The 57,671-nt window shown below is 47.8% G+C and carries 48 protein-coding genes, 1 tRNA gene and 2 pseudogenes (1 of these 51 running past the window's edge); 46 read left to right on the forward strand and 5 right to left on the reverse strand.

Annotated elements, in window-relative coordinates:
- On the reverse strand, positions 1-1,286 hold a 1,286-nt coding region (locus ABGT54_RS07035; RefSeq protein ID WP_346663447.1), incomplete at its 3' end, for an NFACT family protein.
- A gap of 137 nt (positions 1,287-1,423) precedes the next feature.
- Here ABGT54_RS07035 and ABGT54_RS07040 point away from each other — a divergent pair.
- From ABGT54_RS07040 to ABGT54_RS07090, 11 genes and pseudogenes are all read left to right on the forward strand, one after another.
- Positions 1,424-2,306 (forward strand): annotated as a pseudogene (locus ABGT54_RS07040) (YicC/YloC family endoribonuclease).
- Between the two features lie 17 nt (positions 2,307-2,323).
- Positions 2,324-2,959, forward strand: a complete 636-nt coding sequence (gene gmk, locus ABGT54_RS07045) for a guanylate kinase (RefSeq protein ID WP_346663448.1) — start codon at positions 2,324-2,326, stop codon at positions 2,957-2,959.
- A 3-nt stretch (positions 2,960-2,962) separates the two neighbouring features.
- Complete coding sequence (gene rpoZ, locus ABGT54_RS07050; RefSeq protein ID WP_346663449.1) at positions 2,963-3,208, forward strand: DNA-directed RNA polymerase subunit omega; 246 nt, start codon at positions 2,963-2,965, stop codon at positions 3,206-3,208.
- A gap of 83 nt (positions 3,209-3,291) precedes the next feature.
- Positions 3,292-4,617, forward strand: a complete 1,326-nt coding sequence (gene rimO, locus ABGT54_RS07055) for a 30S ribosomal protein S12 methylthiotransferase RimO (RefSeq protein ID WP_346663450.1) — start codon at positions 3,292-3,294, stop codon at positions 4,615-4,617.
- Complete coding sequence (gene pgsA, locus ABGT54_RS07060; protein ID WP_346663451.1) at positions 4,614-5,156, forward strand: CDP-diacylglycerol--glycerol-3-phosphate 3-phosphatidyltransferase; 543 nt, start codon at positions 4,614-4,616, stop codon at positions 5,154-5,156. The genes rimO and pgsA overlap by 4 nt, the downstream gene beginning before the upstream one ends.
- A gap of 1 nt (position 5,157) precedes the next feature.
- Positions 5,158-6,390 (forward strand): annotated as a pseudogene (locus tag ABGT54_RS07065) (competence/damage-inducible protein A); the annotation flags it as partial.
- A gap of 183 nt (positions 6,391-6,573) precedes the next feature.
- Entirely contained in the window at positions 6,574-7,425 is an 852-nt protein-coding gene (locus ABGT54_RS07070) for a DUF4163 domain-containing protein (RefSeq protein ID WP_346663953.1), read from the forward strand.
- A 123-nt stretch (positions 7,426-7,548) separates the two neighbouring features.
- Positions 7,549-8,241: a hypothetical protein gene (locus tag ABGT54_RS07075; protein ID WP_070089312.1), complete on the forward strand. Its 693-nt coding sequence runs from the start codon at positions 7,549-7,551 to the stop codon at positions 8,239-8,241.
- A gap of 83 nt (positions 8,242-8,324) precedes the next feature.
- On the forward strand, positions 8,325-9,335 hold the full coding sequence (locus tag ABGT54_RS07080) for a GGGtGRT protein (protein WP_070089311.1): 1,011 nt from the start codon (positions 8,325-8,327) through the stop codon (positions 9,333-9,335).
- Between the two features lie 762 nt (positions 9,336-10,097).
- Positions 10,098-11,081, forward strand: a complete 984-nt coding sequence (locus tag ABGT54_RS07085; RefSeq protein ID WP_346663954.1) for a molybdopterin-binding protein — start codon at positions 10,098-10,100, stop codon at positions 11,079-11,081.
- Positions 11,082-11,112: 31 nt separating this feature from the next.
- Positions 11,113-11,820, forward strand: a complete 708-nt coding sequence (locus ABGT54_RS07090; protein ID WP_346663452.1) for an ATP-binding cassette domain-containing protein — start codon at positions 11,113-11,115, stop codon at positions 11,818-11,820.
- An 83-nt stretch (positions 11,821-11,903) separates the two neighbouring features.
- Here the strand turns inward: ABGT54_RS07090 and ABGT54_RS07095 are convergent, their stop codons facing one another.
- On the reverse strand, positions 11,904-16,190 hold the full coding sequence (locus ABGT54_RS07095; RefSeq protein ID WP_346663453.1) for an acyl-CoA dehydratase activase-related protein: 4,287 nt from the start codon (positions 16,188-16,190) through the stop codon (positions 11,904-11,906).
- A 229-nt stretch (positions 16,191-16,419) separates the two neighbouring features.
- Between ABGT54_RS07095 and ABGT54_RS07100 the strand changes: the two genes are divergently transcribed.
- The 4 genes from ABGT54_RS07100 to ABGT54_RS07115 all read left to right on the forward strand — a co-directional run bounded on the left by ABGT54_RS07100 (position 16,420) and on the right by ABGT54_RS07115 (position 20,865).
- Entirely contained in the window at positions 16,420-17,277 is an 858-nt protein-coding gene (locus ABGT54_RS07100; RefSeq protein ID WP_346663454.1) for a hypothetical protein, read from the forward strand.
- Positions 17,278-17,295: 18 nt separating this feature from the next.
- Positions 17,296-18,729: a pyruvate kinase gene (gene pyk, locus ABGT54_RS07105; RefSeq protein ID WP_346663455.1), complete on the forward strand. Its 1,434-nt coding sequence runs from the start codon at positions 17,296-17,298 to the stop codon at positions 18,727-18,729.
- A gap of 136 nt (positions 18,730-18,865) precedes the next feature.
- The gene (locus ABGT54_RS07110; protein ID WP_346663456.1) at positions 18,866-19,582 is read left to right on the forward strand and encodes a helix-turn-helix domain-containing protein; all 717 of its coding nucleotides are present in this window, start codon (positions 18,866-18,868) and stop codon (positions 19,580-19,582) included.
- Complete coding sequence (locus tag ABGT54_RS07115) at positions 19,579-20,865, forward strand: diaminopimelate decarboxylase (protein WP_346663457.1); 1,287 nt, start codon at positions 19,579-19,581, stop codon at positions 20,863-20,865. The genes ABGT54_RS07110 and ABGT54_RS07115 overlap by 4 nt, the downstream gene beginning before the upstream one ends.
- A 50-nt stretch (positions 20,866-20,915) precedes the next feature.
- Here the strand turns inward: ABGT54_RS07115 and ABGT54_RS07120 are convergent.
- Positions 20,916-20,998 (reverse strand) — tRNA-Leu (locus tag ABGT54_RS07120).
- 133 nt (positions 20,999-21,131) lie between these two features.
- On the opposite strand from ABGT54_RS07120, the gene ABGT54_RS07125 reads away from it, so the two are divergent.
- The 8 genes from ABGT54_RS07125 (at position 21,132) to ABGT54_RS07160 (ending at position 30,029) form a co-directional block, all read left to right on the forward strand.
- Positions 21,132-22,811, forward strand: coding sequence for a formate--tetrahydrofolate ligase (locus ABGT54_RS07125; protein WP_346663458.1), 1,680 nt, complete (start codon positions 21,132-21,134; stop codon positions 22,809-22,811).
- 49 nt (positions 22,812-22,860) lie between these two features.
- On the forward strand, positions 22,861-23,487 hold the full coding sequence (locus tag ABGT54_RS07130; protein WP_346663459.1) for a cyclodeaminase/cyclohydrolase family protein: 627 nt from the start codon (positions 22,861-22,863) through the stop codon (positions 23,485-23,487).
- A gap of 17 nt (positions 23,488-23,504) precedes the next feature.
- Positions 23,505-24,362 carry a tetrahydrofolate dehydrogenase/cyclohydrolase catalytic domain-containing protein gene (locus tag ABGT54_RS07135; RefSeq protein WP_346663460.1) on the forward strand — a complete coding sequence of 286 codons (858 nt, stop codon included), beginning with the start codon at positions 23,505-23,507 and terminating at the stop codon, positions 24,360-24,362.
- Between the two features lie 12 nt (positions 24,363-24,374).
- The gene (locus ABGT54_RS07140; RefSeq protein WP_346663461.1) at positions 24,375-24,992 is read left to right on the forward strand and encodes a formate/nitrite transporter family protein; all 618 of its coding nucleotides are present in this window, start codon (positions 24,375-24,377) and stop codon (positions 24,990-24,992) included.
- A gap of 106 nt (positions 24,993-25,098) precedes the next feature.
- Positions 25,099-27,714: a DNA polymerase I gene (polA, locus tag ABGT54_RS07145; protein WP_346663462.1), complete on the forward strand. Its 2,616-nt coding sequence runs from the start codon at positions 25,099-25,101 to the stop codon at positions 27,712-27,714.
- A 14-nt stretch (positions 27,715-27,728) separates the two neighbouring features.
- A complete protein-coding gene (gene coaE / locus ABGT54_RS07150; RefSeq protein WP_346663463.1) occupies positions 27,729-28,319 on the forward strand; it encodes a dephospho-CoA kinase in 591 nt (196 codons plus the stop codon).
- A 26-nt stretch (positions 28,320-28,345) separates the two neighbouring features.
- Positions 28,346-29,143 carry an MBL fold metallo-hydrolase gene (locus ABGT54_RS07155; RefSeq protein ID WP_346663955.1) on the forward strand — a complete coding sequence of 266 codons (798 nt, stop codon included), beginning with the start codon at positions 28,346-28,348 and terminating at the stop codon, positions 29,141-29,143.
- Positions 29,144-29,171: 28 nt separating this feature from the next.
- Positions 29,172-30,029, forward strand: a complete 858-nt coding sequence (locus ABGT54_RS07160; RefSeq protein WP_346663464.1) for a DegV family protein — start codon at positions 29,172-29,174, stop codon at positions 30,027-30,029.
- A gap of 28 nt (positions 30,030-30,057) precedes the next feature.
- On the opposite strand, the gene ABGT54_RS07165 is transcribed toward ABGT54_RS07160, so the two are convergent.
- Positions 30,058-31,341 carry a nucleotidyltransferase gene (locus tag ABGT54_RS07165; RefSeq protein ID WP_346663465.1) on the reverse strand — a complete coding sequence of 428 codons (1,284 nt, stop codon included), beginning with the start codon at positions 31,339-31,341 and terminating at the stop codon, positions 30,058-30,060.
- 115 nt (positions 31,342-31,456) lie between these two features.
- Here ABGT54_RS07165 and mgtE point away from each other — a divergent pair, with 115 nt between their 5' ends.
- From mgtE to ABGT54_RS07240, 15 genes are all read left to right on the forward strand, one after another.
- Positions 31,457-32,806 (forward strand): magnesium transporter, encoded by a 1,350-nt coding sequence (gene mgtE, locus ABGT54_RS07170; RefSeq protein WP_346663956.1) that lies wholly within the window; start codon positions 31,457-31,459, stop codon positions 32,804-32,806.
- Positions 32,807-32,924: 118 nt separating this feature from the next.
- Entirely contained in the window at positions 32,925-33,926 is a 1,002-nt protein-coding gene (pta, locus tag ABGT54_RS07175; protein ID WP_346663466.1) for a phosphate acetyltransferase, read from the forward strand.
- A 22-nt stretch (positions 33,927-33,948) separates the two neighbouring features.
- Positions 33,949-35,139 (forward strand): acetate kinase, encoded by a 1,191-nt coding sequence (locus tag ABGT54_RS07180; RefSeq protein WP_204908909.1) that lies wholly within the window; start codon positions 33,949-33,951, stop codon positions 35,137-35,139.
- A 121-nt stretch (positions 35,140-35,260) separates the two neighbouring features.
- On the forward strand, positions 35,261-35,788 hold the full coding sequence (locus tag ABGT54_RS07185) for a DUF177 domain-containing protein (protein ID WP_204908910.1): 528 nt from the start codon (positions 35,261-35,263) through the stop codon (positions 35,786-35,788).
- Between the two features lie 3 nt (positions 35,789-35,791).
- Positions 35,792-35,971: a 50S ribosomal protein L32 gene (rpmF, locus tag ABGT54_RS07190; protein WP_204908911.1), complete on the forward strand. Its 180-nt coding sequence runs from the start codon at positions 35,792-35,794 to the stop codon at positions 35,969-35,971.
- A 97-nt stretch (positions 35,972-36,068) separates the two neighbouring features.
- Positions 36,069-37,553, forward strand: a complete 1,485-nt coding sequence (locus ABGT54_RS07195) for an L-fucose/L-arabinose isomerase family protein (protein WP_346663467.1) — start codon at positions 36,069-36,071, stop codon at positions 37,551-37,553.
- A 130-nt stretch (positions 37,554-37,683) separates the two neighbouring features.
- Complete coding sequence (plsX, locus tag ABGT54_RS07200; RefSeq protein ID WP_346663468.1) at positions 37,684-38,706, forward strand: phosphate acyltransferase PlsX; 1,023 nt, start codon at positions 37,684-37,686, stop codon at positions 38,704-38,706.
- Between the two features lie 36 nt (positions 38,707-38,742).
- On the forward strand, positions 38,743-38,976 hold the full coding sequence (gene acpP / locus ABGT54_RS07205) for an acyl carrier protein (protein ID WP_346663469.1): 234 nt from the start codon (positions 38,743-38,745) through the stop codon (positions 38,974-38,976).
- A 56-nt stretch (positions 38,977-39,032) separates the two neighbouring features.
- A complete protein-coding gene (rnc, locus tag ABGT54_RS07210) occupies positions 39,033-39,728 on the forward strand; it encodes a ribonuclease III (RefSeq protein WP_346663470.1) in 696 nt (231 codons plus the stop codon).
- Between the two features lie 7 nt (positions 39,729-39,735).
- Complete coding sequence (gene smc / locus ABGT54_RS07215) at positions 39,736-43,296, forward strand: chromosome segregation protein SMC (protein WP_346663471.1); 3,561 nt, start codon at positions 39,736-39,738, stop codon at positions 43,294-43,296.
- Positions 43,297-43,307: 11 nt separating this feature from the next.
- Entirely contained in the window at positions 43,308-44,240 is a 933-nt protein-coding gene (gene ftsY, locus ABGT54_RS07220; RefSeq protein WP_346663472.1) for a signal recognition particle-docking protein FtsY, read from the forward strand.
- Positions 44,241-44,271: 31 nt separating this feature from the next.
- A complete protein-coding gene (gene ilvA / locus ABGT54_RS07225) occupies positions 44,272-45,486 on the forward strand; it encodes a threonine ammonia-lyase (protein WP_346663473.1) in 1,215 nt (404 codons plus the stop codon).
- Positions 45,487-45,622: 136 nt separating this feature from the next.
- Entirely contained in the window at positions 45,623-47,023 is a 1,401-nt protein-coding gene (locus ABGT54_RS07230; RefSeq protein WP_346663474.1) for a 2-isopropylmalate synthase, read from the forward strand.
- Positions 47,024-47,030: 7 nt separating this feature from the next.
- Positions 47,031-47,684, forward strand: coding sequence for a GntR family transcriptional regulator (locus ABGT54_RS07235; RefSeq protein ID WP_346663957.1), 654 nt, complete (start codon positions 47,031-47,033; stop codon positions 47,682-47,684).
- A 5-nt stretch (positions 47,685-47,689) separates the two neighbouring features.
- Complete coding sequence (locus ABGT54_RS07240; RefSeq protein ID WP_346663475.1) at positions 47,690-48,886, forward strand: NADP-dependent isocitrate dehydrogenase; 1,197 nt, start codon at positions 47,690-47,692, stop codon at positions 48,884-48,886.
- A gap of 17 nt (positions 48,887-48,903) precedes the next feature.
- Here ABGT54_RS07240 and ABGT54_RS07245 read toward each other — a convergent pair whose 3' ends face one another.
- The gene (locus ABGT54_RS07245) at positions 48,904-50,823 is read right to left on the reverse strand and encodes an ABC-F family ATP-binding cassette domain-containing protein (RefSeq protein WP_346663476.1); all 1,920 of its coding nucleotides are present in this window, start codon (positions 50,821-50,823) and stop codon (positions 48,904-48,906) included.
- 129 nt (positions 50,824-50,952) lie between these two features.
- On the opposite strand from ABGT54_RS07245, the gene ABGT54_RS07250 reads away from it, so the two are divergent.
- From ABGT54_RS07250 to ABGT54_RS07285, 8 genes are all read left to right on the forward strand, one after another.
- A complete protein-coding gene (locus ABGT54_RS07250) occupies positions 50,953-51,594 on the forward strand; it encodes a redox-sensing transcriptional repressor Rex (RefSeq protein ID WP_346663477.1) in 642 nt (213 codons plus the stop codon).
- Between the two features lie 177 nt (positions 51,595-51,771).
- Positions 51,772-53,292, forward strand: a complete 1,521-nt coding sequence (locus ABGT54_RS07255; RefSeq protein ID WP_346663478.1) for an NAD(P)H-hydrate dehydratase — start codon at positions 51,772-51,774, stop codon at positions 53,290-53,292.
- Positions 53,289-54,452, forward strand: a complete 1,164-nt coding sequence (gene alr, locus ABGT54_RS07260) for an alanine racemase (protein ID WP_346663479.1) — start codon at positions 53,289-53,291, stop codon at positions 54,450-54,452. The genes ABGT54_RS07255 and alr overlap by 4 nt, the downstream gene beginning before the upstream one ends.
- A gap of 92 nt (positions 54,453-54,544) precedes the next feature.
- The gene (locus ABGT54_RS07265; protein ID WP_346663480.1) at positions 54,545-54,892 is read left to right on the forward strand and encodes a type II toxin-antitoxin system PemK/MazF family toxin; all 348 of its coding nucleotides are present in this window, start codon (positions 54,545-54,547) and stop codon (positions 54,890-54,892) included.
- A 30-nt stretch (positions 54,893-54,922) separates the two neighbouring features.
- Positions 54,923-55,720, forward strand: a complete 798-nt coding sequence (locus ABGT54_RS07270) for a hemolysin family protein (RefSeq protein WP_346663481.1) — start codon at positions 54,923-54,925, stop codon at positions 55,718-55,720.
- 51 nt (positions 55,721-55,771) lie between these two features.
- Positions 55,772-56,503, forward strand: a complete 732-nt coding sequence (locus ABGT54_RS07275; RefSeq protein WP_346663482.1) for a YebC/PmpR family DNA-binding transcriptional regulator — start codon at positions 55,772-55,774, stop codon at positions 56,501-56,503.
- Between the two features lie 6 nt (positions 56,504-56,509).
- A complete protein-coding gene (locus ABGT54_RS07280; protein ID WP_346663483.1) occupies positions 56,510-56,968 on the forward strand; it encodes a hypothetical protein in 459 nt (152 codons plus the stop codon).
- Positions 56,969-57,002: 34 nt separating this feature from the next.
- A protein-coding gene (locus ABGT54_RS07285; protein WP_346663484.1) for an O-acetylhomoserine aminocarboxypropyltransferase/cysteine synthase family protein crosses the window boundary here: on the forward strand, positions 57,003-57,671 show its 5' portion. 612 nt of this gene lie beyond the right edge of the window; the window shows 669 of its 1,281 coding nt (coding positions 1-669); the start codon lies at positions 57,003-57,005; its stop codon lies beyond the right edge, outside the window.

Raw genomic sequence — 57,671 nt, forward strand, 5'->3', positions numbered from 1 at the left:
ACACTAGATCGCGTGTTAATAGAAAGAGCGCTTTCCACAGATTCCAGATAGCGGATCTCGTCGCCGGTTTCCCGGATCCATTCGCTCAATGCTTCAAAGGTTCGCTTTTGTTTGTTATACCGGGCAAAATATTTCTGTGCATTTTCCTGAGGTGTTTTGAGAGGATCCAGAGGGATCGTGATCTCTTTTCCTGTATAATAATTTTCACAGGTCAGTTCTCTGGAGCCTGAGGGGAGCTGATAGCCGTAGGCCTGGATCAGCTCGCCATATACCCGGTAACGCTCCCGGTCTTCTGTGTCTTTTAATTGTCTTGCCTGAAGATCGTATTTCTTCCGGTTCCGCTCCAGCGCTGTCTGGACAATGTGGCGCAGATCGGCTCCTTTCTGCCGGATCCGGATCAGAGCGCTCCGGGTCGCATAGTAGACGGACAGGGTTTCCGAGATCGAATCGAACCTTCTGGCGGACAGATTCTGATAATGAGAGATGGAAAGGGCTGAGAATTCTTTTGGCGTATTTCCCTCATAATAGATCACGGGGTTAAAGCGCGAGTTTCTGACATCCTCCAGGTAATACCGGAACTGCCGGTAAAGATGCGTCATGGCGTCTTTGGAAAGCTCTCTGGGGCAGATCCTTGGGTCAAGACCGGACAGATACAGGATTTCCTCGGCGATCACCGGACTGATGCCGGTAAAGCTGGTGTAGACGGCTTTTCCGAGGGGCATCGGTTTTTCGGCCAATACGTCGGAAAACGTTTCTTCCGTGACAGTCAGAGGATCTTTTTTGTGCATGGTATCCGGGATAAACCAGGTACGTCCAGGAAGAACTTCGCGCACAGAACTCATGCCTGCAGGCACATGTTTAATGCTGTCAATGATCCGGAACTTGTCATCGCAAAAGATAATATTGCTGTGTTTTCCCATGATCTCAACGATCAGATATTTTGTGCACAGATCACCCAGTTCATTGCGGTGCTCAATCTCAAACTGCAGGATTCTTTCGAGTCCTGGCTGCAATACGTCGATGATCCGTCCGTTCCCGATGTGTTTTCGCAGCAGCATACAGAAATTTGGCGCTGTCATGGGAGAGGGCTTGTTGACATCCGTCAGATAGATCAGAGGGAGAGAAGCGCTGGCTGAGATACTAAGTCTTCTGGATCCTTCCCTGGTTTTCAGCGTCAGAAGGAGCTCGTCGTCCTCAGGCTGAGAGATCCTGGCAATCCTGCTGTCAGACAGGGTGTTTTTTAGTTCCGCGGCAAGCGCCGCAACGGTAATTCCATCAAATGCCATAGCTGATATTCCTTCCTTGTAAAACTCATCTTTTCCCAGTATATCATAGTTGACGGGATATTCCAAATGCCTTATAATTAACGATGGCATAAATTGCAAGTTGCATGATTTTAAAGTATAAAGAAGAGGAATCCATTATGATCAAAAGTATGACCGGATTCGGCCGGTGTGAGTTACAGGAAGGACAGCGCAAATTTGTAGTGGAAATGAAAGGCGTGAATCACCGTTATCTGGACGTCAATATCCGGATGCCCAAAAAGCTGAATTTCTTTGAGACAACAATCCGCAGCTTTTTGAAAACAGAGGATCCAGAGAGGAAAAGTAGATATTTTTATTTCCTATGAGGATCTGTCAGAAAGTCAGGTGTCTTTGAAGTATAATGAGACCCTTGCAAAAGAGTATCTGGAGTCTTTCCGCAAAATGGAAGAAAGCTTTAGCCTGGAAAACGATATTCGAGTGTCCACGCTGTCCCGCTGCCCGGAAGTCCTGACCATGGAAGAACAGGCAGTGGATGAAGAGAAACTCTGGAATGAGCTGAAAAAAGCCCTGGAAGGGGCTGTCTGCCAGTTTGTGGAGACCAGAAGCCAGGAAGGGGAAAATCTGAAAAAAGACCTGCTGGAAAAACTGGATGGCATGAAAACACTGGCGGATCGGATCGAGGAAAGAGAACCGCAGATCCTCAGCGAATACCGGCAGAAGCTGGAAACCAAGGTAAAAGAACTTCTGGAAGACAGTCAGATTGAAGAGGGAAGGATTGCGGCTGAGGTCGTGATGTTTGCTGATAAAATCTGTACCGATGAAGAAGTGGTACGGCTTAGAAGTCATATTCAGCATATGAAAGAAGTCCTCCAGTCTGAGGAGAACGGCATCGGAAGAAAACTGGACTTCATCGCCCAGGAGATGAACCGGGAAGCGAATACCATCCTTTCCAAGGCCAATGACCTGGAGACGTCAAATACAGGTATTGATCTGAAAACCGAAATCGAAAAAGTCAGAGAACAGATTCAGAACATCGAGTAATAAAGGGGGAAAAGCAGGTGGATACCAGGGGGATTCTGATCGTTGTGTCCGGGTTTTCCGGAGCCGGAAAGGGAACGATCATGAAGGAATTGCTGAAAAGATATGAAGAAAAGTATGCGCTGTCTGTATCGGCGACAACCAGAGGTCCAAGACCCGGAGAAGTGGACGGGCAGGCGTATTTCTTTCGCACAGTCGATGAATTTGAAAAAATGATTGCGAAAGAAGAACTGATAGAGTATGCTAAATATGTGGATAATTACTACGGAACTCCCCGTGCTTATGTAGAAGAGCAGCTGGAAAAAGGAAAAGATGTGATCCTGGAGATTGAGATCCAGGGCGCTCTGAAAGTAAAGGAGAAGTATCCGGACACCCTTCTTTTATTTGTAACCCCTCCATCGGCGCAGGAGCTGAAAAAGCGCCTCGTAGGACGGGGGACAGAGACCATGGAAGTGATTGAAAGCCGGATGCGAAGAGCCAGGGAAGAATCTGAGTATATGGATCAGTATGAATATCTGATCGTAAACGATGATCTGGACGCATGTGTGGAAGAAATGCATCAGATTATCCAGGGAGAGCATGAAAGAGCATTCCGCAACCAACATTTTATCAATCATATGAAAGAAGAATTGCAACAAGAACTGAAAGGAGAATAAAAAATGCTGCATCCATCTTATACCGATTTGATGAAAGTCGTAAATAAAGACGTGGAAGAGGGTGAGACCAAAGTAGTCAACAGCCGGTATTCCATTGTCATGGCAACCGCAAAACGGGCACGCCAGATCATTGACGGAGCAATGCCTCTGGTTCCTGTAAAAGACGGAGAAAAACCGTTGTCTATTGCGATCGATGAGCTGAACCAGTCCAGGATCACCATCATCGGAGAAGAAGAGGAAGAAGAATAAATACACGGCCGTAAGAACGTGGATTCAGGGCAGATGCCGGATGGTGTCTGCCCTTATTACAAACCGGCCGTAAGGAGGAATACATGAATCTATTATTTATCTCGCTTGGCTGTGACAAGAACCTGGTGGATTCTGAGGTAATGCTCGGTCTTCTGGCAAAAGCGGGCTACCAGATGGTGGATCTGGAGGAAGAGGCAGATGTGATCGTGATCAATACCTGCTGTTTTATCCATGATGCCAAAGAAGAAAGCATCCAGACCATCCTGGATATGGCGCGTTACAAAGAAGAAGGAAGGCTGAAAGCACTGATCGTAACCGGTTGTCTGGCGCAGCGCTACCAACAGGAAATCTTAGAGGAGATCCCGGAGGTAGACGCAGTTCTGGGAACGACCGCCTATGCAGAAATTGTAACCGCCATTTCCGAGGCGCTGGAAGGAAGGGGCGCGGTGACCACCAAAGACCTGAACGCCCTGCCAGAGACAGATCCGCACAGACCGGTCACTACAGGCGGTCATTACGCTTATCTGAAGATAGCCGAAGGCTGCGACAAACACTGTACTTATTGTATTATTCCCAAACTTCGCGGCAATTTCCGAAGTGTTCCTTTAGAACAGCTTCTTGCCCAGGCAGAAGATCTGGCGCGCCAGGGGGTCAGAGAGCTGATCCTGGTGGCACAGGAGACGACGCTGTACGGGAAGGATCTGTACGGAGAAAAATCTCTGCATCTTCTTCTGAAGAAGTTATGTGGGATCGACGGGATTCGCTGGATCCGTGTGCTCTACTGTTATCCGGAAGAAATCGACGACCCGTTGATCCAGGTGATGAAAGAAGAAAAGAAGATCTGCCATTATCTGGATCTGCCGGTGCAGCATGCCAGTGACGAAATCCTGCGAAGAATGGGCAGAAGGACTTCCAAACAACAGTTGAAGGAGATCATCGGAAAATTAAGGAGTCAGATTCCGGACATTTGCCTTAGAACCACTTTGATCACAGGATTTCCGGGAGAGACGCAGGAACAGCATGAAGAACTTCTGGAATTCGTCGACGAGATGGAGTTCGACCGTCTGGGAGTATTCACCTATTCTCCGGAAGAGGATACGCCTGCCGCAGAAATGCCGGACCAGATCCCGGAGGAAATTAAAGAAGAACGGCAGGCAGAACTGATGGAGCTGCAGCAGGATATTGCCTTTGACGCAGCCGAAAATATGCTGGGAAAAGAAGTCCTGGTTATGATCGAAGGGAAGGTGGCGGATGAAAATGCCTATGTGGGCAGGACCTATAAAGACGCCCCGGGTGTGGACGGCCTGATCTTTATTAATACAGAAGAAGAACTGATGTCCGGTGATTTCGCAAAGGTAAGAGTAACCGGCGCATTAGAATATGACCTGATAGGAGAGTTGATATCATGAATTTACCAAATAAGCTGACGGTGCTTCGAATGATTATGGTTCCGTTTTTTGTATTTTTTATGTTGACTGATGTGGGAGGAACTGCCAATAAATGGATCGCTCTCATCCTGTTCTGTGTAGCAAGCCTTACAGATATGCTGGACGGGAAGATTGCAAGAGCCAGAAATCTTGTAACAAATTTCGGAAAATTTATGGATCCGCTAGCGGATAAGCTGCTGGTATGTTCCGCCATGATCTGCATGATCCCGTCCGGAAAGCTGGCTGCCTGGTTTGTGATCGTGATCATTGCCAGAGAATTTATCATCAGTGGATTCCGGCTGGTGGCCTCAGATAATGGCATCGTGATCGCGGCAAGTTACTGGGGAAAATTCAAAACCGTTTCCCAGATGGTTATGATCATCGTACTGATCATGGATCTGGGAGGCGCCTTTGACATTGTAGGGACGATCCTGATCTGGGTATCCCTGATCCTGACGGTAGTATCTCTGATCGATTATATTGCAAAAAATGTACAGGTACTGACAAAGGGAGGCATGTAAAATGACCGTAGAACTGGTCTGTGTAGGCACAGAGCTTCTGCTTGGAAATATTGTAAACACCAATGCGGCTTATCTGGCAGAGCAGTGCGCTATGTTGGGATTATCCTGCTACCATCAAAGCGTAGTGGGCGACAATGAGGAGCGGATGGAAGTATCGATCCGCCAGGCGGTATCAAGATCGGATATTGTGATCCTCTGCGGCGGACTGGGACCTACAAAGGATGATCTGACAAAAGAAGTGGCTGCAAAAGTATTTGGGATGCCGCTCAAAGAAGATCCTCATACACGGGAGCGGATAGCCGAATATTTCCGGGTCAGCGGTCGTGCGGTTACGGATAATAACTGGAAACAGGCTCTGGTACCGGAAGGGGCCTGTGTAATAGACAATGACAATGGAACGGCTCCGGGCCTGATCCTGGAAAAGGACGGGAAACGGGCCATTCTGCTCCCCGGACCGCCGGGTGAACTCGTTCCTATGTTCGAGAAAGAGATCCGCCCTTATCTGAATCGTCTGGTGCCGGAAGGGATTTATTCCCGGATGGTCAAGATCTGCGGGCTTGGGGAGAGTAAAGTAGAATCCATGATCACAGATCTTCTGGACGCTCAGACAAATCCGACGATCGCCCCCTATGCAAAGACTGGAGAAGTGCATCTTCGTGTGACGGCTAAAGCAAGCGGGGAAGACGAAGCACAGAAGCTGATGCAGCCGGTGCTGGATGAGCTTGCCCGCCGGTTTGGAGACCGGATCTTTACGACCCGGGAAGAGGTGACGCTGGAAGAGACCGTGGTAGATCTTATCAAAGAGCTGGGGCTTACAGTTACAACGGCAGAGTCCTGTACAGCCGGCCTGCTTGCCGGCAGGATCATGAACGTTCCCGGCGCATCGGCAGTTTACCGGGAAGGTTATATCACCTATGCCAATGAGGCCAAAGAAAAACTGCTGGGAGTTCAGGCAAAGACCCTGGAGCAGTACGGGGCAGTCAGTAAAGAAACGGCCTGTGAGATGGCCGCCGGCGCCGCCCGCGCTGCAGGCGCTGATGTGGCGGTATCTGTAACAGGGATTGCAGGCCCGGACGGAGGAAGCGCGGAAAAGCCGGTAGGCCTTGTCTATATCGGATGCTTTGCAAAAGGGTCTGTGAGGGCCTGGGAGTGCCGATTTACTGGAAACCGGGCAAAAAACCGGGAACTTTCTGTGGCAAGAGGGCTGACAATCTTAAGGGAGGTTCTGCTTGATATAAAAGCCGGGAAAAACGATGCAGTCGTTGTTCCTGCAAATTTATCTGAAGAAGAGGAAGAAAAACCAAAAAGATCCAGAAGTAAGGCAATCCTTATTGCTGTTGTGGCAGGTCTTTTCCTGCTGGCCGCTGTCTTTGCGGCAGGTGCTTTTCTGGTCCGCCAGATCATCGATAATGTAGAGGTGTCGATAGAAGAGATCGAAGGAGACGACAGTGCAGGCGCGCCTTCAGATGGCGGTGACTCTTTCTTTGAAGACGGCCGGGAGGACGATCAGAACGAAGAAGAAACAACCGGGACAGACGGGATCCGGGCATTTGTTGACGAAGGAATCACTTATGAGATTGATGAAGATCAGTATGTATTTACCGGTGACGAAAGTTCTTCGGTCTATCTTGATTTTTATGTGAAGTATCCGGTAATCACAGGGCTCAGTGATCCGGAGACGGAGAAAAATGTAAATGCGGCTATTCAAAGTTGTGCAAAGGCAACGGTTACGGAAATCTACGAAGAACCTTCGGTGGAGATCCGGGAAAGGGTTCTGGGCGCCAGAGTGCCGGCGCTTGTCAGTTATGTAGAATACAAGGTCTGCTATGCGAACGAAGATTTTCTTAGTATTGTCTTCGATGATAACAGCTATAAGGGAAGCGAAGAGTATCTGGATATGAGTCTTCGGACGCTCAATATCAGCCTGAAGGATGCAACCGTTTATCAGGTAAAGGATATCGTGGAGCTGAACGATGAATTTATGGATGACTGGCTTTCCGGTATGAGAGAAGAAGCAGAGAATGATGCATTTCTTTCGGAACTGGATGAGGAAGAGCTTCGGAACGCGCTTGCAGGCGAGGATGAAAGCGGTGTTTATGTGCCCAATTTCTTTGTAAGCGCTGACGGCATGGAAATAGGATTTGATCTGAACTATCCTGCCGATGATTCCCATGACCTTGGATATATCTGGGTGACGGCTCCTCTTTCGCAGGAGCAGCTGGAAGCATATCAGACAGACAGCAGTTTTTGGAAGCTGATTGAAAAATAATCGCAAAACCTGAAAGTGATAATTGACGAAAGAAATAGAATATGAGAAAATAAATTAAGTATGGTGTTAAAGATATAACAAGCCCTACGAGAGAAAAATGTGCAAGTTGAAAGGAGTTTTAAAATGATTTATTCACATGAAGTAGAAATGATGTGTCCGGTAGCGCAGGGTGCAAATCACGGGCCGGCTCCGATCCCGGAAGAAGCAAAATGGGTACAGGCAAAAGAGATCAAGGATATTTCCGGATTTACACACGGTGTAGGCTGGTGCGCTCCGCAGCAGGGAGCATGTAAGCTGACACTGAACGTAAAAGACGGCATCATCCAGGAAGCGCTGGTTGAGACACTTGGATGTTCAGGAATGACACATTCCGCAGCTATGGCATCTGAGATCCTCCCGGGAAAAACCATTCTGGAGGCGCTCAATACAGACCTTGTCTGTGACGCGATTAATACTGCTATGAGAGAACTCTTCCTTCAGATCGTATACGGAAGAACACAGAGCGCATTTTCAGAGAACGGTCTTGCAGTAGGAGCAGGGCTTGAGGATCTGGGAAAAGGACTCCGTTCCCAGGTCGGCACAATGTACGGTACATTAGCCAAAGGTCCTCGTTATCTTGAGATGGCAGAAGGTTATGTAACAGGTATCGCTCTGGACGATCACGATGAGATCATCGGATATCAGTTCGTAAACCTTGGAAAATTCACAGACTTTATCAAAGCGGGCGATACACCGAACGACGCATGGGAAAAGGCAAAAGGACAGTACGGCCGTGTAGACGATGCTGTGAAGATTATTGATCCGCGTAAAGAGTAGTCTGGACAGGCGGATCAGCCCGGATGACAGCATCTGTGCGTATCCGCGATAAAAAGAGTGTTAGAATTCAGGAGGATACATAAATGGCTTTATTTGAATCATATGAAAGAAGAATTGATAAAATCAATGAAGTATTAAACAGCTACGGCATCGCTTCTCTGGAAGAGGCAGAGAAGATCACAAAGGACGCCGGACTGGACGTATACAACCAGATCAAAGGCATTCAGCCGATCTGTTTTGAAAATGCATGCTGGGCATATATCACCGGAGCGGCCATCGCTATCAAGAAAGGATGCGAGACCGCTGCAGACGCAGCCGCTGCCATCGGCGAAGGACTGCAGGCTTTCTGTATCCCGGGATCTGTTGCTGATCAGCGTAAGGTAGGTCTGGGACACGGCAATCTTGGAAAGATGCTTCTGGAAGAGACCACAGACTGCTTCTGCTTCCTGGCAGGACATGAGTCCTTTGCAGCTGCAGAAGGCGCTATCGGTATCGCAGAAAAGGCAAACAAAGTAAGAAAGAAACCTCTGCGTGTTATTCTGAACGGACTGGGAAAAGACGCTGCCAAGATCATTTCCAGAATTAACGGATTCACTTATGTCCAGACAGAGTACGACTATTTTACAGGAGAACTCAAAGAAGTACAGAGAATCTCTTATTCTGACGGACTCCGCTCCAAAGTAAACTGCTACGGAGCCAATGATGTACGCGAAGGCGTTGCCATCATGTGGAAAGAGGGCGTTGACGTTTCCATCACCGGAAACTCCACCAACCCGACCCGTTTCCAGCATCCGGTTGCAGGAACCTATAAGAAAGAATGCGTAGAAGCAGGAAAGAAATACTTCTCCGTAGCTTCCGGCGGCGGTACCGGACGTACCCTTCACCCGGATAACATGGCTGCAGGACCGGCTTCCTACGGTATGACTGACACCATGGGACGTATGCATTCTGACGCACAGTTTGCAGGTTCTTCTTCTGTACCGGCTCACGTAGAGATGATGGGCCTGATCGGCGCTGGAAACAACCCGATGGTTGGTATGACGGTAGCTGTTGCGGTAAGCATCGAGGAAGCAAAGAAAGCAGGAAAGTTCTAAGAAACGGCGGTTTTTAGACATTTTTAGAGGTGTGTAGAAGTTGATAATGTTGGTAAAATGTGGTCTATTCCTATATTATTCCTACAACGCAATTCCTACATTAAATGGAGTGGCTAGGGAAAGATTTTTAAAATCTTCCCAGCCACTCTAAATTTTTTATGGTATGTATCTGGGATTATTTTCTATAAAAGCAGGAGAATTTGTAAACAATATCCAGGGCGGTAAAAAAAGCTTGTTTGTGCGATTTGTTTAGTTTCTGTAAATTATTTTGAAGAGAGGCTATGAGAAAATCATCTTCATGCTTCTACAAGTTGTAATGGATATAATAACATGATAGAATGACCACAGGGGCAACCGTGTTGCAGGGTGGCAGACCTCTATTCTACATAGAATGGGGGGGGGTGCTGATGGACAAGAAACATTTTGATTTTAAAGATCTGATAGCTTTCGGAATGTTCATCTTAGCATTGCTGGCATTCGTGTTTACGTTCTGTCGATAATGCTTTAGAGCATAGAAAACCACCCCGGTAACTTTGGCGAGTTGGGGTGGTAATTCTAAATTATTAATCCAATGAGGTCAACCCCTTGTGGGCGGTTGCTCTTATTTCATTTATAATATAACACGAATATTCAGCAGGTTCAATAGAAACTGATAAATTAAGTTATCATGTTGTGCCTATAGACTCAGGAGGATGCAAAGTGGAAAGTATATTAAGATTGATTCAGACAGAAGAGGCGGTCGGGCATGTGCTCTGCCATGATATGACACAGATCATTCCCGGGGTGATGAAGGATGCCAGATTCCGGAAAGGACATGTGGTGACAGAAGCAGATATTCCGGTGCTGCTTTCCATGGGAAAAGAGCATCTGTATGTCTGGGAGAAACCAGAAGGCATGCTGCACGAAGACGAGGCGGCAAAGAGCCTTCTTTCTCTTTGCATAAATGAAGGAATGCATGCTACCGATACGAAGGAAGGGAAGATCGAACTGATTGCGGACCGGGACGGTCTTTTTCAGGTGGACACAGAGCGGCTGTATGCAGTCAATAATATCGAAGAGCTGATGATTGCGGTCAGGCATACGAACACTGCAGTAAAAGCCGGAGATAAGCTGGCAGGGATGCGGGTGATCCCCCTGGTGATCGATGAACAGAAATTAGAGCAGGCCAGGGAAGCGTCTCTTGTGGATAGTGAAGGACCGATCCTAAGCCTTCTGCCCTGGAAGATCCGCACCGCAGGGATCATCACTACAGGCAGCGAGGTGGAAAAAGGACGGGTGGAAGACCAGTTTACGCCGGTAGTGGAAAAGAAACTGGCGGATTTCCAGATCGAGGTAAAGGAAAAACGGCTGACTGGTGATGATATGGAGCGTACCAAAGACGCGATCCTTCAGATGAAGGAAGCCGGGCTGGATCTTATCATCTGTACCGGGGGCATGAGCGTGGACCCGGACGACCGGACGCCGGGTGCGATCAAGGCTTCCGGCGCAGACATCGTTACCTATGGCGCTCCGGTACTGCCGGGAGCCATGCTGTGCCTGGGGTATTTTGCAGACGGCACAGCGGTTATCGGTCTCCCGGGATGCGTGATGTATGCGAAGGCAACCATCTTTGACCTGCTGCTTCCAAGAATCGCAGCAGGAGTAAAGATCAGAAGAAGCGATATCATAAGACTGGGACACGGAGGACTGTGCCTGGGATGTGAGGAATGTCAGTATCCGGTCTGTCCGTTCGGGAAACAGGAGTAACAGGTAGATTGACAGCAAAAAAAGAAGAGAAATGCATGAAGAAAAGAGTGTTGTCCGTATTTCTGGCGGGAATCCTGCCCATTCTTCTGGCGGGCAGCAGCAGCGGGTGGCGCTGGCCCGGATCATGGCCTGCCAGCCGGAGATGATCCTGCTGGACGAGCCTTTTTCTGCGCTGGATGTGTATTTAAGGGATCGGCTGCAGCAGGAGATGGAGGAGATGCTTGCGGATTATCCGGGAACCGTGATCTTGGTGTCTCACAGCCGGGATGAGATCTATCGGTTCAGTGAGGAACTGCTGGTGATGGACCAGGGAGAGATCATCCGGAGCGGAGGCGTCCGGGAAATCTTTGACGATCCCATCCGTGTGGAGGCAGCCCGGATCAGCGGGTGCAAAAATATCGTGAAAATCAAGCGGCGGGACGCGCATATGCTGGAAATCCCGGAATGGGGGACGGTGCTGACACTGGAGCGCGAGGTGCCGGAAGATATGACGCACATCGGCTTTCGCGCCCATGATTTTCTCCCTGTCTGGGGAGAGCGGAAAGCAAACTGCATCGCAGCCCGGGTAGGAAGCATTGCAGAACTTCCCTTTGAGCGGAAATACTTTATCAAAGGCGCTGCGGACGGGGCAGAAGAGATCTGCTGGTTCGTGCAAAGAGAATTGCTCCAGGTACTGGAAAAACGTGGAATGCCAGATTATCTGCACATGCCGGAGAATAAAATCTTATTATTGAAATAATGAGTAGTGGCAGATTTCTAATAAAAATTGCCGGACAGTGAAATGATAATCATCTCATTGTCCGGCAGTTTTTTGTTGGATTTCTAAGAAGCAATTTCGTTGTCTTCTTTGGATTCTCTTTCCAGTTCCTTTGCCAGATTTTTGTTTGCTGTGGACAGCATCAGTTTGATACGGTTCAACTGGTTTACTTCGCTGGCGCCCGGGTCAAAATCGATAGCGACGATGTTGGACTCGGGATAGAGCCTGCGCAGTTCTTTGATCACGCCTTTTCCTACAACGTGGTTGGGAAGACAGGCAAAGGGCTGGGTACATACGATGTTCGGCGCACCGTTATGGATCAGCTCCAGCATTTCTCCGGTCAGGAACCAGCCTTCTCCGGTCTGGTTTCCAAGAGAAACAATGTCGGAAGCCATTTTTGCCAGGTTGGCGATGTCTGCCGGGGGATCAAAGTGTTTGCTTTCCCGGAAGGCATCGGATGCCGGTTTGCGGAACCATTCCAGGGCTTTGATCCCAAGGTTGCCCATGGTCGCCTTGGATTTTTTCATGCCAAGATGCGATACCTTGAAGTTCTGGTTGTAGAAACAGTACAGCAGGAAATCCAGAAGATCCGGAACCACTGCCTCTGCGCCTTCGCTTTCCAGAAGTTCCACCAGGTAGTTGTTGGCTGCGGGCAGGAATTTTACAAGGATCTCGCCGACTACGCCTACTCTTGGTTTCTTAATATCCAGAAGTTCGATGTTGTTGTCAAAGTCAGCGATGATCTCCCGGCACAGCTGTTTGAACCGCCGTCTGGAGGGGTAGCCCTGGGAGAGGAAGTCTGCGCAGACTTTTTTCCACTTTGTATGCATGGCGTCAGTGGAGCCAGGGACCGCCTCATAAGGACGGATCCGGTATACGCATTTCATGAAAATGTCTCCAAATACCGCGGCGTAGATACCCCGGAGAGCCAGCATTGGTGTGATCTTAAATCCCGGATTGTCTTCCAGTCCGCTTAAGTTGATGGAAATAACCGGAATGTGTGCATATCCTGCTTTTTTCAAAGCGCGGCGGATAAATCCGATATAGTTTGAAGCACGGCAGCCGCCGCCGGTCTGGCTGATGATGACAGCGATCCGGTCTGTATCGTATTTGCCGGACAGAATAGCCTCCATAATCTGCCCCACCACCATCAGGGACGGGTAGCAGGCATCGTTATTTACATATTTCAGTCCCACATCTACCGCCTGCTTGTTGTCGTTAGGAAGTACCTGGATGTTGTAGCCGGAGGCTTTGAACGCAGGCTCCAGAAGCTCAAAGTGGATGGGAGACATCTGCGGGCAGAGAATGGTGTAATTCTTACGCATCTCTTTGGTGAAGGTAACCTTCTTTATAGCGGCGGAGTGGAGCTCCCGTTTTTCGCCCCGCTGTTCTCTGACGCGGATGGCAGCCAGAAGAGAGCGGATCCGGATCCTTGCAGCGCCCAGGTTGTTGACCTCATCAATCTTCAGTGAGGTATAGATCTTATCGGAACCGTTCAGGATATCCGCCACCTGATCTGTGGTAACCGCATCCAGACCGCAGCCAAAGGAATTCAGCTGGATCAGATCCAGATTTTCGGTGGTCTTTACATAGTTTGCGGCTGCGTACAGGCGGGAGTGATACATCCACTGGTCCATGACATTCAAAGGCCGCTCCACCGGATTCAGGTGGGAGATAGAGTCCTCTGTAAGAACCGCGATATTGTAGGAATTGATCAGTTCCGGTATGCCATGGTTTACTTCCGGGTCAATATGGTAGGGGCGTCCGGCCAGGACGATGCCCCGGTTGCCGGTTTCCTTTAAGAACTGAATGGTTTCCTCGCCCTTTTTGCGCATATCCTGCCTGCAGGAAGCAAGTTCCTCCCATGCGGCGTGCACAGCGCTGCGGATCTCGTCGCCCGGGATCTGGAATTTCTCAGAAAGTTCGTCCACCAGACGGTAGGAAATGGTTTCCTCACTCTGGAAAGAGAGGAAGGGGTGGATGAAGTCCACGTCGCCATTTACGATGGCATCAATGTTATTTTTGATGTTTTCCGGATAAGAGGTGACGATCGGGCAGTTATAGTGGTTGTTTGCGTCGGCAAATTCATTCCGTTCATAAGGAATGCTGGGATAGAAAATGTGTTTCACGCCCTGGTTGATCAGCCACTGTACATGTCCGTGAGCCAGCTTGGCCGGGTAGCATTCCGATTCACTGGGGATGGACTCAATGCCCAGCTCATACACCTTTCTGGTGGAAGCAGGAGAGAGGACCACACGGAATTTCAGCGTATGGAAAAAGGTGAACCAGAACGGATAGTTCTCGTACATATTCAGGACTCTCGGGATACCGATGACACCGCGGACAGCCTCTTCTTCGGAAAGCGGTTCGTAATCAAAGTAACGCTTTAATTTATATTCAAAAAGATTGGGCAGATGATTTTTGGATTTCTCTTTTCCCAGTCCGCGCTCGCACCGGTTTCCGGTGATGAATTTCCTTCCCCCGCTGAAATGGTTGATGGTCAGACGGCAGTTGTTGGTACATCCCCGGCATTTGGTCATGGTGGTGGAATATTCCAGAGACTCAATTTCGTCAATGGGCAGCATAGTTGTGCCCTCGCAGTCTACATACCGTTCTCTTGCAATCAGAGCGGCTCCAAAAGCTCCCATGATGCCGGCGATATCCGGACGGACGACCTGGCAGTTTGCAATCTTTTCCAGGCTTCGCAGGACGGCGTTATTATAAAAGGTTCCGCCCTGGACTACGATATGCTTTCCAAGCTCAGAAGCATCGGAAACCTTGATCACCTTAAAGAGAGCATTTTTAATGACAGAATATGCAAGACCTGCGGAAATGTCTGCAACAGAAGCGCCTTCCTTCTGCGCCTGCTTGACCTTGGAATTCATAAATACCGTACACCGGGTTCCCAGGTCGATCGGATGAGTGGCAAAGAGCGCCTCATGTGCAAAGTCTTCTACCGTATAATTCAGAGACTTGGCGAAGGTTTCGATAAAAGATCCGCAGCCCGAGGAGCAGGCTTCATTCAGCTGCACACTGTCTACGGTCTGGTTTTTGATCTTGATACATTTCATATCCTGACCGCCAATGTCCAGGATACAGTCCACATCCGGCTCGAAGAAAGAAGCGGCGTAGTAGTGGGCTACGGTTTCGACCTCCCCTTCGTCCAGGAGAAGAGCGGCTTTAATCAGCGCCTCCCCGTATCCGGTGGAGCAGGAGTGGACAATCTCTACGCCTTCCGGAAGCTTGCTGTAAATATCTTTGATCGCACGGATGGTGGTTCCCAGAGGGTCGCCTTCATTGTTGTTATAAAAAGAATAGAGAAGCGTTCCGTCTTCTCCTACCAGTGCTGCTTTGGTGGTAGTAGATCCGGCGTCAATGCCAAGAAACGCCTTTCCGCGGTAGGAAGCAAGATCCTTCATGGGAACCTGATGCTTTGCATGCCGGTTTTTAAATTCCTGATATTCTGTCTCGGATGAGAACAGAGGCTCCATGCGGTCGACTTCAAACTCCATCTTGATCTTTCCTTCCAGTCTGGTCTGCAGTTCCTGCAGAGAAACATTCAGATCCTTTCTGGAATTCATGGCAGAACCAATGGCCGCAAACAGATGAGAATGATTGGGGGCAATGGTGTGCTCGTCATCGAGGTTTAAGGTACGGATAAAAGCTGCCCGAAGTTCGGACAGAAAGTGAAGCGGACCGCCCAGGAAGGCAACATGTCCGCGGATTGGTTTGCCGCAGGCAAGACCGCTGATCGTCTGATTGACAACAGCCTGGAAGATAGAAGCAGCCAGGTCTTCTTTTGAAGCCCCTTCGTTGATCAGAGGCTGGATGTCAGATTTCGCAAACACTCCACAGCGGGCTGCGATGGAGTAGAGCGCTTTGTAATTTTTGGCATACTCGTTCAGTCCGGAAGCATCTGTCTGAAGGAGAGAAGCCATCTGATCAATAAAAGAACCAGTACCGCCGGCGCAGACACCGTTCATACGCTGTTCTACATTTCCGCCTTCAAAATAAATGATCTTGGCGTCTTCCCCCCCAAGTTCAATGGCTACGTCTGTCTGCGGGGCGTAATCCTGAAGTGCCGTGGATACGGCAATCACTTCCTGGACAAAGGGAATGCCCAGATGCTTGGCAAGGGTAAGGCCGCCGGATCCAGTGATCACAGGAGAAGCATAGATGGCTCCCAGTTTATAAACCGCCCGTCCCAGAAGATCTGAAAGGGTCTCCTGGATATTTGCAAAATGTCGTTCATAATCTGAAAACAAGACCTCTCTGTCTTCAGACAAAATGGCAATTTTTACCGTGGTTGAGCCAATATCAATGCCTAAAGTATATGATGTTTTCTGATTCATACTATGTAACTCCTCATATGATAGTTTATGTATCTCTTCTTATTAAAATGTATTTGTCTTTCAACAACATTTAACATTATACGACAATTCAAAATTATTGACAATTCTAAAATGTAATATAAATATAAAAATGCTGTTAAACTTTCTTGGCAGAATTGACAAACGAGTGCTAAAAAGGTAGAATGACTACAAATGTGGTCATTGGAAAAATAAGGAGTTTTGTACAGAAATGAATCAATTATTGAATAAACTCGAGCGGAAACTTGGAAAATACTCCATCCATAATCTGATGAATTATCTGATCGGACTTTATGTGATCGGCTTTGTGATTTACACCGTAAATCCGCTTTTTTATATGCAATATTTAAGTCTGGATCCGGCGGCGATCCTCCGTGGACAGATCTGGAGGATCATTACGTTTGTGGCGCTTCCCCCTTCCGGCAGTGTATTGATGTGCGCGATCCTTCTGTATGTTTATTACATGCTGGGAAAACAACTGGAAGCGGCGCTTGGGACATTCCGCTTTAATCTGTTTATTTTTCAGGGGATCTTTCTTCATGTGATCGCAAGCCTTCTGCTGTATATTGTTACAGGCGGAACCTGGAGGATCGGCATGGATACGCAATATCTGATCCTGTCTATGTTTTTCCTTTTTGCATTTATGTTTCAGGACGCACAATTTCTTTTGTATTTTGCGATCCCCATTAAAGGGAAATGGATGGCCTGGATCGACGCGGCATATTTTGCCTATGCAATCGTCCAGTTTTTCCTGCCCGGCCAGGGATCCGCAAGTATGGCTCTTGCCGCTGCAGTTTCACTTCTGAATGTATGGCTGTTTTTCCTGTGGACCAGAAATGGCAGCCCGTATACCTATAAAGAGAGAAAACGAAAAAAAGAGTATCAGCAGAAGGTGCACAGAAGTTCCAGACCGCTGAATTATTATGAAAACGGAGCCAGACATAAGTGCGCGGTCTGTGGCAGAACAGAGCTGGATAATCCGAATCTGGAATTCCGCTACTGTTCGAAGTGCAACGGCAATTATGAATACTGTCAGGATCATCTGTTTACACATACACATGTAAAATAAGGAGGAGACGAGGAGAGCATGAAAAAAACAAAGATTATCTGTACCATGGGACCGGGAGTAAAAGATGAAGAAATGCTGCGTGAACTGATCCGGAGCGGCATGGATGTGGCAAGATACAATTTTTCACATGGCACCCATGAAGAACATAAAGCCCGGATGGACCTGTTAAAGAAGGTTCGTACAGAGGAGAAAAAGCCGGTTGCGATCCTTCTGGACACCAAGGGACCGGAGATCCGTACCGGTGTGCTGAAGGGTGGCGAAAAGATTACTTTGCAGGCCGGACAGACGTTCGTCCTGACTCCGGAAGAGATAGAAGGAGACGAGACGAAAGTGTCCATCAGTTACGAAGGTCTCGCAGACGATGTGCAGGTGGGAAGCCGGATCCTGGTCGATGACGGACTCATTGAACTTGCGGTCAGACACAAACAGGGTGCAGAGATCGTATGTACCGTGATAAATGGCGGGGAACTGGGCGAACGGAAAGGCGTCAATGTTCCCAACGTACCGGTCCGCCTTCCTGCGATCACTGAAAAAGATAAAGAGGACATCAAATTTGGCGTAGAGCAGAAGATCGACTTTATCGCGGCTTCCTTTGTACGCAATGCGGAATGTATCCTGGAGATCCGCGCATATCTGAAGGAACTGAAAGCTCCGTATATCCCGATCATTGCCAAGATTGAAAACGCGGAAGGTATAAAGAATATTGACGAGATCATCCGCTGCGCTGACGGGATAATGGTGGCAAGAGGAGATCTGGGCGTGGAGATCCCGGCAGAAAATGTTCCCTATCTGCAGAAAATGATCATCCAGAAATGTAATGATAATTACCGTCCTGTGATCACTGCAACACAAATGCTGGATTCTATGATCCGCAATCCAAGACCGACCAGAGCCGAAGTGACGGATGTTGCCACTGCAGTCTACGATGGAACAGACGCAGTGATGCTGTCCGGCGAGACTGCTTCCGGGAAATATCCGGTGGAGGCTTTGCAGATGATGGTACATATTGTGGAGAATACGGAAGAACATCTGGATTATGACCTGATCTTAAGAAAAGCAGAGGAACAGCGGATGAAGAGCACTTCCAGCGCTCTGTGCCATGCTACGGTAACAACTGCCCACAACCTGGGCGCAAAGTGCATCATCGCGCCTTCGGTTTCAGGCGCGACTGCCAGAGTCGTATCAAAGTTTAAGCCAAAGACAGAGATTATCGGTGTAACGCCCAATGAAGAGGTGATGCGTAGAATGCAGATCTACTGGGGGGTACGTCCGCTGAAATCCCTGGAATTTACAACAACAGAGGATGTGTGCAACGGAGCCATTGACCTGGCGCTTGCCAAACAGATCGTGGAGCCCGGCGATATCGTGGTTCTTACAGCAGGCATTCCGTCTCCTCATATTACCAGTCAAAAAGAAGGCGTGAGCAATATTATGCAGATCGCTGTGGTATAAACAGATGTCAGAGCGCAGACGACGGCGCTCTGACATTTGCTGTATCTGGAGGATTTTAAAGAAAAGAATTGACAGAAAGGAAAAGATGCCTTATAGTGTTCCTGTAGAGAACTACTATAAGGATGTTGGGCGCAATATGGAAAAAACAAATTTTATTGAACGGTTGATGGAATTCGGCCTGACCAGACAGGAGGCCGCGATCTACCAGAGTCTTCTGGGGGAAGGCAAGATGACCGGTTATGAAGTGGCCAAACAGACGGGAATCTCGCGATCAAATGCCTATAATTCTCTGGCAAGTATGACGGAAAAAGGCGCTGCGTGCCTGGTGGAAGAAGGAAACACCAGAAAATATGTGCCGGTTTCACTGGAAGAATTCTGTAAAAACAGGATCCGCCGGATGGAGGAGGCAAAGCGGTGGCTGGAAAGCCACGGGCCGGTTGAAAAACCGCATGTGGAAGGGTATATTACCATTGAAGGCGCACAGAATATTCTGGATAAGATCCGCAACATCCTCGGGAAAGTAGATCAGAGAGTCTACATCAGCTGTACCAGGAATTATCTGCTTTTGCTGGTGCGGGAGCTGGAAGAGTTAAGAAAATCCAAGAAAAAGGTGGTAATCATCACCGACCAGCCTGTCACATTTGCAGGAGCCAGAACTTATGTGGGAAAAAGCCGTGGTATGCAGATCGGCGTGATCGCAGATTCCAGATATGTTCTGACCGGCGAGTACGGGGAGGGAAGCATGAACACCTGTCTGTATTCCGGACAAAAAAATTTTGTGGAACTGTATAAGACAGCGCTTGCAAATGAAATCCGATTATTATCGATACAAGAGGAGCGAAATCAGGAATGAAAAAAGAAACATTTGTGACAAAACAGCAGCTGGATCGTATCATCCAGACCTATCCGACCCCTTTTCATCTTTATGATGAAAGAGGGATCCGTAAAAATATGAAAGCACTGAACGACGCATTTTCCTGGAATCCTGGATTCCGGGAGTATTTTGCGGTAAAGGCGACCCCGAATCCTTTTCTTATCCGTATCTTAAGAGAGTATGGATGTGGGTGTGACTGTTCTTCCATGACAGAACTGATGCTCTCTGATGCGATCGGGGCAAAAGGAGAAGATATTATGTTTTCTTCTAACGATACGCCGGCAGAGGAATTTGTCTATGCAGATCAGATGGGGGCGATCATTAATCTGGATGATTTTACGCACATTGACTATCTGGAAAAAGCCATCGGACACATTCCCAAAACAATCAGCTGTCGCTATAATCCGGGAGGATTGTTTAAAATCAGCAATGATATTATGGATAACCCCGGCGACGCAAAATACGGCATGACTACGGAACAGCTGTTTGAAGCATTCCGTATACTTAAGAGTAAAGGGGCGGAGGAGTTTGGGATCCACGCATTTCTGGCCAGCAACACAGTGACAAATGATTATTATCCCATGCTGGCAAAGATCCTCTTTGAAGTGGCGGTAAAACTCCAGAAAGAGACCGGCGCCCACATCCGGTTTATCAACCTGTCCGGAGGGATCGGAATCCCTTATACCCCGGATCAGGAGCCAAATGATATCCGGGCTATCGGAGACGGCGTCCGCAGAGTCTATGAAGAAGTACTGACGCCGGCTGGTATGGGAGACGTATCGATCTATACAGAACTCGGACGGTTTATGATGGGGCCCTACGGATGTCTGGTGACAAAAGCAATCCATCAGAAGCACACTTATAAGGAATATATTGGCGTGGATGCCTGCGCGGTTCATCTGATGCGTCCCGCGATGTATGGCGCGTACCATCACATTACAGTGGCAGGGAAAGAAGACTGTCTCTGTGACCATAAATATGACATTGTAGGTTCACTCTGTGAAAATAATGACAAATTTGCCATTGACCGGATGCTGCCGGAGATTCAGACCGGTGATCTTCTGATCATCCATGATACCGGCGCTCACGGATTTTCCATGGGATATAATTATAATGGAAAGTTAAAATCAGCAGAGCTTCTTCTGAAAGAAGACGGAAGTGTACAGATGATCCGAAGAGCAGAGACTCCGGCAGATTATTTTGCCACTTTTGACTGTTTTGAGATCGGAAAGACCCTGATCGGCAAAAATGTGAAAGACTGAGAAGAAAAAGCCCCCGAAAAACATTGAGTTTTCGAGGGCTTTTCAAAAAATGCGGATGGTGGGACTTGAACCCACACGAGATTGCTCCCGCAAGATTTTGAGTCTTGTGCGTCTGCCATTCCGCCACATCCGCATAGCGTTTACAGCAAAATTAATTATAATGGGAATTAACTTTCGTGTCAACAGCAAAATATATATTTAATTTCAGGCAAAAATAGAGTATACTTAGGTAGAAAATGAAAACTTTCAGAAAGGATGTGGAGGACATGGGTTTTAAAACAGATATCGAAATCGCACAGGAAGCAAAGATGAAGGTGGTCAACGACATCGCTGATACGCTGGGAATTCCGGATGAATATGTGGAGAATTACGGGAAGTATAAGGCGAAAATCGACTACCGTTTTTACAACGATTCTTTGAAAGACCGTCCGGACGCAAAAGTAGTCCTGGTGACGGCCATCAATCCGACGCCGGCAGGAGAGGGAAAGACTACCACTACCATCGGCGTGGCCGATGCCCTGAACAAAATCGGGAAAAAGACAATGGTGGCACTGCGCGAGCCGTCCCTTGGACCTGTATTTGGAGTAAAAGGCGGAGCGGCAGGAGGCGGCTATGCCCAGGTAGTTCCCATGGAGGATATCAATCTTCATTTTACCGGCGACATTCATGCCATCAGCGCAGCTAATAATCTGATCGCCGCCATGCTGGACAACCACATCCATCAGGGGAATGCCCTGGATATTGATACAAATAGAGTAACCTGGCGCCGGTGTGTGGATATGAATGACAGACAGCTCCGCAACATTGTAGATGGCCTGGGACCAAAAGCAGACGGTGTGACCAGACAGGACGGATTTGATATCACGGTGGCATCGGAGATTATGGCTGTTTTCTGTCTGGCCAGCGATGTGATCGACCTGAAGAACCGCGTAGCGCGCATCATTGTTGCTTATTCCAGAGACGGCCGTCCGGTTACGGCAGGCGACATCCATGCACAGGGCGCGGTCGCCGCGCTCTTAAAAGACGCGTTAAAGCCCAACCTGGTCCAGACACTGGAAGGAACGCCTGCCTTTGTGCATGGCGGTCCATTTGCCAACATTGCCCACGGATGCAACAGTGTGATCGCTACAAAGATGGGAATGAAGCTGGCGGACTATATGATCACAGAGGCAGGTTTCGGCGCGGATCTTGGCGCAGAGAAGTTCCTGGACATCAAGTGCAGAATGTCCGGTATCTGTCCGTCCGCTGTGATTATCGTGGCTACGATTAAAGCACTGAAATATAACGGCGGAGTTCCGAAAACCGATCTTGCAGAGGAAAATCTGGAGGCGCTGGAAAAGGGAATCCCCAACCTTCTTAAGCATGTAGAGAATATTACACAGGTATATAAACTGCCGGCAGTGGTGGCTATCAACCGGTTCCCAACGGACACAGAAGCGGAGATTGCTCTTGTACGCAACAAATGTCAGGAACTCGGCGTAAATGTGGCGTTGTCCGAAGTGTGGGCAAAAGGCGGAGACGGCGGCATTGAGCTTGCAAATGAAGTGGTACGCTTATGCCAGGAAGAAAGCCATATGGAATTCGCCTATGATACCGAAAGCAGCATCAAAGAAAAAATAGAAGCTATTGCGACAAAGATCTATGGCGCGGACGGTGTGGATTACCTGCCAAAAGCGGACAAAGAGATTAAGAATCTTGAAAACATAGGCCTTGGCAATCTTCCTATCTGTATGGCCAAGAATCAATATTCTCTGACAGACGATGCGAAAAAGCTGGGAAGACCTTCGGGATTCCGCATCACGATCCGGGATATCACAGCTTCTACAGGCGCCGGCTTTCTGGTAGCGCTTACCGGAGACATCATGAAGATGCCGGGACTTCCCAAAGTACCTGCTGCGGAAAAAATCGACGTGGATGAAAACGGCGTGATCTCAGGATTGTTTTAAGATTAAGAAAAGCTAAAATTTATAAAAAGATAAAGGAGACAACAGGACGATGATGCTGGATATGAAAACGACAGATTTCCTGAATGTTCTGTCCTCCAAAGAGCCAGTACCCGGCGGCGGCGGCGCAAGCGCTGCCGTCGGGGCTTTTGCGGCTGCTCTTGGAATGATGGTGGCCGCCCTGACAGAAGGAAAAAAGAAATATGCTTCTGTGGAAGCAGAGATCAAAGCATCCGGGAAGCGTCTGGAAGCCATCAAAGAACGACTGATCTTTCTTGCAGATGAAGACGCAGCTGCTTTTCTGCCACTTTCCCGGGCTTACGCTATGCCGGCGAAAACAGAAGGACAGCAAAAAGAACGGGATCAGGTGATGGAACAGGCGCTCTATGACGCCAGTATCGTACCGCTTCAGATTATGGAAACCGTAACCGAAGCCATGAAGGAACTGGTGATAATGGAAGAAAAAGGAAGTCGTCTCGCCGTCAGCGACGCCGGCGTCGGCATTCTGTTTGCACAGGCTGCGCTGGAGGGCGCTTCTTTAAATGTCCGGATCAATACAAAAATGATGAAGGACCGACAGACAGCAGAGGACTTAAATAGCCGGGCCGGCGCCCTGATCCGGGAAGGACACCGGATGAAAGAGCTTGTGTACCGGCAGGTTTTGCAGAAATTAGAATAGCAGGGGGACGTAACGGCATGAGTACAATCATGAAAGGCGCAGATGTGGCAAAGGCCATGAAAGAGACACTGATCCTGGAAACAGAAGAACTGAAAAAGCAGGGGATCCACCCCTGTCTTGCCATGATCCGTGTGGGTGCAAGAGGGGATGATCTTGCCTATGAAAGAGGCGCGAAAAAAAGAATGGCAATGATCGGCATCCAGTGCAGGACCATAGAACTTCCGGACGACATCGGCCAGGAAGCTTTTGAACAGGAATTCTGCAAGGCAAATGCAGACAGAAGCATCCACGGGATCCTTTTGTTCCGTCCGCTCCCGGCGCATTTAAGCGAAGAAAACGTCAGGCGGATCATCCATCCATACAAAGACGTGGATTGTATGAGCGCTGTAAATATTGCCAAAGTTTTTTCCGGGGATGAAACAGGCTTTGCACCCTGCACTGCGGAAGCTGTGGTCCGGATGCTGGAACACTATCAGATCGATCCGAAAGGGAAAAAGGTAACCGTCGTAGGACGCAGTATGGTGGCCGGAAAGCCGATTTCCATGCTGCTTCTGGATCGACATGGAACGGTTACCCTCTGCCATACAAAAACGGCGGACCTGAAAGAAGAGTGCAAAAAGGCACAGATCTTGATTGCCGCGGCCGGTAGAGCAAAAATGATCACCGAAGAAATGGCGGGAGAAGGAGCGGTCGTTGTAGATGTAGGGATCAATGTGGATCCGGACGGGCACTTATGCGGCGATGTGGATTTTGAACAGGTAAAAGAAAAAGCTTCTTATATCAGCCCGGTACCCGGCGGTGTTGGCAGCGTCACCACTTCTGTGCTGGCTTCGCATGTTATACGGGGCGCCCGTTATCTGCATACAGAAAACTAAGAGAAAAAAGAAATGGAGGATTTTATGAGAGAAAATTGCAGTATGTTTCTAAAAGCAGTGGCGGCGGGAATCGCCATTTCCATCGGCGGAGTGGTATATCTGTCTCTGGACAACAAGATTGCAGGAGCACTCCTCTTTACCGCCGGGCTCTATGCGATCGTGCTGAACGGTCTTTTCCTGTATACCGGTAAGATCGGATACCTGGTGACAGAAAAAGACAAAAAGTCCTATCTGGTACTCCTTTTGCTTACCTGGCTTGGCAACCTTACCGGTGCGATTCTTGCTGCAATCGCTGTTTCAGTTACCAGAATCGCGGGAATTGCAGATACAGCTGCAGGCCTTTGTGAGACCAAACTTTCAGACACTCCTTTCAGTGTGTTTTTTTTGGCTGTATTTTGTGGGATTTTGATGTATGTAGCGGTTGACGGATTTAAAGAAAAAGGAAATCCGCTGATCCTGTTCCTTGGCGTCAGCGTTTTTATCCTGTCCGGCTTTGAACATTGTGTGGCAAATATGTTCTATTTTTCTCTTGCAGGCGCCTGGTCGGTAAAGACATTGCTTTATCTTCTGATCATGACGCTTGGGAACAGTGTGGGAGGAATGTTGATTCCGGCGATCAAAAAGATCTGACAGTGTACGGTGAAAAGATCCTGTGCATTCGGAAGGTAAGGCTTTTAAAATTTTCTGATTTAGTGTATAGTAAGAGATAGTTGTAATTGAGAATGGAGAAACGTACATGAGCCGCAAAATTGTGCTGATAGACGGACACAGTATTTTGAACCGGGCATTTTACGGCCTTCCGGACCTGACAAATTCCGAAGGCCTCCACACCAATGCTGTTTACGGTTTCCTGACAATTTTATTTAAAATATTGGAAGAAGAAACGCCAGAGTATCTGACTGTGGCGTTTGATGTGCATGCACCCACCTTCCGCCACAAGATGTATGACCAGTACAAAGGGACCAGAAAGCCGATGGCAGAGGAGCTAAGGCAGCAAGTGCCGGTAATGAAAGAAGTCTTAAAAGCTATGGGGATTAAGATCATTGAATGTGCCGGCCTGGAAGCGGATGATCTGATCGGCACATTGTCTGTGCGCTGTGAAAAGGAGGGCATGGAGGTATCTGTGATCTCCGGGGACAGGGACCTTCTGCAGCTTGCTACAGATCATGTCAGGATCCGGATCCCCAAGACGAAACAGGGACGCACAGAAGTTGAAGACTATTACGCGGCAGACGTACAGGCCCGTTATCAGGTGACTCCCAAAGAATTTATCGACCTGAAAGCGCTGATGGGAGATGCTTCGGATAATATCCCCGGAGTGCCGGGGATTGGAGAAAAGACGGCCACGAAGATTATCACAGAATATCATTCTATCGAAAATGCTCACGAACATGCAGAAGAATTGAAACCACCAAGAGCGGCCAGCGCCATGAAGGAACACTGGGACCTGGCAGTCATGAGCAAAGAGCTTGCCACAATCCATGTCAATGCAAAGTTTCCGTATGAACTTGCAGAGGCAAAGCTGGAAAATATCTATACAGAAGAAGCATATAGCTGGTTCCAGAAATTACAGTTTAAAAATCTTCTTTCCCGGTTTGACGTAAAGTCTCCCTCAAACAAAATTGAGGATTGTTTTTATGAGATCAGAAGCCGAAAAGAAGCAGAGGCTGTTTTTGAAAAGGCCAGAGGGGCTGTATGTATCGGGGCGTGCATTTTTAAAGATGAAAAAGACGTACTTCCACTGTTTGCCGGACAGGCACAGATCGGAGGGATTGGGATCAGCTTCTCCAGAGAAGAGAGTTACTGCATCCATACAGGTCCGGATATCCAGATATCCTGGCTTCTGGAAAAACTTTCACAGGCTGCCGAAACGGCAAAAAGGTTTGCCATCTTTGACCTGAAATCTCAGCTTGATCATTTACAGATCCAAAAAACGGAGAATTGTTTTGATGTAACAGTGGCGGCTTACCTTCTGAATCCGCTAAAAAGTAATTATGATTACGAGGACGTGGCAAGAGAGCAGCTGGACCTTGTGATCGAAGAAAAATCCGAAACTCCCATTAAGGTCTGTTATGAAGCGTATACCGCATTTGCAGCTTCAGAGATTCTGTTTGAAAAATTACAGGATTCCGGAATGGCAGAACTTTTTACACGGATTGAGATGCCTCTGGTATTCTCCCTGTATCACATGGAAAAAAATGGCGTCCGCGTAAACGCAGAAGCCCTGAAAGAATACGGAGAACAACTGGCTGTTCATATAAAGATGCTGGAGCAGGAAATCTACGAAGATGCAGGGGAGCCTTTTAACATCAATTCTCCCAAACAGCTTGGCGTGATCTTATTTGAGAAGAAAAAGATCCCCGGTGGTAAGAAAACAAAGACGGGCTATTCCACTGCCGCAGAGGTTCTGGAAAAGCTGGCGCCTGAATATCCCATTGTGTCCAAAATCCTGGAATACCGGCAGTATGCGAAGTTAAAGTCCACTTATGCGGACGGACTGGCCGGCTACATCGGACCGGATGGCCGGATCCATGGTAAGTTTAATCAGACGATCACTGCCACCGGCCGGATCAGCAGCACTGAGCCAAACCTGCAGAACATTCCGGTCCGCACAGAGCTTGGCCGTATGATCCGCAAGGTATTTGTGCCGGAAGAGGGGTATGTGTTTGTGGATGCTGATTATTCGCAGATTGAGCTTCGCGTTCTGGCACATTGCTCCGGCGATGCTCATCTGATCGAAGCTTACCGGGAGGCCAGAGATATTCACAGGATCACTGCATCACAGGTGTTCCACACTCCGTTTGAAGAAGTGACTCCGCAGCAGAGACGCAATGCTAAGGCAGTGAATTTTGGCATTGTATACGGGATCAGTTCTTTCGGGCTTAGTCAGGACTTAAGTATTACCAGAAAAGAAGCCGCCCGCTATATTGAAGATTATTTCCACACATATCCGGGGATCAAAGCATTCCTGGACCGTCAGGTGCAGCATGCAAAGGAAGAAGGATATGTGACGACCCTGTTTGGCAGACGCCGCCCGGTTCCGGAACTTCGGTCCAGCAATTTTATGCAGCGTTCTTTCGGCGAACGAGTGGCCATGAACAGTCCCATCCAGGGTACGGCTGCGGATATTATGAAAATCGCGATGATTGGTGTAGACAAAAGACTTAGAGAAAAGAAGCTAAGATCCCGTCTTGTTCTTCAGGTACATGACGAGCTGCTAATCGAAGCAGAACTCTCAGAGGTTGAGGAGGTAAAAAAGATCCTCCGTGAAGAAATGGAACATGCGGCCTCGCTGGATGTGCCGCTTGAAATAGACATGCACACAGGTGACAACTGGTACGAAGCAAAATAAGAGGTGGAGAAGATATGAAGATCATAGGATTAACCGGAGGCGTGGGTTCCGGAAAAACACAGATTCTGGAATATTTGAATAATAAGTACGGGGCAACCATCTGTCAGACAGATGTTCTGGGAAAGAAACTCCAGAAAAAGGGCGGACAATGTTATGAAGAAATCGTCCGCTATTTTGGCAGTGAGATCCTGGATGAAAAAGGAGAACTGAACCGGGAAAAACTGGCAAACATTGTGTTCCAGAACGTGGAACAGCTGTCCGTGTTAAATGGGATCGTTCATCCGGCAGTCAAAGATGAGGTCCGCAGGATCATTGCAAAAGAAGAAAGAAAAAATACCAATCTTCTGATCGTTGAGTCGGCGATCCTGATAGAAGATCATTACGAAGAATTGTGCGATGAACTCTGGTATGTGTATGTAAAAGATGAGATCCGCAAGAAACGGCTTCTTTATTCCAGAGGATACGAACCGGGAAAAGTGGACAGCATTATTGCGGCGCAGCCGTCAAAAGAGATCTATATGCAGCACTGTGACCGGGTAATCGACAACAACGGAGTATTTGCAGAAACACAGATGCAGCTGGATCAGATCATTGCGGATTTATAAAAGATGGAAAGGCAGAAAGATAGATGATGAGATTATGCAGTATAGCCAGCGGAAGCAGCGGAAACTGTATTTATGTGGGGGATGAAGATACCCATCTTCTGGTGGATACCGGGATCAGCAAAAAGAGGATTGAGGAAGGACTACATAATCTGGGGATCAAAGGGGACGAACTGACCGGGATCCTGATCACCCATGAACATATTGATCATATCCAGGGGCTTGGTGTATTCAGCCGGAAATATGAGATTCCGGTATACGCGACACCGGGAACGATCGAAGGGATCCGCTCCATGAAAAGTCTGGGAAAGATCCCGGAAGGACTGCTCCACGAAGTGGAAGTGGACAGGGTCTTTTCCCTGGGAGACATGAAGATCAGCCCCTTTGCCATATCCCATGATGCCAGGCAGCCTTCCGGATACCGCATTGATAATGATAAAAAATCCGTAGCTGTGGCTACAGATCTTGGAATGTACGACGAATATACGGTAGAACATCTGAAAGGTCTAAGCGGCGTTGTGCTGGAGGCCAATCACGATATTCACATGCTGGAGGTGGGGCCTTACCCGTATGTACTGAAACGAAGGGTGATGGGAGATAAGGGACATTTATCTAATGAACTGTCCGGACGTCTGTTGTGCGATATCCTCCATGACGGACTTCAGCAGGTGATCCTGGGACATCTGAGCAAAGAAAATAATTATGCGGAACTGGCTTATGAAACCGTTAAACTGGAAGTCAGTTACGGAGACAATCCCTATAAAGGGGAGGACATCCCTATGATGGTGGCAAAAAGAGACCAGATGTCGGAAATTATTACTTTATAGTTATGGAAAGGATAGACAGGAAACATTTATGGAGAAAATAGCAATTGTTACAGACAGCAACAGTGGTATTACACAGAAAGAAGCTGAAAAACTCGGGATCCGCGTGGTTTCCATGCCGTTTTTTATCAATGACGAACTGTTTTACGAGGATATCACGCTTTCCCAGGATGAATTTTATCAGAGACTTGCGGAAGATGCAGATATTTCCACATCTATGCCGTCGCCGGCCGATGTGATGGAACTGTGGGAAGAATTATTACAGGAATATGACAGGATCGTCCACATCCCTATGTCCAGCGGACTTTCCGGAAGCTGTGAAACGGCCACGGCTCTGGCTGCAGAATTCGATGGAAAGGTTCTTGTGGTAGATAATCAGCGGATCTCTGTCACCCAGAGGCAGTCGGTTCTGGATGCTCTGGAGATGAGAGAGAAGGGTATGAGCGCAGAGGAGATTGTAACTGTGCTGATGCGGGAAAAGCTGGAAGCAAGTATTTATATTACCGTGGATACGCTGAAATATCTGAAAAAAGGCGGCCGGGTGACTCCTGCGGCAGCGGCGCTTGGCACAGTCCTGAACCTGAAGCCGGTTCTTACGATCCAGGGAGAAAAGCTGGATGCGTTTGCAAAGGTCAGAGGCTGGAAGGCAGCGAAGAAAACGATGCTGGACGCCATGGAAAAGGATCTGAAAACCCGTTTCGCGGGAAAAGAAGTACATCTGGAGATCGCCCATACCTGTACGGATGAAGAAGTGGCACAGTGGGAAAAGGAAGTGGCGGAGCGTTTTCCGGGCTATGAGATCCATACAGACCGCCTCTCCTTAAGCGTGGCATGCCACATTGGCTCCGGAGCCATGGCTGTGGCATGCAGTAAGAAGATTGAGATTTAAGAATGAAAGCAGATAATCCGGGGCTTTATCATACCCGGACTATCTGCTGACGATATTCACTTATAAACGGCATTTTGTATTTATTTGTGATAACACTTTCATAGAGATCTGCGGCAAAAATATCCTGACGCAGCATTTTGGCCGCTGTTTCCGAAAGTTCCTCTTCCGGCCTAAGCTTTGTTACAAGCGGAATAGAAGCGGTTCGTTTGATCCTGGCCATTAATTTAGCGCCGTCTTTCCGGAATCCCAGAACGCGGGCATACTGACATCCGCCCTGTTCTTTATACTCAGAAAGATCAGAAGCGCGGATTCCCAGGAGGATGTGGAGCATACACCGGCTGATCCGGGAATAAGTAAGCTCTCTGGTTTTCAAAAGATCACAGAACTGGTCAAACGTAATGAAATCACTGGCGTGGTTCATCATGCGGTTGGCCAGTTCTTCTGTCATGTCCATGTATTCTTTCAAAGATTCTCTTGTTTCCGTCAACAATTTATAGCGGAACAGCAAAGAAAAATCACCTGCATAGACCGGGTAGCGCAGCCTGTGTGTTTCCTCCAGGGTACGGATACAGGCAGGAGGCACCTGATTCTCCAGCCTGGTAAGTATTTCCGAAAGCTCCGGTTCATCATACCATTGATCAGAAGCAAGGTGAACGGAACTTCCCGCGTAAGCCAGAAGCCGTCGGATTGCTTTTGCAGAACTGTATCCTTCCTTTAATTCATTATCATGATAATCGGCCACCTTCCGGCGGATCGTATAGGCGCCGATGGAACTTTTCATCTGCCGCAGAGCCTTAATGTATTCGATGCCCAGGATGTTGTTGGGCTGTTCCAGAATCTCGTCCAGCGACGGATCCTTTAAATATTTTTTCAATGCTGTCTGCCTTGCCAGAGGGAAGGACATTCCGCTTTTCAAAGCTTCCCGGAGATACTGCCTGTATTCTTCCGGTTCGTCCGCGGTAATATGAGCAATCTTTTCCAGTAAATAATAATCCCCGCATTCGCTTCCAAAGCAAATGCTGTCGATACAGCCAAGACGGTTCAGCAGGGAAACCGCTCCGTAAGCAAAATATTCGGCGCTTCCGCAGGCATAGCAGACCGGCAGCTCCAGCACCAGAGGGACGCCTGCTTCCAGAGCGACCTCCGCCCTGAGATGTTTTGGCATGATCGCCGGAGCGCCTCTTTGCACATAGTTTCCGCTCATAACAACGATCGCCGCATCTGCGCCGGTGAGTTCTTTTGCCTTTTCTATATGATACAAATGCCCATTGTGAAACGGGTTATATTCTGTGATAAGTCCAACGATTTTCATAAGATTCTCCTGGTATTAGTATTGTATATCCTTTTAAAATTGATTATACTATAGAAAGGTCTGACTGGCAACGCTGCAGGAAGGGAGGTGCGTCATGAGCGAAAACGACGGCAAAATGCGGGAAAAATTAACGGAAGAACGGATCCTGGAACTGCTGGAAAACCGGCAGTATAAGGAACTGAAGGAAGAACTGGAAAACAACATGTATCCCGTAGACCTTGCGGAAATTCTGGAAGAATTTGACCAGAAACATATGGTTATGGTGTTCCGTCTCCTTGCAAAGGAAGAGGCCGCAGAGACATTTACTTACATGAACAGCGATATGCGGGAAGTACTGATCGGCGCCCTGACAGATTCCGAGCTGGAAGAAGTCATGGAAGAGATGTATCTGGACGATACTGTGGACGTACTGGAAGAATTGCCTGCAAATGTGGTGGATCGACTCCTCCTTGCCACTGATGAAGAAAAGAGAGCGCAGATCAATCAGCTTTTGCAGTATCCGGAGGATAGCGCGGGAAGCGTGATGAACGTGGATTACATCGCTGTCCGCAAGGAAATGACGGTGGCCGATGCGATTCTCAAGATCCGCCAGGTGGGACTGAATAAAGAGACCATCTATACCTGTTATGTAACAGAAAAGCGCAAGCTGATCGGATATGTGGACGTCAAAGAACTGCTGACAACCAGTGAGTCCAAGCCGATTGAAGAGATCATGGAGACGAATCTTCTGTATGCACATACTACGGACGATCAGGAGGATGTGGTCCGCACGATCACCAAGTACGGACTGATCGCGCTTCCCATTCTGGACCATGAGAATTGTATGGTGGGCATCGTTACCGTAGATGACGCTATGGATGTCATGCAGGAGGAAACAACCGAAGATATCAGCATCATGGCCGGTATGGCGCCTAACGAGGATTCGTATTTTGATACTACGATTCTGGAACATGTAAAAAGCAGGCTTCCCTGGCTGCTGTTTCTGATGCTTTCTGCCACCATTACACAGATGATCATGAACCATTATGAGGCAGCGCTGGCCGTCATGCCGCAGCTGGCAGGATTCATCCCCATGCTGACCGGTACCGGCGGAAATTGCGGTTCTCAGAGTTCCACGCTGGTGATCCGCGGGCTTGCCGTAGATGAGATCGAATTTGTGGACCTGGCAAAAGTCGTCTGGAAAGAGGTGCGGATCGCAGTCTGCATCAGTCTGGTGCTTGCAGTAGTCAATGGGATCCGGATCCTGGTGATGGGGCAGGGCGATGTACTGATGGCGCTTACCATCGGTCTTACAATGGCCTGCACAGTCATTATTGCAAAAGTAGTGGGATGTACGCTGCCGCTCTGTGCAAAAAAGGTGGGACTGGATCCGGCGATCATGGCCACGCCGCTGATCTCTACACTTGTGGACATCAGCACCATCAGTGTATATTTTGCTATTGTCAGTATGGTGTTTCATTTGTAAAACTTCTGATTTTTGTACCGAAAAATAGACATAAGTTTCCAATAAGAGACCTTGTTTGCAAGGTCTCTTTGTATTATAATTAATATATTGAGAATCTTAGGAAAGGAGTCTATTGAACATGGGATTCATAGATGAGATCAAAGCAAAAGCAAAAACATCCAAAAAGACGATCGTTCTTCCGGAAACAGAGGATATCCGGACTTACGAGGCGGCAGAGGCAGTTTTAAAAGAAGGAACTGCCAATCTGATCCTGATCGGGAGCGAAGAGGAGATTGCCAAAAATAAAGGGGATTTTGACATCAGCGGCGCTACGATCATTGATCCGGCAACCTGCGAAAAGACCGAAGCTTATATTGCCAAGCTGGTAGAGTTAAGACAGAAGAAGGGCATGACTGAGGAACAGGCAAGAGAACTTCTTCTGACAAACTACCTGTATTACGGCGTCATGATGGTAAAGATGAAAGACGCAGACGGCATGGTTTCCGGCGCCTGCCACTCCACAGCAGACACCTTAAGACCCTGCCTGCAGATCCTGAAGACAAAGCCTGGCACCAAACTGGTCAGCGCGTTCTTTGTGATCGTTGTACCGGATTGCGATATGGGAGCTGACGGAACCTTCGTATTTGCGGACTCTGGTCTGGAGCAGAATCCGGATCCGGAGAAGCTTGCGGCCATCGCTCTTTCTTCCGCAGATTCTTTCCGTCTGCTGACAGGAAAAGAGCCGGTTGTAGCTATGCTTTCCCACTCCACCAAGGGAAGCGCAAAACACCCGGATGTAGACAAAGTCGTAGAAGCGACCCGCATCGCAAAAGAAAATGCGCCGGAAGGCCTTCTGCTGGACGGGGAATTCCAGCTTGACGCGGCCATCGTACCGGAAGTAGGCGCATCCAAAGCACCGGGAAGCCCGGTTGCAGGAAAGGCAAATGTTCTGGTATTCCCGGACCTGGATGCCGGAAATATCGGATACAAACTGGCACAGAGACTGGCAAAAGCCGAAGCCTACGGACCTCTGACCCAGGGTATCGCAGCTCCGGTGAACGACTTGTCCCGCGGCTGCAGCGCAAAAGATATCGAAGGTGTGGTAGCAATTACAGCTGTACAGTGTATGGCAAATGATTAATATAATAGAGAGGTAAAATGAAATGAATGTATTAGTAATCAATTGTGGAAGCTCATCTTTAAAATTCCAGCTCATTGACTCCGAGTCCGAGAACGTACTGGCAAAAGGACTTTGCGAGAGAATCGGGATTGACGGAAGCCTGACCTATCAGCCGGCAGGAGGGGAAAAGGTTAAATCCGAAAAAGCGATGCCCACACATACCGAGGCGATCCAGTTCGTGATCGACGCTCTGACAGATTCCGAGACCGGCGTGGTAAAGAGCCTTTCCGAGATCGGTGCAGTCGGACACCGCGTGGTACATGGCGGAGAAAAATTTGCAAGCTCTGTAGTGATCAATGACGAAGTACTGGCCGGCATCGAAGCATGCAGCGACCTGGCTCCGCTTCACAATCCTGCCAACCTGATTGGTATCCGCGCCTGCCAGAAGCTGATGCCCGGTACACCGATGGTAGCTGTATTTGATACCGCTTTCCATCAGACCATGCCGGAAAAGGCATATTTATACGGACTGCCCTATGAGTATTATGAGAAATATGCAGTAAGACGGTACGGCTTCCATGGTACAAGCCACAGCTTCGTTTCCAAACACGCGGCAGATTTCCTGGGACTGGATCTTAACAATTCCAAAATCATCGTTGCACACCTTGGAAACGGCGCATCCATCAGCGCAGTACTGAACGGCAAATGCGTAGACACATCCATGGGTCTGACACCACTGGAAGGTCTGGTTATGGGAACCCGTTCCGGCGATATGGATCCGGCGATCATGGAATATATCGCTAAGAAAGAAGATCTGGATATCGCAGGCGTGATGAACGTCCTCAACAAAAAATCCGGTGTATACGGACTGTCCAAGAATCTGTCCAGCGACTTCCGTGACCTGGAAGAGGCAATGGAGAACGGCAACAAATATGCAGCAGCAGCTCTGGAAGTGTTCTGCTACCGCGTAGCAAAATACATCGGCTCCTATGTGGCAGCCATGAACGGCGTAGATGCGATCGCATTTACCGCAGGAATCGGTGAGAACGCAGGAATCGTACGCGAGAAGGTTCTTGCCTACCTGGGATACCTGGGAATCACACTGGATGCGGAAGCCAACAAAAAGCGCGGCGAAGACTTTGTGATCTCCACAGCAGATTCCAAAGTAAAGGTTGCTGTGATCCCGACCAACGAAGAACTGGCGATCGCAAGAGAGACAGTAGCGCTGGTATAACATAGGATTGGTATCTGTCAGCTGTAAAACCATACCAGATTTTGTGTAAATTCGGGTTTTTTAGGGTTGACAATCCGTTATTGCATGATATAATAGTTTAGGTGTGAATAGGAGTATTATTATGATATTAGACCTATCCAGCGTTTTGTCTGAACCACACCGTCCGATTGACACATCGGTGCCTGTAGAGATGGATGTTTTTCAATCCGCTCAGGGCAGCTTTCCGTTAAAGGAAAAATCAGAGTTACATCTTCTGATCGAATACGAAAAAGAACGGAAGCTTCAGATCAGCGGGAAAGCAGAGGTGACGGCAGTTATTCCTTGCGACCGGTGCCTGAAAGATGTGGAAGTCAGGATTCCCCTCGATTTTACAAAGAAGATCAGTGTGGATCCGGAAGAGACGGAAGACTCAGATGAACTAGACGAAACAAATTATATTGACGGATGCAGTTTGGATGTGGAACAACTGGTCCGCAACGAACTGTTAGTAGGGTGGCCGACGAAAGTTCTGTGCAGTGATGACTGTAAAGGCATCTGCAGCGTATGTGGTCAGAATTTGAATGAAGGGACCTGTGACTGTGAAGACACAAGTCTTGACCCCAGAATGTCAGCGATCCGCGATGTTTTTAAGAATTTTAAGGAGGTGTAACCCATGTCAATCTGCCCAAAGAATAAATCTTCCAAAGCAAGAAGAGACAAAAGAAGAGCAAACTGGAAGATGAGCGCACCGAACCTGGTGAGATGCAGCAAGTGCGGCGAGCTTATGATGCCTCACAGAGTCTGCAAAGCTTGTGGCTCTTACAACAAAAAAGAAATCATTCCTCAGGATTAATTTTTGAAGGAGTGGCTTAAATCGGGGAGATTCCGCGTGTCTGGGATTCTTCCCGATTTTTATACATTAATTTTCATACACATGAAAGGGGTTCGCTATGATTAATATACCAGAAATCAAAGTAGGAATTGTTGCAGTCAGCCGTGACTGCTTTCCGGAAAGTCTTTCTGTAAACAGAAGGAAAGCATTGATCGAAGCGTATCAGAGAAAATATGACGGTTCTGATATCTATGAGTGTCCGGTCTGTATCGTGGAAAGCGAGATCCATATGGTGCAGGCGCTGGAAGATATCAAAAAAGCAGGGTGTAACGCACTATGCGTTTATCTTGGCAACTTTGGACCCGAGATTTCAGAGACGTTGCTGGCAAAACATTTTGACGGGCCGAAAATGTTTGTGGCTGCGGCGGAAGAATCTGGAAATAATCTGGTTCAGGGAAGAGGCGACGCTTACTGTGGCATGCTGAACGCCAGCTACAACCTGAAGCTTCGGGGAGTAAAGGCTTATATTCCGGAGTATCCGGTTGGGACAGCAGAAGAGTGCGCCGATATGATCCATGACTTTCTGCCCATCGCCCGCGCAGTCGAAGGACTTCGCAATCTGAAGCTCATCAGTTTCGGACCGCGTCCGTTAAATTTCCTTGCCTGCAACGCGCCAATTCAGCAGCTTTACAACCTTGGCGTAGAGATTGAAGAAAATTCTGAACTGGATCTTTTTGAAGCATTCAACAAACATGCCGGGGATGAACGGATCCCTGCTGTCGTAAAAGAAATGGAAGAAGAACTGGGAGAAGGCAATAAAAAACCGGAGATCCTTTCCAAACTGGCTCAGTATGAGCTGACTTTAAAAGATTGGGTAGAAGAGCACAAAGGATATCGGAAATATGTTGCCATCGCCGGTAAATGCTGGCCGGCATTTCAGACTCAGTTTGGATTTGTTCCCTGCTATGTCAACAGCCGTCTTGCAGCTCAGGGGATTCCGGTATCCTGTGAAGTAGACATTTACGGCGCGTTAAGCGAATTTATCGGTACTGTGATCAGTCAGGATGCTGTTACGCTCCTGGACATCAACAATACGGTGCCCCAGGATATGTATACCGAAGAGATCGCTGGAAAATACCCTTACACACAGAAAGATACTTTCATGGCATTCCACTGCGGAAATACTGCTGCAGACAAGCTGTCCTGCAGAGAAATGAAGTACCAGATGATCATGGCAAGAACACTGCCCGAAGAAGTGACCCAGGGAACTCTGGAAGGAGATCTGCTCCCGGGAGACATCACCTTTTTCCGCCTGCAGAGCACTGCAGACAACATCCTGCGGGGCTACATAGCACAGGGAGAGATCCTGCCCGTAGCCACACGGTCCTTTGGTTCCATTGGAGTCTTTGCGATTCCTGAAATGGGCCGCTTCTATCGTCATGTACTGATCGAAGGCAACTATCCGCATCATGGCGCCGTTGCATTTGGAAAACATGGCAAAGCCCTCTTTGAAGTATTCAAATATATCGGAGTGCCTGTAGATGAGATTGGCTACAATCGTCCAAAGGGTGACCGGTATCCTACCGAAAACCCGTGGGGATAAAATGTGAACAAAATGTGAACGGGGACGTAGACCTTTTGCAAAGGTCTACGTCCCCATTTGCATGTTTCGCTATTGATTTTTCTACCAATGTTTAGTAGAATTATCCTTGAAGTTGCTAGGAGGATGAAACATGGCAGAGATTACGAAGGTGGCATTGGACGCAATGGGCGGCGACAATGCTCCGGCTGAAGTTGTTAAAGGAGCCGTAGACGCGCTTACAAGAGAACCTCATCTTTTTATTTTTCTTGTAGGACAGGAAGAGGCTGTAAAAAATGAATTGAATAAATACCCGTATGACAGGAATCGTATAGAGATCGTTCCTGCGTCTGAGGTGATTGAAATGGCGGAGCCGCCGGTAAATGCGATCCGCAAGAAAAAGGACTCCTCTATTGTGGTGGGGATGAAGCTTGTAAAGGAAGGAAAGGCCGATGCGTTTGTATCAGCCGGCAGTACCGGCGCCGTTCTTGTAGGCGGCCAGGTAATCGTGGGCCGGATCAAAGGTGTGGAGCGCCCGCCGCTTGCTCCACTGTTCCCGACGGAAAACGGGGTTTCGCTTTTGATCGACTGTGGAGCGAACGTAGATGCCAGGCCCTCTCATCTGGTTCAGTTCGCCAAGATGGGATCCATCTATATGGAACATGTAGTAGGGGTAAAGAATCCCAGAGTCGGCATTGTGAATATCGGCGCAGAAGAAGAAAAGGGGAATGCTCTGGTGAAAGAAACCTTCCCGCTTCTTAAAGCGGAGAAAAGTATTCATTTTATCGGAAGTGTGGAAGCAAGGGATATTCCCAGAGGAACGGCAGACGTGATCGTCTGTGAAGCATTTGCCGGAAATATCATTCTGAAACTGTTTGAAGGAGTTGGAAACACTCTGATCCGCGAGCTGAAAACCGGCATGATGTCAAACTTGAGAAGCAAGATCGGCGCGTTGCTGGTAAAACCTGCGCTGAAGAATACTCTGAAAAAGTTTGATACAGCCGAATATGGAGGCGCTCCTTTACTTGGACTGAACGGCCTGGTCGTCAAGACTCATGGAAGTTCCAAATCAAAAGAGATCAGCAATACGATCGTGCAGTGCGTGACATTTAAAAAGCAGAAAATCAACGAAAAGATCAAAGAAAGTATTCAGGCGGAAAATACCGCTGATGAATAGATGAACCATTAATGAACAGGAAAAGGAGAATAAGGTATGGAATTTGAAAAATTAAAAGAAATTATTGCAGATGTATTGAGCGTTGATGTGGATGATATCACAGAAGACACAAAATTTGTAGACGACCTGCAGGCAGACTCTCTGGACATTTTCCAGATTATTATGGGAATAGAAGAAACATTTGATATTGAAATTGATAATGACGAAGCTGAGAAGATCGCAACCGTAGGAGATGCTGTGGAGCAGATCAAAAAGGCAACGAATAATTAAGTGATAAGGAGTGAAAAAGCCCTGCCGGGCTTTTTCATTTTATGGAGCGTAATATTATGGACAATAAGCTGACACAACTGGAACATAAGATCCACTACCGGTTTCAGGATCGCTCACTTTTGAAACAGGCAATGATCCACAGCTCTTATGCCAATGAAAGGCAGATGCCCAAACAGGCATGCAATGAAAGACTGGAATTTTTGGGAGATGCTGTCCTGGAACTGGTTTCCAGTGAATTTTTATTCACAGAACATCCCAAAATGCCGGAAGGGGAACTTACGAAAACACGGGCAAGCATGGTATGCGAGCCTTCTCTTGCCTTCTGCGCCAGAGAACTGAATCTGGGAGCGTATCTTCTCCTGGGAAAAGGAGAGGACGCCACCGGCGGCCGGCAAAGAGATTCTGTGACTTCTGACGCCATGGAAGCCCTGATCGGCGCGATCTATCTGGATGGTGGGTTTGCTAATGCAAAAGAATTTATCCATCGATTTGTGCTAAGTGATCTGGAGCACAGAAAACTCTTTTTTGATAGCAAGACTATCCTCCAGGAAATTGTACAGGCTCATTTTGAAGACCCGGTATTCTATCAGCTGACAGGCGAGGAGGGACCGGACCACAACAAATCCTTTCAGGTGGCCGTCTATATCGGACAGGAGATGTGGGGGACCGGAAAAGGCAGAACCAAAAAAGCGGCTGAGCAGGAGGCGGCTTACCAGAGCATTCTGATGCTGCATCAAAAAAACATAAAGTAGGTGGGATATGTATTTAAAAAGCATTGAAGTACAAGGCTTTAAATCCTTTGCTCATAAGATAAAGTTTGATTTTCACAACGGGATCACCGGCATTGTAGGACCCAATGGAAGCGGGAAAAGCAATGTGGCAGACGCGGTGCGCTGGGTGCTTGGAGAACAAAGAGTCAAACAGCTTCGCGGGGGAACCATGCAGGATGTCATTTTCTCAGGTACCGAAAACCGCAAGCCTTTAAGCTACGCATCCGTGGCGATCACCCTGGATAATTCTGATCATCAGCTCCCGATCGATTATGAAGAAGTTACAGTCGCGCGGAAGCTGTACCGTTCCGGGGAAAGTGAATATCTGATCAACGGCAGCCTCTGCAGATTAAAAGACGTAAATGAGCTTTTTTATGATACCGGTATCGGAAAAGAAGGTTATTCCATCATCGGACAGGGTCAGATCGATCGGATCCTAAGCGGAAAACCGGAAGAACGAAGAGAACTCTTCGATGAAGCTGCCGGCATCGTAAAATTCAAACGCAGAAAAAACACTTCTCTGAAAAAGCTGGAGGAAGAAAGACAGAATCTTCTGCGTGTCAATGATATCCTCGCAGAACTGGAAAAACAGATCGGACCTCTGGAACGTCAGTCTGAAACAGCCAAAGAATACCTGAAGAAAAAGGAACAGCTTAAAACTTACGACATCAACATGTTCCTTCTGGAAACAGAACGGATTCAGGAACAGATCCGGGATCTGGAAGGAAAACTGGGGCAGACAAAAGACGAACTGGACGAAGCCGGACAGCATTATGAAGCCATGAAAGCAGAATATGACGCTGTGGAAGAACAGATGGACGGTATTGACGATTCCATCGAAAAAGCTAAAGGCCAGCTCAATGAGACAAATCTGTTAAAACAACAGCTGGAAAATCAGATTGAACTGTTAAAAGAGCAGATCAACAGCGCGCAGATGAATGACGCGCATTTTAACCAGCGCGCACAGACTGTGCAAGAAGAGCTGGAACGAAGAGCGGAAGCCAGGAAAGATCTGCTGAAAGAACAAGAAGAGATGGAAGAGCAGATGAAAGAACAGAAAGCTCTGGAAGATCGGGCTGTCGGAGAACTGGTGGAGATCCAGAGCAGGATCGCCGCTCTGACTGCAGAAATTGAAGAGGCCCAGAGTGAAGTCATGAATGTACTGAACAACCGGGCGTCAACCAAGGCAAAGATCCAGAAATATGACACGATGCTGGAACAGATCCAGGTCCGCAAAGCCAGGATGCACCAACAGATCCTGGAAGCCGGAAGCGAATACGAAAAACACAGGGAAAAGCAGGAAGTCTATCTGAAAGAGCTGGAAGAGATCTCTGAGACCATCCGAAACCTGAATGCCGAAAGTAAAGGTTATGAAGAAAAAATCCAGGATATCCAGAAAACCCTTGCAAAACAGACGGAATCCTTCCGGATCGGTCAGACCGCCTATCACAGGGAGCAGTCCCGTCTGGAATCTCTGAAAAACATCACGGAACGCTATGACGGTTACGGAAACAGTATCCGGAAGGTTATGGACAACCGTACAAAAGAAAAAGGGCTGCTGGGCGTTGTTGCTGATCTGATCAAAGTGGAGAAAAAATATGAGATCGCTCTGGAAACAGCTCTTGGCGGCAGCATCCAGAATATCGTAACCGAAGATGAAGAGACTGCAAAACGGATGATCCAGTTCCTAAAAAAGAATAAGTTCGGAAGAGCTACTTTTCTTCCGCTTACCAATATCCGAAGGGACGCTAATTTTGGCCAGACAGCTGCCTTAAAAGAAGAAGGTGTGATCGGGACTGCAAATACACTGGCAAAAACCGAAGAGAAGTATCAGAAACTGGCAGATTTTCTGCTTGGAAGGACACTGGTCGTCGATCACATTGATCATGCATCTTCGATTGCGCGTAAATATCATCAGTCTATCCGGATCGTCACGCTGGAGGGAGAACTGATCAATCCTGGCGGTTCCATGACCGGAGGCGCGTTTAAAAATACCAGTAATCTTTTGAGTCGTCGCCGTGAAATCGAAGAATTTGAAAAAACCGTCCGCAAATTAAAAGAAGAAATGGATGAACTGGAAGCACAGTCCGAATTGCTTCGGAAAGAAAGAGCTGGTTACTACGCGAAAAACGATGAGATCGCAGAGAAACTCAGCAAAGCTTATGTTATCCAGAATACAGCTAAACTCAACGCTGATCAGGCTTTGTCCGGTATGGAAAGCGCAAAAGCACAGGCGCAAAAGGCTCAGAAAGAAGCAGATGAACTGGATGCACAGATTACGGAGATTATGGATAATCAGGAATCCATCACCCTGGAGCTTGATACTTCCGAAAGCCTGGAAAAGGATCTGACTTCGCGTATAGAAGAGAATCAGAAAGCGCTGGAGACTGAACAGATACTGGAAAGTGAAAAACAAAAAGGGAACGAAGATATTCACCTGACATATGCAGCTCTGGAGCAGCGCCACTCCTTCCTTCTGGAAAATCTGGACCGTATCGCAGAAGAAAGCGAGAAATTCCGTCAGGAACTGACACAGCTGGAGGCAAACAAAGGACAGACATCGGGAGAGATCAGGGAAAAAGAGGAAAAGATCCGGGAACTTAGACAGACCATTGACGGATCGGAAGAATTATTCACAGAGATCCGGCAGGAAATTGAAGCCTATAAAAAGGACAGAGAGGACCTGACTCAAAAACATAAATCTTTCCTGCAAGAGAGAGAATCCTTATCAAAGCATATGGCTTCTCTGGATAAAGAAGTATTCCGTCTGGAAAGCCAGAAAGAAAATCTGGAAACTGCTTCTGAAAAACAGATCAATTATATGTGGGAAGAATATGAGATCACCTTTCACCAGGCCAGAGAACTAAAAGATGCGTCTCTTACGGATCTGTCCAGGATGAAGAAACGGATCCAGGAGTTAAAAAGTGAGATCCGAAATCTTGGAAATGTAAATGTAAATGCAATTGAAGAATATAAAAATGTCTCTTCCCGCTATGAGTTCTTAAAAGGGCAGCACGACGACCTTGTGGAAGCAGAAGCCACCCTGGAACAGATCATTGAAGAGTTGGATGCTGCTATGCGGAAGCAATTTAAAGAGCAGTTTGCAAAAATAGCCAGTGAATTTGATACGGTCTTTAAAGAACTCTTCGGCGGCGGCAAAGGCACCCTGGAACTGATGGAAGATGAGGATATCCTAGAAGCAGGCATCCGTATCATCGCCCAGCCGCCTGGAAAAAAACTGCAAAATATGATGCAGCTGTCCGGAGGAGAGAAGGCGCTTACCGCAATCTCACTGCTGTTTGCGATCCAGAATCTGAAACCCTCTCCGTTCTGTCTTCTGGATGAGATTGAGGCCGCCCTAGATGACAACAATGTCGGCCGGTTTGCAAAGTATCTGCATAAGTTGACAAAAAGTACACAGTTTATTGTGATCACACACCGGAGAGGCACGATGACAGCGGCAGACCGGCTGTATGGGATCACCATGCAGGAAAAAGGCGTATCCACTCAGGTGTCCGTCAGTCTGCTGGAAGATCAGCTGGATCAGTAAAGGAGGAAGTTATGGCAGATTTTTTTAAACGTCTTGTATCAGGACTTAGCAAGACCCGGGATAATATTGTATCCGGTATGGACAGTATTTTTCATGGGTTTTCCAGGATCGACGATGAATTTTATGAGGAGTTGGAAGAAGTACTCATCATGGGGGATCTGGGAGTACAGGCCACTTATGATATTCTGGACGATCTGAAAACCAAGGTCAGAGAACGCCATATCAAAGAACCCCTCGAGTGCCGGCAGCTTCTGATCGACAGCATCAAAGAGCAAATGGATGTGGGCGAAACCGCCTATGAATTTGAGAACAGGACATCTGTGGTCATGGTGATCGGCGTCAATGGAGTAGGGAAAACTACAACCATTGGAAAACTTGCAGGAAAACTGAAAGCACAGGGAAAAAAAGTGATACTGGCAGCCGCTGATACTTTCCGCGCTGCTGCAGGAGAGCAGTTAAAAGAATGGGCAAACCGCGCACAGGCAGAGCTGATCGGCGGACAGGAAGGATCCGATCCGGCCGCAGTCGTCTATGACGCAATTGCAGCGGCAAAGGCCAGACATGCAGATGTCCTTCTGTGCGACACTGCCGGCAGGCTTCACAATAAGAAAAACCTTATGGAAGAGCTGAAAAAGATGAACCGGATCATTGACCGGGAATTTCCGGAAGCCTACCGGGAGACCTTAGTGGTACTAGATGCCACCACTGGTCAGAACGCATTGCAGCAGGCAAAAGAATTCCATGAAGTGGCAGATATTACCGGAATTATTCTTACGAAAATGGACGGTACAGCCAAGGGAGGAATCGCCGTTGCGATCCAGGCGGAGCTTGGGATTCCGGTGAAATATATCGGAGTTGGCGAAACCATCGACGATCTGCAGAAATTTGATGCAGATACGTTTGTAAATGCTTTATTTACAGCAGATCAAAATGAGATACAGTAATAAGAATCAGAAGTGAGAAAGGAGCGAAACTATGCTGACTTTGGAAAAATTTGAACGTGCAAGCGAACTGGTAAAAGAAGTAACCTCGCCGACAAAACTGGTCTTCAGTGAATATCTAAGCGCCCAGACCGGCGGCCGCGTATATCTCAAGCCTGAGAATATGCAGCATACCGGGGCTTACAAGATCCGGGGCGCTTACTATAAGATCAGCACCTTATCCCGGGAAGAGCGGGAAAAGGGTCTTGTCGCTGCATCTGCGGGAAATCATGCACAAGGCGTTGCTTTTGCCGCCCAGAAATTTGGTTGTAAGGCAACCATTGTAATGCCTACCGTTACTCCGCTGATCAAGGTCAACCGGACCAAAAGCTATGGAGCGGACGTAGTCCTTCACGGCGACGTCTATGACGACGCATGTGCCTATGCCCTGGATCTCGCGGAAAAAGAAGGATGCACCTTTGTCCATCCTTTTGACGATCTGGATATTGCCACCGGACAGGGCACCATTGCCATGGAGATTGTGCAGGAGCTTCCGACCGTGGATTATATCCTGGTTCCCATCGGAGGCGGCGGTCTTGTTACCGGAGTTGCTACACTTGCCAAAATGTTAAATCCCAAGATCCAGGTGATCGGCGTGGAGCCTGCCGCAGCAGCCAGCATGACTGCAGCTCTGGAACATGGCGGCCCTGTGACGCTGGAAAGCGCGAACACCATTGCAGACGGTACTGCCGTAAAACGGGTGGGAGATAAGATATTCCCCTATGTTCAGGAAAATCTGGACGCAGTCCTTACCGTAGAAGACGATGAACTGATCGGAGCGTTTCTGGATATGGTGGAAAATCACAAGATGATCGTAGAAAACTCCGGTCTTCTGACAGTCGCCGCATTGAGGCAGCTGGACCTGAAAGGGAAAAAAGCAGTTTCTATCTTAAGCGGCGGAAATATGGATGTCATCACCATGTCATCTATTGTGCAGCATGGTCTGATCCAGCGGGATCGTATCTTCTCCGTATCGGTGCTGCTTCCGGATAAGCCGGGTGAACTTGTAAGAGTCGCACAGACCATTGCAGACGCCCAGGGCAATGTCATCAAACTGGATCATAACCAGTTTGTCAGCACAAACCGAAATGCAGCCGTGGAACTTCGGATCACGATGGAAGCTTTCGGTACGGAACATAAGCATGAGATTATGAAAGCTCTCGAAGACCAGAATTTCCGTCCCAGAGAAGTAGGGGCAAAATTGTATTAAATAGAAAGATCCCGGAAAATGCCGTCTGGTGTTTCCGGGATCTTTCCTGTAAAATAACAGAGCTCTCTCTTTTTTTCTTGACATTGCATGTATAATTGTATACAATTATACAAAATCAAAAAGGGAGAGCAGGAAAATGGAGAACCGAAAAGTATATTTAGACAAACACACCAATCTGCTGCAGCTGGAAGAACATATGTATCCTCTGGTGGATGTAGAAAAACCCAATGTATTCCGCAATCTTTTCCGCTATGATGAAATTCCGAAAATAGCGTTTAATGACCGGATTGTTCCGCACTGTATGCCGGATGAGATCTGGATCACCGATACAACCTTCCGGGACGGTCAGCAGTCAAGAACTCCCTATACGACCGATCAGATTGTCAGGATCTATGATGATCTACACAGACTTGGCGGGCCGGCAGGCAAGATCCGGCAATCGGAATTCTTTTTATACAGCAAGAAAGACCGGGATGCCGTTTACAAATGTCTGGAGAGAGGATACCGCTTTCCGGAAGTCACAAGCTGGATCCGAGCCAGTAAAAAGGACTTTGAACTGGTAAAAGAGATTGGCCTTAAGGAAACCGGTATTCTGGTCAGTTGTTCGGATTATCACATTTTTTACAAATTGAAAATGACTCGTAAAGAATGTATGGAACATTATCTTTCCGTGGTACGGGAATGTCTGGAAACCGGCATCAGTCCCAGATGTCATCTGGAAGATATCACCCGGGCAGACATTTACGGATTTGTCATTCCTTTCTGTCTGGAACTTATGAAACTCAAAGACGAGTACCAGATCCCGGTAAAGATCAGAGTCTGTGATACCATGGGATACGGGGTCAATTATCCGGGAGCCGTAATCCCAAGATCCATTCCCGGTATTATCTATGGTCTTAGAGTCCATGCCGGAGTTCCCAGTGAACTGATTGAATTTCATGGACACAATGATTTTTACAAAGCAGTCAATAATTCGTCGACTGCCTGGCTCTATGGCGCCTGCGGCGTAAACTGCTCTTTATTCGGCATTGGCGAAAGAACCGGAAACACACCTCTGGAAGCCATGGTATTTGAATACGCACAGCTTCGGGGAACTCTGGACGGGATGGACACCACAGTAATCACAGACCTGGCCGAATATTACGAACAGGAGATCGGATATCAGATCCCGGCGGCAACTCCTTTTGCAGGCAAAAATTTCAATGTGACAAGAGCCGGGATCCATGCGGACGGCCTGTTGAAAAACGAAGAAATCTACAATGTCTTTGATACAGAAAAATTTTTAAAACGTCCGCCTCTTGTGGCGGTATCCAATACTTCCGGGCTTGCCGGGATCGCTCACTGGATCAACACCTGTTTCCATCTGACAAACGGAAATCAGGTGGATAAGAATTCCCGGCTGGTCCATATGGTAAAAGAATGGGTAGACAAAGAATATGAAGGAGGAAGAGTCACCGTACTGACGGACGAGGAGCTGCTTACAGTCATCGAAGATACCTGCAGCAGCCTCGGTATCCGGCTTGGCGGTCAGGCATAAACAGATGATGGAAGAATATCAGGACCAGTCCCTTCGGGGAAAGGTGTTTCAACAGATCAGAGAAAAAATTTTATCCGGAGTATATCAGGAGCACGAAGAGCTTAAGGAGGCAACTCTTGCGAAGGAACTGGGCGTCAGCAGAACACCGGTCCGGGAGGCGCTTCGTCAGCTGGCGCTGGAAGGACTGGTTACCATGGTCCCCAATAAAGGCGCGTATGTAACCGGGATAACACAAAAAGACGTTACTGACATTTACCAGATCCGTTCTTTGCTGGAAGGGCTCTGTGCCAGATGGGCAACCTTGCATATCACAGACCGGCAGATTGAAGAACTGGAAGAGATTCTTGTGTTATCCGGATTTCATCTGAAAAAAGAAAAAGAGCAGGCCGAGCAGGTAACGGAACTGGATGGAAAGTTCCACAAAGTGTTGTATGAAGCTTCCAATAGTCGTATACTGGAACATGTATTATCGGATTTTCACAAATATGTCCAGATGGCGCGTTCCCGGTCTGTGGCGCAAAAAGACCGGGCGGAAAATTCCGTGCAGGAACATCGGGCCATTTTGGAAGCAATTAAAAATAAGGACGCAGATCTGGCGGAAGCCCTGGCCAACCGGCATATCATGAACGTCATGGAAAATCTGCATATGAAAGGAGACTGACACCAATGGAAAAAATAAAAATGACCACACCAATCGTGGAAATGGACGGAGACGAGATGACCCGGATCCTCTGGGGCATGATCAAAAAGCATCTTCTGGAGCCGTTTATTGATCTGAATACCGAATACTATGACCTGGGCCTTTCCCACCGCAATGCAACGGACGACCAGGTAACGATTGATGCCGCAAATGCAACAAAAAAATATAAAGTGGCCGTAAAATGCGCGACCATCACCCCTAACAAAGCCCGCATGAGCGAGTATGATCTGAAAGAAATGTGGAAAAGTCCCAACGGGACCATCCGTGCGATCCTGGATGGAACGGTTTTCCGGGCTCCCATTGTCGTAAAAGGCATTGAACCCTGTGTCCGGAACTGGAAAAAGCCTATTACGATCGCAAGACACGCCTATGGAGACGTTTACAAAGGAACGGAAATGAAGATTCCAGGCGCAGGAAAAGCAGAGCTTGTATACACCTCTTCGGACGGCAAGGAAAAACGGGAGCTGATACACAGCTTTGACGGCCCCGGCATTGTACAGGGAATGCACAATGTAAACAGATCCATCGAAAGTTTTGCACGAAGCTGCTTTCATTACGCCCTGGATACCAGACAGGATCTGTGGTTCGCCACCAAAGATACCATCTCCAAGCAATACGACCACACGTTTAAAGATATTTTTCAGGAAATTTATGACACGGAATTTCAGGACCTGTTTGAGAAAGCAGGCATTACCTACTTCTACACCCTGATCGACGATGCGGTTGCCCGGGTGATGAAGTCCGAGGGCGGATATATCTGGGCCTGTAAAAACTATGACGGAGACGTAATGAGCGACATGGTATCTTCTGCTTTTGGCTCCCTGGCCATGATGACCTCTGTTCTGGTGTCTCCGGAAGGATATTACGAATATGAAGCGGCGCATGGTACCGTACAGCGCCATTACTATAAACATCTGGCAGGAGAGGAGACTTCTACGAATTCTGTGGCTACTATTTTTGCCTGGACAGGGGCTCTTCGCAAGCGGGGAGAACTAGACGGCAATCCGGAATTAATGAAGTTTGCCGACCGTCTGGAGGCGGCCACCATTGCCACGATCGAAGAAGGCAGGATGACAAAAGATCTTGCGCTGATCACCACCATTAAGGATCCGGTTGTATTAAACAGTGAAGCCTTCATTCAGGCCATCGCAGAAAAAATGTAAACAAAAGGAGGAGCCGGCTACTGAGCCAGCTCCTCCCACTTTTCATAAAGCATTTCCAGTTCTTCTGCAATCTTTGCTTTTTCCATCGCCAGTTCCTGGCATCGGACAGAATTAGTAAAAACTTCTTCCTGCGTCATCTGTTCATCAATAGCGGCGTCCCTGTCTTCCAGAGCTGTGATCCGTTCCTCTGTTTTTTTCAGGTCGTTCAGGCGTTTCCTTTCCTTTGCCTGTGCTTCTTTTTGTTCCTTCCAGTCAAGCTTTGAGGCCGACGGTTCTTCGGATGCAGAGGAGGCAGAAAGATCCGGCTGACCAATTCCGTACGCTTTAGCCAGTTCTTCTTTCTTTTCCAGATAATAATCATAATTGCCGATATAATTTACAAAAGTCTGCCCTTTCAGTTCCAGGATTCTGGTAGCTGTCTGATTAATAAAATAACGGTCGTGAGAAACATAAAGAACCGTTCCGGTATAATCCCGAAGCGCGTTTTCCAGGATCTCTTTTGAGACAATATCCAGATGATTGGTCGGTTCGTCCAGGATCAGGAAATTTGCTTCCGAAAGCATCAGCTTTGCCAGAGATACCCGTCCTCTTTCTCCGCCGCTTAGATCCCCGATCCGTTTAAACACATCGTCGCCGGTAAACAAAAAAGCGGCCAGCACATTCCGGATCCTGGTATTCGTAAGCGAGGGGTAGTCATCTGAAATCTCTTCAAAAATCGTTTTTTCCATATGCAGAACATGGTGTTCCTGATCGTAATACCCGATATGCACATTAGCGCCAAGGGAAAAGGATCCGCTGTCTGCAGGAAGCACCTGATTTATAATCTTAAGAAGCGTCGTTTTTCCGGTGCCATTGTCGCCGATAACAGCCACATGCTCCCCACGGTGGATCTGAAAACTGACATCTGTAAAAAGTGTCTGTTCAGGAAAAGACTTACTTAGGTGCTCTACAGAAAGAACATCATTTCCGCTGACTACCGCAGGTTCCAGGCTTAAGTGCATCTTAAGATCTGTCTCTGCCGGTTTTTCAACCCTTTCTATCTTGTCCAGCATTTTCACCCGGCTTTCCGCCCGACGAATCGATTTTTCCCGGTTAAAGGAACGAAGCTTTTCGATAACAGCCTCCTGATGACGGATTTCCTGCTGCTGATTCAGATATTCTTTTAATCTCGCTTCCCGCATCTGTTGCTTTTTCACAGCGTAATCACTGTAATTACCAAGATAGGTGGCAAGAGTTCCCTGCTCGATCTCGATCACCTTTGTGACTACGCGGTTCAGAAAATAACGGTCATGAGAAACGATCAGGACCGCGCCGTGATAATTCAGAAGATAAGTTTCCAGCCAGGCGATAGAAGAAAGATCCAGATGGTTGGTAGGCTCGTCCAGAAGCAGGATATCCGGGTTCGTAAGAAGCAGTTTCCCCAGGGAAACACGGGTTTTCTGACCGCCGGACAGGGTATCTACCGTTTTTCCAAATTCCTCTTCTGCAAAACCGAGTCCTTTCAGAACACCTGCAATCTCACTTTCACAGGCATATCCGTTTTGTCTTTCAAACTCGGAAGTAAGGCGGTTATAAGCTTCCAGTGTGGAAGAAAGCGCTTCGCCCGTGAGAGTATCCAGCGTTTGTTCGATGCTGCGGATCTTTTGTTCCATTGCAATAATATCTGCTTTGGCAAGCTTTACTTCTTCGTATATGGTATTTCCACTCTGCATTTCCTGGTGCTGCGCCAGGTATCCTAAAGTTTTTCCTTTTGTCAGGATCACTTCGCCGCCGTCGGAAGGAAGTTCCCCCACGATCATTTTCAGAAGCGTTGATTTTCCGGCGCCATTAGGACCGATCAGGGCGGCCTTTTCATGATCTTCCATGTGGAATGAGCCGTCCTTTACTATGACGTGATCCCCGAATGATTTATTGATTTTATGACATGCTAATATCATAATTTCCTCCTTATTATATCCGTTTCCATTATAACGAAAAAAAGACAAAATACAACTAAAAGTTTGACTTTGCAAATACAATTCTATATAATAATTTGTGAGATTAAACAACATGGAAGGTGAAGGCAAGTGGAAGACAGAGGGATTTCTCGGGCAGTGATCAGACGGCTGCCAAGATATTATAGATATTTGGGAGAACTTTTGGAAAACGGAGTAGAGCGCATATCATCCGGCGATCTTAGCAAGCGCATGAAGGTGACCGCATCCCAGATCCGGCAGGATCTTAACAATTTCGGCGGCTTTGGTCAACAGGGATATGGCTATAATGTAAAGTATCTGTATACCGAGATTGGAAAGATCCTGGGCCTGGAGGAAGATCACAATATCATCATCATCGGAGCAGGAAATCTGGGACAGGCTCTTGCGAATTATACTGCTTTTGAAAAGCGGGGATTTATCCTGAAGGGAATCTTTGATGTGAATCCCAGGCTCGAAGGCGTGTCGATCCGTGGAGTCCCGGTACGCATGATGGACGAACTGAAGTCCTTTATCCAGAATAACGAAGTGGAGATCGGAGTTCTTACGATCCCGAAAGAAAAAGCGATTGAGGTAGCCAACCTCCTGGTAGACAACGGCGTACGCGCGATCTGGAATTTCGCACATACAGACTTGAATCTGCCGGACAATGTCATTGTAGAGAATGTACATCTGTCCGAAAGCCTGATGCAGTTATCTTATAACATCAGCAGATATAAAGAAGAACACAAATAGTCAAAAAAGAAGCGTGTAACAGCCGCCATATTTTTATGGTCCGCTTTTACACGCTCTTATTTGTATCCGTTAATCATGAACAGAGACCGGGGACAAAGTCCGGATTCTCTGTCTGTTGCGGAAGCGGAACAAACAAAGCCGGTAAAGCATATACAATCAACAGGAGGGAACGCGGCGATGGATTATCTCTTAACCGGAACACAAATGCAGCAGGCGGATCGTTTTACGATCGAACATACAGATGTGACCGCGCTGGAACTGATGGAACGGGCGGCACAGTCCTGTATACAGGTTATGGAAGAAGAGCGTATTTCTCTGGATGCGCCCTGTATTGTCTGCGGATCCGGAAATAACGGCGGAGACGGTTTCGCCATTGCGAGACTGCTGGCTGAAAAAGGATATTCCCCAACGGTCTGCATGGTGGGAAATCGAAAGCATTGCACCCGGGAAACCGAATTTCAGATGGCGGCTCTTGATCAGACCGGGATCCCGGTCAGAGATGGGTATGTTCCGGGTAATTACAGCACCGTCATTGACGCCGTCTTCGGCGTGGGGCTGAACCGGGAGATTCAGGGGGATTGCCGGGAAGTTCTCCGCCAGATGAACGAATCTTCCGGCCTGAAGGTTGCCATCGATATTCCTTCCGGGATATCCGCAGATACCGGTATGGTAATGGGGATTGCTTTTTTGGCGGACATTACCATAACATTTCAGAAAAGGAAAACCGGGCTCTTCCTTTCTCCCGGCCGTTCTTATACAGGCAAGATATTTGTAACAGATATCGGGATCTCCACCAGTCAGCTGTGTGCGGACGGGATTTTCCTCCCGGATCTTTGCGACTATCAGAAAATGCTGCCTGCCCGTCCGGAAGATGCCAACAAAGGGGATTTTGGGAAACTTCTGGTCATTGCAGGAAGCAGGGGAATGTCCGGGGCCGCGTATCTGAATGCCATGGCCGCGTATTTAAGCGGCGCCGGTCTGATCAAGATCTATACAGCCGAAGAAAACCGGCAGATCCTTCAATCCGCAGTGCCGGAGGCGATCCTTTGTACTTATCGCGAATTTGACCGGCAGGATCTGACGGAGCTGTTACAATGGGCAGATACAGTCTGTATCGGGTCCGGGCTTGGAACCTCTATGACTTCTCTGGAACTTCTAAGGACCACGCTGGAATCCGGAAAAGGGCCTTTTGTGATTGATGCAGACGGGCTGAATCTGTTATCCGCACATCCGGAGTCTTTTCGCTGTCTATCCGGAAAAACCGCAGTGCTGACTCCTCACATGAAGGAAATGTCCAGGCTGCTTAATACAACGGTGGAAGACTTAAAGGAACACCGGATCTCTCTTTTAAAATCGTTCGTAAAAGAGCATGCAGTGGTCTGCGTTCTGAAAGATGCGCGGACACTGACCGGCGTCCCTGATCAGGGGCTGTTTTTCAACAGGAGCGGTAATTGCGCCATGGCAAAAGCAGGAGCAGGAGATGTGCTTGCCGGCATCATCGCAGGGCTTATGGCTCAGCATCAGACACCTGGGAACGCCGCCTGTCTTGGCGTATATCTCCACGGAAGGTCCGGAGATCTGGCCAGAGAAGCAAAAGGCGTTTACAGTGTTCTGGCAAGAGATCTGCTGGAGTATATCAGTTTCGCATTCATGGAAATCAGCGGGGAAAAACCACAGGAAAGGAAGGAATGGTTATGAACAAATACACAAGAGTCTGTGCCAGGATCGATCTGGACGCAATTGAATACAACATGGAAATGATGAAAAAAAATATCAAAGACAGCACAAAGATCATGGCAGTCCTGAAAGCAGACGGTTACGGACACGGCGCCGTGCCGATTGCAAAACTCCTGGAAGAAAAAGAGTATATCTGGGGCTTTGCTGTAGCAACACTGGATGAAGCAATGGCTCTTCGTAAAAAAGAGATCACAAAGCCGATCCTGGTACTTGGGACGGTATTCCCGGATCAATGGGGCGCAATGATCGAACACGAGATCCGCATGACCCTGTACCGGGAAGAAGTTACCAAAACAGTGTCTGACCTGGCCTGCCGCATGGATAAGGACGTATACATCCATGTCAAGATAGACACAGGCATGTCAAGAATCGGTCTTCCGGTCAATGATTCCAGCGTAGAAAACATCCTGCGGATGAGTCAGATGCCCCGGATCAAAATGGAAGGGCTCTTTACTCATTTCGCCAAAGCAGACGAAACAGACAAAACATTTACGGAACAACAGCTGTCCCGGTATCTCTGGATCAAAGACCAGCTGGAAGAAAAAGGCGTAACATTCCCTTATTATCACTGTTCCAACAGCGCAGGGATCATTGACGTTCCTGAGGCCAATCTGGATCTTGTGCGGTCTGGCATTTCCACTTATGGGCTCTATCCTTCTGAAGAAGTCCATAAGGAAAATGTGCCCTTAAAACCCGCCCTTACACTCATCAGTCATGTGGCTCATGTAAAATGGGTGGAGGCCGGAACTCCGGTCAGCTACGGAGGTACTTATGTCACAGACCGTCCCACCAGACTTGCCACGATCCCTATCGGCTACGGGGACGGATATCCCCGCAGCCTGTCCAACAAAGGATATGTGCTGATCCGCGGACAGAAAGCGCCCATCAGAGGCAGAGTGTGCATGGATCAGATGATGGTGGATGTAACCGATATTGAAGGAGCTGATTACGGGGATCAGGTGGTGCTGATCGGCCGGGATGGCGAGGAGTCGCTTCCGGTAGAGACTCTAAGCGAGCTTTCCGGAAGGTTCAATTATGAATTTGTCTGTGATCTTGGGAAACGCATCCCCAGAGAGTTTATCCGGCACGGAAAAGTAACAGAACAGATCGACTGGTTTTAAATCTTGCGCCTGCGTCTGTCAGATCCTGGAATACTTCCGATAAAAGATGGGAATACTCACTACTATCTTAATAGAATCGGAGTGTGAATAAAGTGCAGGTCAGACGTGGTGATATTTATTATGCGGATTTAAGTCCGGTCGTGGGATCCGAACAGGGCGGCATCCGTCCTGTTCTGGTGATCCAGAATAACATCGGCAACAGGCACAGCCCTACGATTATCTGTGCCGCGATCACATCAAGGATGAATAAAAGCAAGCTCCCCACCCATGTAGAACTGGATGCGGGTAGGTATCACATTGTCAAAAACTCTGTGGTCCTCCTGGAGCAGGTGCGGACCATCGACAAACAGAGACTGAAGGATATGGTCTGCCATCTGGATCAGGAAATCATGAAAAAAATAGATGAAGCTTTAATGATCAGCCTGGAGCTTCATACATAACAAAGGAGTCAAAGGAGTAAAAAACAGACTATGGAAGAGGGCAGTTTATTTCAGCGAATGAAGAATATTTTTCAGGCAGAAGATGAAAAACTGGACGACGGCATGCAAAAAGAAGCGGCGGTCCTGATCCGAAACATCTTCCGGTATATGGATAAAGACGCAAAGGATATCATGACTCATCGAAAGAACATTGTAGCGATTGATGACGAAGAGACTCTGGAGGACGCTTTATTTTTTATGCTGGGGGAGAATTATTCCAGATTTCCAATCTGTCACGAAGACATCGACGAGATCACAGGTTTTCTTCACTTGCGGGAGGCAATGACCTGTTATCTGGACGAAAGTTTGAGAAAAGTCCCTGTCAGAGAGCTGACCGAATACATAAGACCGGTAGTGTTTGTTCCGGAAACCAAAAGTATTGACACGTTATTTAAAAAAATGCAGGCAGAAAAGATCCATATTGTGATCGTCCTGGATGAATACGGGCAGACGTCCGGGCTTGTCGCCATGGAAGATATCCTGGAGGAGATCGTTGGAAATATTCTGGATGAGTATGATGAAGAAGAGCCGATGATCGCAAAGCAGGCGGACGACAGTTATCTTGCGGACGGGATGAGCAGTCTGGAGGATCTCGAGGACCTGCTTTCCCTGACATTTGAAGATGATGAATACGAAACACTCAACGGATTTCTGATCGATCAGCTGGACCGGATTCCGGAAGAGGGCGAAGTCTGTGTGGTAGAATATAAAGGCTATATTTTTACCATCCTTTCTGTGGAGAATAATATCATACAAAGAGTTAAGATTGAAAAACAACAAAAAGAGTGATAGAATATACAAAGTGTGAAAAGATATGATATGAAGAGAGGAATATGAGAAATGTCAGGACATTCAAAATTTGCAAACATTAAGCACAAAAAAGAAAAGAACGATGCTGCAAAAGGAAAGATCTTTACAAAGCTTGGAAAAGAACTGGCAGTTGCTGTAAAAGAAGGCGGAAGCGCAGATCCTGCCAATAACAGCAGACTTCGAGATGTGATCGCCAAAGCAAAAGCAAACAACATGCCTAACGATACCATTGAAAGAAACATCAAGCGGGCAGACAGCGATGCGAACGCAGCAAATTATGAATATATTACATACGAGGGATATGGCCCCAACGGCACGGCCATCATTGTGGAGACGCTGACTGACAATAAAAACCGTACCGCCTCCAACGTAAAAAACGCATTTACCAAAGGCGGCGGCAATGTAGGAACTCCCGGCTGTGTTTCCTTTATGTTTGACAAAAAAGGACAGATCATTATTGACAAAGAAGAATATGAAGGAGATGCGGATGAGCTGATGATGCAGGCTCTGGACGCAGGAGCGGAAGATTTCGCAGAAGAAGAGGACAGCTTTGAGATCCTGACTTCTCCGGACGATTTCAGCAGCGTACGCATGGCTCTTGAGGAAGCCGGACTTCCTATGGCGTCCGCAGAAGTGACCATGATCCCGCAGACTTATGTAGCGCTTACGGATGAAAAGGATATTGCGTCTATTCAAAAAACGCTGGACATGCTGGACGATGACGATGACGTTCAGAATGTATATCACAACTGGGAGGAATAAGATTCCATGGAGGAATTCCGTCAGGATCTGGAGCTGATGTTTGACGACATGCTCCACAAAATCCCGCTATTTAAGAAAAAAACATACAGCCCTGCGTTTTTGCAGGCATTTGAACAATACCGTGAGCTCCTGGGAAAAATATCGGATCAGTGCGCCCGGGAAGGGGCAGAAAAAGCGGACGCGCTTGCCAGCGTGATCCCGGATTATGCGCTTCAGAAGATGCAGAAGCTGTCCAGAAGAGATCAGGAAAAATTTTCTTTGAATTTTAACCTGGCCATGGTGGCATATGTTGTTCCGCTTTTTTTATATCCCAGAGATCCGGAATGTGAAAAACTGGCAGAAAAAATGGTCAGTGAATGGAACGCGGCAAAGGTTACGAAAATGGAGATCCGCTTATCTACCTACGAAAAGATTGCAGCTGGTTTTAAAAAAAGCTGGTTTTCTTTTGGAAGATCAGAGGATTGATTTCAGACATCAAGCATGAAGGAGGACATTGTCTATGAGCAACTACAGAAGAGAAACCAAATGTGTACAGAGCGGATATCAGCCGGAAAACGGGGAACCGAGAGTTCTGCCGATCTATCAGAGCACTACTTTCAAATATAGTTCCAGCGAGCAGATGGGCAGACTGTTTGATCTGGAAGAATCCGGCTACTTTTATACTCGTCTTCAGAACCCCACCAATGACGCCGTGGCGGCAAAAATCTGTGATCTGGAAGGCGGCTGCGCGGCCATGCTTACTTCTTCCGGACAGGCGGCAAGTTTTTATGCCATTATGAATATTGCGGCTGCAGGAGATCATATTGTATGCGCGTCCGCACTGTATGGCGGCACCTACAACCTGTACGCTCACACGATTAAAAAAATGGGAATTGACGCTACGTTTGTGGATCCGGACTGCAGCGAAGAAGAATTAAACGCGGCATTTCAGGATAACACCAAAGCTGTTTTTGGTGAAACCATCGCCAATCCGGCTCTTGTCGTACTGGACATTGAAAAGTTTGCAAAAGCAGCTCACAGCCACGGAGTGCCGCTGATCATTGATAATACCTTTGCCACTCCGATCAACTGTCGTCCTTTTGAGTGGGGTGCAGACATTGTAACACATTCCACGACCAAATACATGGACGGCCACGCCACCTGTGTAGGCGGAGCAATCGTAGACAGC

The organism is uncultured Merdimonas sp. (genome assembly GCF_963929015.1).
GTDB lineage: Bacteria > Bacillota > Clostridia > Lachnospirales > Lachnospiraceae > Merdimonas.

Excerpts from the sequence above, each read along its gene's own strand:
- ABGT54_RS07195 (WP_346663467.1), top strand. The coding sequence starts at position 36,069 with ATGATTAATATACCAGAAATCAAAGTAGGAATTGTTGCAGTCAGCCGT.
- ABGT54_RS07185 (WP_204908910.1), top strand. The coding sequence starts at position 35,261 with ATGATATTAGACCTATCCAGCGTTTTGTCTGAACCACACCGTCCGATT.
- polA (WP_346663462.1), top strand. The coding sequence starts at position 25,099 with ATGAGCCGCAAAATTGTGCTGATAGACGGACACAGTATTTTGAACCGG.
- ABGT54_RS07135 (WP_346663460.1), top strand. The coding sequence starts at position 23,505 with ATGAGTACAATCATGAAAGGCGCAGATGTGGCAAAGGCCATGAAAGAG.
- ABGT54_RS07240 (WP_346663475.1), top strand. The coding sequence starts at position 47,690 with ATGGAAAAAATAAAAATGACCACACCAATCGTGGAAATGGACGGAGAC.
- pgsA (WP_346663451.1), top strand. The coding sequence starts at position 4,614 with ATGAATTTACCAAATAAGCTGACGGTGCTTCGAATGATTATGGTTCCG.
- ABGT54_RS07100 (WP_346663454.1), top strand. The coding sequence starts at position 16,420 with ATGAATCAATTATTGAATAAACTCGAGCGGAAACTTGGAAAATACTCC.
- ABGT54_RS07130 (WP_346663459.1), top strand. The coding sequence starts at position 22,861 with ATGATGCTGGATATGAAAACGACAGATTTCCTGAATGTTCTGTCCTCC.
- mgtE (WP_346663956.1), top strand. The coding sequence starts at position 31,457 with ATGCGGGAAAAATTAACGGAAGAACGGATCCTGGAACTGCTGGAAAAC.
- ABGT54_RS07095 (WP_346663453.1), bottom strand. The coding sequence starts at position 16,190 with ATGAATCAGAAAACATCATATACTTTAGGCATTGATATTGGCTCAACC.
- ABGT54_RS07080 (WP_070089311.1), top strand. The coding sequence starts at position 8,325 with ATGGCTTTATTTGAATCATATGAAAGAAGAATTGATAAAATCAATGAA.
- ABGT54_RS07085 (WP_346663954.1), top strand. The coding sequence starts at position 10,098 with ATGACACAGATCATTCCCGGGGTGATGAAGGATGCCAGATTCCGGAAA.
- ABGT54_RS07275 (WP_346663482.1), top strand. The coding sequence starts at position 55,772 with ATGTCAGGACATTCAAAATTTGCAAACATTAAGCACAAAAAAGAAAAG.
- coaE (WP_346663463.1), top strand. The coding sequence starts at position 27,729 with ATGAAGATCATAGGATTAACCGGAGGCGTGGGTTCCGGAAAAACACAG.
- ABGT54_RS07165 (WP_346663465.1), bottom strand. The coding sequence starts at position 31,341 with ATGAAAATCGTTGGACTTATCACAGAATATAACCCGTTTCACAATGGG.
- ABGT54_RS07180 (WP_204908909.1), top strand. The coding sequence starts at position 33,949 with ATGAATGTATTAGTAATCAATTGTGGAAGCTCATCTTTAAAATTCCAG.
- plsX (WP_346663468.1), top strand. The coding sequence starts at position 37,684 with ATGGCAGAGATTACGAAGGTGGCATTGGACGCAATGGGCGGCGACAAT.
- ABGT54_RS07090 (WP_346663452.1), top strand. The coding sequence starts at position 11,113 with ATGCATGAAGAAAAGAGTGTTGTCCGTATTTCTGGCGGGAATCCTGCC.
- smc (WP_346663471.1), top strand. The coding sequence starts at position 39,736 with ATGTATTTAAAAAGCATTGAAGTACAAGGCTTTAAATCCTTTGCTCAT.
- ABGT54_RS07115 (WP_346663457.1), top strand. The coding sequence starts at position 19,579 with ATGAAAAAAGAAACATTTGTGACAAAACAGCAGCTGGATCGTATCATC.
- ABGT54_RS07255 (WP_346663478.1), top strand. The coding sequence starts at position 51,772 with ATGGATTATCTCTTAACCGGAACACAAATGCAGCAGGCGGATCGTTTT.
- rpoZ (WP_346663449.1), top strand. The coding sequence starts at position 2,963 with ATGCTGCATCCATCTTATACCGATTTGATGAAAGTCGTAAATAAAGAC.
- ABGT54_RS07155 (WP_346663955.1), top strand. The coding sequence starts at position 28,346 with ATGAGATTATGCAGTATAGCCAGCGGAAGCAGCGGAAACTGTATTTAT.
- pyk (WP_346663455.1), top strand. The coding sequence starts at position 17,296 with ATGAAAAAAACAAAGATTATCTGTACCATGGGACCGGGAGTAAAAGAT.
- ABGT54_RS07280 (WP_346663483.1), top strand. The coding sequence starts at position 56,510 with ATGGAGGAATTCCGTCAGGATCTGGAGCTGATGTTTGACGACATGCTC.
- ftsY (WP_346663472.1), top strand. The coding sequence starts at position 43,308 with ATGGCAGATTTTTTTAAACGTCTTGTATCAGGACTTAGCAAGACCCGG.
- ABGT54_RS07245 (WP_346663476.1), bottom strand. The coding sequence starts at position 50,823 with ATGATATTAGCATGTCATAAAATCAATAAATCATTCGGGGATCACGTC.
- rimO (WP_346663450.1), top strand. The coding sequence starts at position 3,292 with ATGAATCTATTATTTATCTCGCTTGGCTGTGACAAGAACCTGGTGGAT.
- ABGT54_RS07230 (WP_346663474.1), top strand. The coding sequence starts at position 45,623 with ATGGAGAACCGAAAAGTATATTTAGACAAACACACCAATCTGCTGCAG.
- alr (WP_346663479.1), top strand. The coding sequence starts at position 53,289 with ATGAACAAATACACAAGAGTCTGTGCCAGGATCGATCTGGACGCAATT.
- rpmF (WP_204908911.1), top strand. The coding sequence starts at position 35,792 with ATGTCAATCTGCCCAAAGAATAAATCTTCCAAAGCAAGAAGAGACAAA.
- ABGT54_RS07270 (WP_346663481.1), top strand. The coding sequence starts at position 54,923 with ATGGAAGAGGGCAGTTTATTTCAGCGAATGAAGAATATTTTTCAGGCA.
- ABGT54_RS07140 (WP_346663461.1), top strand. The coding sequence starts at position 24,375 with ATGGAGGATTTTATGAGAGAAAATTGCAGTATGTTTCTAAAAGCAGTG.
- ABGT54_RS07125 (WP_346663458.1), top strand. The coding sequence starts at position 21,132 with ATGGGTTTTAAAACAGATATCGAAATCGCACAGGAAGCAAAGATGAAG.
- ABGT54_RS07160 (WP_346663464.1), top strand. The coding sequence starts at position 29,172 with ATGGAGAAAATAGCAATTGTTACAGACAGCAACAGTGGTATTACACAG.
- ABGT54_RS07235 (WP_346663957.1), top strand. The coding sequence starts at position 47,031 with ATGGAAGAATATCAGGACCAGTCCCTTCGGGGAAAGGTGTTTCAACAG.
- ABGT54_RS07075 (WP_070089312.1), top strand. The coding sequence starts at position 7,549 with ATGATTTATTCACATGAAGTAGAAATGATGTGTCCGGTAGCGCAGGGT.
- ABGT54_RS07110 (WP_346663456.1), top strand. The coding sequence starts at position 18,866 with ATGGAAAAAACAAATTTTATTGAACGGTTGATGGAATTCGGCCTGACC.
- ilvA (WP_346663473.1), top strand. The coding sequence starts at position 44,272 with ATGCTGACTTTGGAAAAATTTGAACGTGCAAGCGAACTGGTAAAAGAA.
- pta (WP_346663466.1), top strand. The coding sequence starts at position 32,925 with ATGGGATTCATAGATGAGATCAAAGCAAAAGCAAAAACATCCAAAAAG.
- acpP (WP_346663469.1), top strand. The coding sequence starts at position 38,743 with ATGGAATTTGAAAAATTAAAAGAAATTATTGCAGATGTATTGAGCGTT.
- rnc (WP_346663470.1), top strand. The coding sequence starts at position 39,033 with ATGGACAATAAGCTGACACAACTGGAACATAAGATCCACTACCGGTTT.